General features: G+C 72.8%; 53 protein-coding genes. 20 read left to right on the top strand and 33 right to left on the bottom strand.

Annotated features, from left to right (window positions below; genetic code table 11):
* Window positions 1-278: 278 nt before the first annotated feature.
* Entirely contained in the window at window positions 279-860 is a 582-nt protein-coding gene (locus AB0P03_RS15815) for a hypothetical protein (RefSeq protein WP_363629312.1), read from the top strand.
* 47 nt (window positions 861-907) lie between these two features.
* Here AB0P03_RS15815 and AB0P03_RS15810 read toward each other — a convergent pair whose 3' ends face one another.
* Window positions 908-1,813, bottom strand: coding sequence for a DMT family transporter (locus AB0P03_RS15810; RefSeq protein WP_363579970.1), 906 nt, complete (start codon window positions 1,811-1,813; stop codon window positions 908-910).
* On the opposite strand from AB0P03_RS15810, the gene AB0P03_RS15805 reads away from it, so the two are divergent.
* Complete coding sequence (locus AB0P03_RS15805; RefSeq protein WP_363629311.1) at window positions 1,812-3,266, top strand: PLP-dependent aminotransferase family protein; 1,455 nt, start codon at window positions 1,812-1,814, stop codon at window positions 3,264-3,266. The genes AB0P03_RS15810 and AB0P03_RS15805 overlap by 2 nt on opposite strands.
* A gap of 27 nt (window positions 3,267-3,293) precedes the next feature.
* Here AB0P03_RS15805 and htpX read toward each other — a convergent pair whose 3' ends face one another.
* The 11 genes from htpX to AB0P03_RS15750 all read right to left on the bottom strand — a co-directional run bounded on the left by htpX (window position 3,294) and on the right by AB0P03_RS15750 (window position 14,502).
* Window positions 3,294-4,157 (bottom strand): zinc metalloprotease HtpX, encoded by an 864-nt coding sequence (htpX, locus tag AB0P03_RS15800; protein ID WP_350876984.1) that lies wholly within the window; start codon window positions 4,155-4,157, stop codon window positions 3,294-3,296.
* Window positions 4,158-4,317: 160 nt separating this feature from the next.
* Window positions 4,318-5,889 carry an NADH-quinone oxidoreductase subunit N gene (locus AB0P03_RS15795; RefSeq protein WP_363617875.1) on the bottom strand — a complete coding sequence of 524 codons (1,572 nt, stop codon included), beginning with the start codon at window positions 5,887-5,889 and terminating at the stop codon, window positions 4,318-4,320.
* A gap of 56 nt (window positions 5,890-5,945) precedes the next feature.
* On the bottom strand, window positions 5,946-7,526 hold the full coding sequence (locus AB0P03_RS15790) for an NADH-quinone oxidoreductase subunit M (protein WP_363579967.1): 1,581 nt from the start codon (window positions 7,524-7,526) through the stop codon (window positions 5,946-5,948).
* A 62-nt stretch (window positions 7,527-7,588) separates the two neighbouring features.
* Window positions 7,589-9,655: an NADH-quinone oxidoreductase subunit L gene (locus AB0P03_RS15785; protein ID WP_363629309.1), complete on the bottom strand. Its 2,067-nt coding sequence runs from the start codon at window positions 9,653-9,655 to the stop codon at window positions 7,589-7,591.
* Window positions 9,652-10,023, bottom strand: coding sequence for an NADH-quinone oxidoreductase subunit NuoK (gene nuoK, locus AB0P03_RS15780; RefSeq protein ID WP_350876976.1), 372 nt, complete (start codon window positions 10,021-10,023; stop codon window positions 9,652-9,654). Before nuoK ends, AB0P03_RS15785 begins: the two co-directional genes overlap by 4 nt.
* Entirely contained in the window at window positions 10,023-10,730 is a 708-nt protein-coding gene (locus AB0P03_RS15775; RefSeq protein ID WP_363579965.1) for an NADH-quinone oxidoreductase subunit J, read from the bottom strand. Before AB0P03_RS15775 ends, nuoK begins: the two co-directional genes overlap by 1 nt.
* The gene (locus tag AB0P03_RS15770; protein ID WP_363629308.1) at window positions 10,727-11,302 is read right to left on the bottom strand and encodes an NADH-quinone oxidoreductase subunit I; all 576 of its coding nucleotides are present in this window, start codon (window positions 11,300-11,302) and stop codon (window positions 10,727-10,729) included. The genes AB0P03_RS15775 and AB0P03_RS15770 overlap by 4 nt, the downstream gene beginning before the upstream one ends.
* A complete protein-coding gene (gene nuoH / locus AB0P03_RS15765; RefSeq protein WP_350877389.1) occupies window positions 11,299-12,252 on the bottom strand; it encodes an NADH-quinone oxidoreductase subunit NuoH in 954 nt (317 codons plus the stop codon). Before nuoH ends, AB0P03_RS15770 begins: the two co-directional genes overlap by 4 nt.
* A gap of 2 nt (window positions 12,253-12,254) precedes the next feature.
* Entirely contained in the window at window positions 12,255-13,463 is a 1,209-nt protein-coding gene (locus tag AB0P03_RS15760; protein ID WP_363629306.1) for an NADH-quinone oxidoreductase subunit C, read from the bottom strand.
* Entirely contained in the window at window positions 13,460-14,095 is a 636-nt protein-coding gene (locus tag AB0P03_RS15755; RefSeq protein ID WP_363579962.1) for an NADH-quinone oxidoreductase subunit B family protein, read from the bottom strand. Before AB0P03_RS15755 ends, AB0P03_RS15760 begins: the two co-directional genes overlap by 4 nt.
* Window positions 14,086-14,502, bottom strand: coding sequence for an NADH-quinone oxidoreductase subunit A (locus tag AB0P03_RS15750; RefSeq protein WP_280675333.1), 417 nt, complete (start codon window positions 14,500-14,502; stop codon window positions 14,086-14,088). Before AB0P03_RS15750 ends, AB0P03_RS15755 begins: the two co-directional genes overlap by 10 nt.
* Before the next feature lie 354 nt (window positions 14,503-14,856).
* Between AB0P03_RS15750 and AB0P03_RS15745 the strand changes: the two genes are divergently transcribed.
* Window positions 14,857-16,026: a sensor domain-containing protein gene (locus AB0P03_RS15745; protein ID WP_363580288.1), complete on the top strand. Its 1,170-nt coding sequence runs from the start codon at window positions 14,857-14,859 to the stop codon at window positions 16,024-16,026.
* 120 nt (window positions 16,027-16,146) lie between these two features.
* Here AB0P03_RS15745 and AB0P03_RS15740 read toward each other — a convergent pair whose 3' ends face one another.
* Window positions 16,147-17,196 (bottom strand): trypsin-like peptidase domain-containing protein, encoded by a 1,050-nt coding sequence (locus tag AB0P03_RS15740; RefSeq protein ID WP_363629392.1) that lies wholly within the window; start codon window positions 17,194-17,196, stop codon window positions 16,147-16,149.
* Window positions 17,197-17,441: 245 nt separating this feature from the next.
* Here AB0P03_RS15740 and galE point away from each other — a divergent pair, with 245 nt between their 5' ends.
* Complete coding sequence (galE, locus tag AB0P03_RS15735) at window positions 17,442-18,428, top strand: UDP-glucose 4-epimerase GalE (protein WP_350876964.1); 987 nt, start codon at window positions 17,442-17,444, stop codon at window positions 18,426-18,428.
* Between the two features lie 49 nt (window positions 18,429-18,477).
* On the opposite strand, the gene AB0P03_RS15730 is transcribed toward galE, so the two are convergent.
* Complete coding sequence (locus tag AB0P03_RS15730) at window positions 18,478-20,889, bottom strand: PQQ-binding-like beta-propeller repeat protein (protein ID WP_363629304.1); 2,412 nt, start codon at window positions 20,887-20,889, stop codon at window positions 18,478-18,480.
* A gap of 436 nt (window positions 20,890-21,325) precedes the next feature.
* On the opposite strand from AB0P03_RS15730, the gene AB0P03_RS15725 reads away from it, so the two are divergent.
* A complete protein-coding gene (locus AB0P03_RS15725) occupies window positions 21,326-21,973 on the top strand; it encodes a TetR family transcriptional regulator (RefSeq protein WP_030055725.1) in 648 nt (215 codons plus the stop codon).
* A gap of 215 nt (window positions 21,974-22,188) precedes the next feature.
* On the opposite strand, the gene AB0P03_RS15720 is transcribed toward AB0P03_RS15725, so the two are convergent.
* From AB0P03_RS15720 to AB0P03_RS15695, 6 genes are all read right to left on the bottom strand, one after another.
* Window positions 22,189-23,133, bottom strand: a complete 945-nt coding sequence (locus tag AB0P03_RS15720; RefSeq protein WP_363579960.1) for a beta-ketoacyl-ACP synthase III — start codon at window positions 23,131-23,133, stop codon at window positions 22,189-22,191.
* Between the two features lie 258 nt (window positions 23,134-23,391).
* A complete protein-coding gene (locus AB0P03_RS15715) occupies window positions 23,392-24,627 on the bottom strand; it encodes a L,D-transpeptidase family protein (protein ID WP_363629303.1) in 1,236 nt (411 codons plus the stop codon).
* A gap of 111 nt (window positions 24,628-24,738) precedes the next feature.
* Window positions 24,739-25,902, bottom strand: a complete 1,164-nt coding sequence (gene mqnE, locus AB0P03_RS15710; RefSeq protein WP_063348893.1) for an aminofutalosine synthase MqnE — start codon at window positions 25,900-25,902, stop codon at window positions 24,739-24,741.
* Between the two features lie 121 nt (window positions 25,903-26,023).
* Window positions 26,024-27,031: a threonine/serine dehydratase gene (locus tag AB0P03_RS15705; protein ID WP_363629301.1), complete on the bottom strand. Its 1,008-nt coding sequence runs from the start codon at window positions 27,029-27,031 to the stop codon at window positions 26,024-26,026.
* A 3-nt stretch (window positions 27,032-27,034) separates the two neighbouring features.
* Window positions 27,035-27,493, bottom strand: a complete 459-nt coding sequence (locus AB0P03_RS15700; protein WP_063348891.1) for an Lrp/AsnC family transcriptional regulator — start codon at window positions 27,491-27,493, stop codon at window positions 27,035-27,037.
* 119 nt (window positions 27,494-27,612) lie between these two features.
* On the bottom strand, window positions 27,613-28,287 hold the full coding sequence (locus tag AB0P03_RS15695) for a UbiX family flavin prenyltransferase (RefSeq protein WP_363629299.1): 675 nt from the start codon (window positions 28,285-28,287) through the stop codon (window positions 27,613-27,615).
* A 66-nt stretch (window positions 28,288-28,353) separates the two neighbouring features.
* Between AB0P03_RS15695 and AB0P03_RS15690 the strand changes: the two genes are divergently transcribed.
* The 3 genes from AB0P03_RS15690 to AB0P03_RS15680 all read left to right on the top strand — a co-directional run bounded on the left by AB0P03_RS15690 (window position 28,354) and on the right by AB0P03_RS15680 (window position 32,230).
* Complete coding sequence (locus AB0P03_RS15690; RefSeq protein ID WP_363617857.1) at window positions 28,354-29,097, top strand: cyclase family protein; 744 nt, start codon at window positions 28,354-28,356, stop codon at window positions 29,095-29,097.
* A gap of 128 nt (window positions 29,098-29,225) precedes the next feature.
* Window positions 29,226-29,936 carry an MOSC N-terminal beta barrel domain-containing protein gene (locus AB0P03_RS15685; RefSeq protein ID WP_363579957.1) on the top strand — a complete coding sequence of 237 codons (711 nt, stop codon included), beginning with the start codon at window positions 29,226-29,228 and terminating at the stop codon, window positions 29,934-29,936.
* 248 nt (window positions 29,937-30,184) lie between these two features.
* Entirely contained in the window at window positions 30,185-32,230 is a 2,046-nt protein-coding gene (locus tag AB0P03_RS15680; RefSeq protein ID WP_363629298.1) for a hypothetical protein, read from the top strand.
* Between the two features lie 113 nt (window positions 32,231-32,343).
* Here AB0P03_RS15680 and AB0P03_RS15675 read toward each other — a convergent pair whose 3' ends face one another.
* Window positions 32,344-33,117: a TetR/AcrR family transcriptional regulator gene (locus AB0P03_RS15675; protein WP_363579955.1), complete on the bottom strand. Its 774-nt coding sequence runs from the start codon at window positions 33,115-33,117 to the stop codon at window positions 32,344-32,346.
* Window positions 33,118-33,219: 102 nt separating this feature from the next.
* On the opposite strand from AB0P03_RS15675, the gene AB0P03_RS15670 reads away from it, so the two are divergent.
* The 6 genes from AB0P03_RS15670 to AB0P03_RS15645 all read left to right on the top strand — a co-directional run bounded on the left by AB0P03_RS15670 (window position 33,220) and on the right by AB0P03_RS15645 (window position 37,419).
* Window positions 33,220-34,446 carry an FAD-dependent oxidoreductase gene (locus tag AB0P03_RS15670; protein WP_363629296.1) on the top strand — a complete coding sequence of 409 codons (1,227 nt, stop codon included), beginning with the start codon at window positions 33,220-33,222 and terminating at the stop codon, window positions 34,444-34,446.
* Window positions 34,447-34,511: 65 nt separating this feature from the next.
* Window positions 34,512-35,267, top strand: a complete 756-nt coding sequence (locus AB0P03_RS15665; RefSeq protein WP_363579953.1) for an alpha/beta hydrolase — start codon at window positions 34,512-34,514, stop codon at window positions 35,265-35,267.
* Window positions 35,268-35,383: 116 nt separating this feature from the next.
* Window positions 35,384-35,779: a glycine cleavage system protein GcvH gene (gene gcvH, locus AB0P03_RS15660; protein WP_363629295.1), complete on the top strand. Its 396-nt coding sequence runs from the start codon at window positions 35,384-35,386 to the stop codon at window positions 35,777-35,779.
* Window positions 35,780-35,986: 207 nt separating this feature from the next.
* Window positions 35,987-36,778, top strand: a complete 792-nt coding sequence (locus AB0P03_RS15655; RefSeq protein ID WP_363629293.1) for a hypothetical protein — start codon at window positions 35,987-35,989, stop codon at window positions 36,776-36,778.
* 36 nt (window positions 36,779-36,814) lie between these two features.
* Window positions 36,815-37,165, top strand: a complete 351-nt coding sequence (locus tag AB0P03_RS15650) for a hypothetical protein (protein WP_363579950.1) — start codon at window positions 36,815-36,817, stop codon at window positions 37,163-37,165.
* Window positions 37,162-37,419, top strand: a complete 258-nt coding sequence (locus AB0P03_RS15645; RefSeq protein WP_363629291.1) for a hypothetical protein — start codon at window positions 37,162-37,164, stop codon at window positions 37,417-37,419. The genes AB0P03_RS15650 and AB0P03_RS15645 overlap by 4 nt, the downstream gene beginning before the upstream one ends.
* 48 nt (window positions 37,420-37,467) lie before the next feature.
* Here the strand turns inward: AB0P03_RS15645 and mqnP are convergent, their stop codons facing one another.
* Both mqnP and AB0P03_RS15635 read right to left on the bottom strand, forming a co-directional pair.
* Entirely contained in the window at window positions 37,468-38,364 is an 897-nt protein-coding gene (mqnP, locus tag AB0P03_RS15640) for a menaquinone biosynthesis prenyltransferase MqnP (protein ID WP_363629289.1), read from the bottom strand.
* A gap of 82 nt (window positions 38,365-38,446) precedes the next feature.
* Complete coding sequence (locus AB0P03_RS15635) at window positions 38,447-39,904, bottom strand: menaquinone biosynthesis decarboxylase (protein WP_363579947.1); 1,458 nt, start codon at window positions 39,902-39,904, stop codon at window positions 38,447-38,449.
* A 90-nt stretch (window positions 39,905-39,994) separates the two neighbouring features.
* Here AB0P03_RS15635 and AB0P03_RS15630 point away from each other — a divergent pair, with 90 nt between their 5' ends.
* The 4 genes from AB0P03_RS15630 (at window position 39,995) to AB0P03_RS15615 (ending at window position 43,592) form a co-directional block, all read left to right on the top strand.
* On the top strand, window positions 39,995-40,402 hold the full coding sequence (locus AB0P03_RS15630; RefSeq protein ID WP_363579946.1) for a PLD nuclease N-terminal domain-containing protein: 408 nt from the start codon (window positions 39,995-39,997) through the stop codon (window positions 40,400-40,402).
* Window positions 40,403-40,853: 451 nt separating this feature from the next.
* On the top strand, window positions 40,854-42,455 hold the full coding sequence (locus AB0P03_RS15625; RefSeq protein ID WP_063348880.1) for an acyl-CoA carboxylase subunit beta: 1,602 nt from the start codon (window positions 40,854-40,856) through the stop codon (window positions 42,453-42,455).
* 83 nt (window positions 42,456-42,538) lie between these two features.
* Window positions 42,539-42,748, top strand: coding sequence for an acyl-CoA carboxylase subunit epsilon (locus AB0P03_RS15620; protein ID WP_063348879.1), 210 nt, complete (start codon window positions 42,539-42,541; stop codon window positions 42,746-42,748).
* Between the two features lie 226 nt (window positions 42,749-42,974).
* Window positions 42,975-43,592: a ScbR family autoregulator-binding transcription factor gene (locus tag AB0P03_RS15615; RefSeq protein ID WP_350878465.1), complete on the top strand. Its 618-nt coding sequence runs from the start codon at window positions 42,975-42,977 to the stop codon at window positions 43,590-43,592.
* A gap of 65 nt (window positions 43,593-43,657) precedes the next feature.
* On the opposite strand, the gene AB0P03_RS15610 is transcribed toward AB0P03_RS15615, so the two are convergent.
* Complete coding sequence (locus tag AB0P03_RS15610) at window positions 43,658-44,320, bottom strand: ScbR family autoregulator-binding transcription factor (protein WP_363579945.1); 663 nt, start codon at window positions 44,318-44,320, stop codon at window positions 43,658-43,660.
* Between the two features lie 350 nt (window positions 44,321-44,670).
* Here AB0P03_RS15610 and AB0P03_RS15605 point away from each other — a divergent pair, with 350 nt between their 5' ends.
* Window positions 44,671-45,789, top strand: a complete 1,119-nt coding sequence (locus AB0P03_RS15605; protein ID WP_363629287.1) for a ScbA/BarX family gamma-butyrolactone biosynthesis protein — start codon at window positions 44,671-44,673, stop codon at window positions 45,787-45,789.
* Between the two features lie 43 nt (window positions 45,790-45,832).
* Here the strand turns inward: AB0P03_RS15605 and AB0P03_RS15600 are convergent, their stop codons facing one another.
* The 7 genes from AB0P03_RS15600 to hemL form a co-directional block, all read right to left on the bottom strand.
* Window positions 45,833-46,219, bottom strand: coding sequence for a hypothetical protein (locus tag AB0P03_RS15600; protein ID WP_363579943.1), 387 nt, complete (start codon window positions 46,217-46,219; stop codon window positions 45,833-45,835).
* 140 nt (window positions 46,220-46,359) lie between these two features.
* Window positions 46,360-47,484: a c-type cytochrome biogenesis protein CcsB gene (gene ccsB / locus AB0P03_RS15595; protein WP_063348874.1), complete on the bottom strand. Its 1,125-nt coding sequence runs from the start codon at window positions 47,482-47,484 to the stop codon at window positions 46,360-46,362.
* Window positions 47,485-47,487: 3 nt separating this feature from the next.
* Window positions 47,488-49,284 carry a cytochrome c biogenesis protein ResB gene (locus AB0P03_RS15590; RefSeq protein ID WP_363579942.1) on the bottom strand — a complete coding sequence of 599 codons (1,797 nt, stop codon included), beginning with the start codon at window positions 49,282-49,284 and terminating at the stop codon, window positions 47,488-47,490.
* 2 nt (window positions 49,285-49,286) lie between these two features.
* Window positions 49,287-50,060, bottom strand: coding sequence for a cytochrome c biogenesis protein CcdA (locus AB0P03_RS15585; protein ID WP_363579941.1), 774 nt, complete (start codon window positions 50,058-50,060; stop codon window positions 49,287-49,289).
* On the bottom strand, window positions 50,057-50,662 hold the full coding sequence (locus AB0P03_RS15580; protein ID WP_363629285.1) for a TlpA disulfide reductase family protein: 606 nt from the start codon (window positions 50,660-50,662) through the stop codon (window positions 50,057-50,059). The genes AB0P03_RS15585 and AB0P03_RS15580 overlap by 4 nt, the downstream gene beginning before the upstream one ends.
* A 162-nt stretch (window positions 50,663-50,824) precedes the next feature.
* The gene (locus tag AB0P03_RS15575) at window positions 50,825-51,472 is read right to left on the bottom strand and encodes a histidine phosphatase family protein (RefSeq protein WP_079136296.1); all 648 of its coding nucleotides are present in this window, start codon (window positions 51,470-51,472) and stop codon (window positions 50,825-50,827) included.
* Between the two features lie 88 nt (window positions 51,473-51,560).
* The gene (hemL, locus tag AB0P03_RS15570; protein ID WP_363629283.1) at window positions 51,561-52,889 is read right to left on the bottom strand and encodes a glutamate-1-semialdehyde 2,1-aminomutase; all 1,329 of its coding nucleotides are present in this window, start codon (window positions 52,887-52,889) and stop codon (window positions 51,561-51,563) included.
* A gap of 433 nt (window positions 52,890-53,322) precedes the next feature.
* Here hemL and AB0P03_RS15565 point away from each other — a divergent pair, with 433 nt between their 5' ends.
* A complete protein-coding gene (locus AB0P03_RS15565) occupies window positions 53,323-53,811 on the top strand; it encodes a hypothetical protein (RefSeq protein WP_063348869.1) in 489 nt (162 codons plus the stop codon).
* Between the two features lie 65 nt (window positions 53,812-53,876).
* On the opposite strand, the gene AB0P03_RS15560 is transcribed toward AB0P03_RS15565, so the two are convergent.
* Entirely contained in the window at window positions 53,877-54,368 is a 492-nt protein-coding gene (locus tag AB0P03_RS15560; RefSeq protein WP_063348868.1) for a MarR family transcriptional regulator, read from the bottom strand.
* Window positions 54,369-54,431: 63 nt separating this feature from the next.
* Window positions 54,432-55,724, bottom strand: coding sequence for a glycosyltransferase family 39 protein (locus AB0P03_RS15555; protein ID WP_363579937.1), 1,293 nt, complete (start codon window positions 55,722-55,724; stop codon window positions 54,432-54,434).
* Between the last annotated feature and the right edge of the window lie 235 nt (window positions 55,725-55,959).

Raw genomic sequence — 55,959 nt, 5'->3', positions numbered from 1 at the left:
CCCCGGAGCCGGCGGGGCACCCGCTCATCCTAACGAGCGCGGGCCCGGCGCGAACCGGTTCGCGCCGGGCTTCCCACCCCCACCGCCCTCGACCCCCGCTCCCGGACCCCGGCCCCGAACCCCCGTCACGCTCGCCGGGCCGGGGCTCCGGGCGTACCGCGGGCCCGCACGACGCGTCGCCCGAACGGCCCCGGCCCGGTTGCCCGGCGCCCCGGCCCGACGGACGGTCGAAGTCCGTACGGTCCGCCCGTAGGCCTGTTCGGCCCCTGGAGGAGTCCATGAGCAGCCCGTCGCCCGACCCCGAGCAGCCGGAGCAGCCCCCGCGCACCGGCCCCGAGCAGCCCGGGCAGACCCGGCGCACCGACCCTGAGCAGCCCAGGCAGACCTGGCGCACCGGCCCTGAGCAGCCCGAGCAGCCCGGGCAGACCTGGCGCACCGGCCCCGGCACGCCGCAGCCGACGCCGGGCAACCAGTTCAGCGACTGGGCGCCCGGCCTGGTGATGTTCGCCGGTGTGCTGATGCTGATCAACGGCATCATGGAGGCCCTCCGGGGCATCATGGCGGTCTCCAACGACGACCTCTTCGTCCACACCCCCCGCTACGTCTTCCGGTTCGATCTCACCGGCTGGGGCTGGGTCCACATCATCGTCGGCGTGCTGGTCGCGGTGACCGGCGCGTTCCTGCTCAAGGGCGCCGCCTGGGCCCGCTACGCCGGTATCCTCCTCACCTCGCTGAGTGCCCTCGACAGCTTCCTGGTCCTGCCGTACTTCCCGCTCTGGTCGCTCGTGGTGATCGCACTGGACGTCTTCATCATCTGCGCGCTCTGCGTCTACCGCCCCCAGGAGGGCACCCCGCTCTGACGACCCGGTGGCCCGCGCGCCCGTACCGTCTCAGCTCCGGGCCCGCCTCAGGTCCGGGCCCGCTGGGTGACCGCGATGCAGACCAGCACCACCACCGCCGTGACCGGTGCGGCCGCGGGCAGGTCCTCGCCCAGCAGCAGCACCGACCAGACCAGGGTCAACAGCGGCTGTGCGAGTTGCAGTTGGCTGGCCCTCGGCACCCCGATCTCCGCCATCCCCCGGTACCAGAGCACGAACCCGCCGAACTGCGACACCGCCGCCGTGTACGCCAGCCCGGTCAGCGCCTTCGCCCCGAGGTGGACCGGCTCGGCGGGCAGCGCGAGGGCGGTGGTCAGCAGCGTCACCGGCAGCGCGGCCACCACCGCCCAGGCGATCACCTGGGCGCCCGGCAGGTCCCGGGAGAGCCGCCCGCCCTCCGCGTACCCGGCCGCGCAGATCGCTACCCCGACGAACAGGAGCAGGTCCGCGACGGTCGGCCGACCGTGGCTCTGCAGCAGGGTGAAGCCGAGGACGGCCGCCGCCCCCGCCACCGCCGCCGCCCAGAACGCCCGGGACGGCCGACGGCCGGTGCGCAGCGCCGCGACCACCGCGGTGGCCAGCGGCAGGACACCGATGACGACAGCCGAGTGGGCGGTCGAGGAGGTCCGCAGGGCGAGCGTGGTCAGCAGCGGGAAGCCCAGCACACAGCCTCCCGACACCACCAGCAGGCCGGGCCAGTGCCGCCGCTTCGGCAGCGGGGCGCCGACGGCCGCCAGGTAGAGCGCGGCCAGCACCCCCGCCAGCGCGCCGCGCAGCCCGGTCGCGGTCCACGGCCCGAAGCCGGTCAGGGCCCACGCGGTGGCGGGGAAGCTGAGGGAGAAGGAGGCCACCCCGAGGGCGGCCAGGGCGGTGCCGGAGGCGGGGCTTCGCGGTGCTACCGCCGACGGGCGGGTAGCGCTATCTTGTGCCGTCATGAACGAGCGTAGCAGTGTGACCGAACTCGCCGACAGGCTGCGACGGGAGGTCGAGCGCTACCCGGAGGGGCGAAAGCTGCCGTCCAGCCGGGTGCTGGTGGAGCGCCACCAGGTCAGCCCGGTGACGGTCTCCCGGGCCATCGCGGTCCTCGCGGCCGAGGGCTTGGTGGTCTCCCGGCCGGGCGCCGGGGTGTTCCGGGCGGCGGCCTTCGCCGGGCGCCCGGCCGGCACCGCCGCGCCCGCCGCCCGTCCCGGCGACCTCTCCTGGCAGGAGGTCGCGCTCAGCGCCGACTCCGACCCCCGTGACCTGCTGGCCGCCCCGGTGTTCGCCACCCTCCGCGTGCCCCCGCCCGACGTCATCGACCTCAACAGCGGCTACCCGCACGCCTCGCTGCTGCCCGAACGCCTGCTGGCCACCGCCCTCGCCCGGGCCGGACGGCGCCCGGGCGCCTGGAACCGGCCGCCCACCGACGGCCTCACCGAGTTGCGCGGCTGGTTCGCCCGCGACATCGGCGGCACCGGCGGGCCGATCGGCGCCGGGGACGTCCTGATCACCTCCGGCGGCCAGGGCGGGCTCACCGTGGCCATGCGCTCGCTCGCCGCGCCCGGCGCGCCCGTCCTGGTGGAGTCGCCGACCTACTCGGGCATCCTGGCGGTCGTCCGCGCGGCCGGGCTGCGGCCCGTCCCCGTCCCGGTCGACGCCGACGGGGTGCGCACCGACCTGCTGGCCGACGCCTTCGAGGCCACCCGGGCGCGGGTCTTCGTCTGCCAGCCGCTGTTCCAGAACCCGACCGGCGCGGTGCTCTCCCCCACCCGGCGCTCCGAGGTGCTGCGGATCGCCCGGGCGGCCGGCGCGTTCGTCGTCGAGGACGACTTCGCCCGCCTGCTCGTCCACGCGGACGCCCCCGCGCTGCCGCGCCCGCTCGCCGCCGACGACCAGGACGGGGTCGTGGTGCACCTGCGGTCGCTGACCAAGGCCGCCTCGCCCAATCTGCGGGTCGGCGCGCTCACCGCGCGCGGCCCGGCCCTGGCCCGGCTGCGGGCCACCCAGGTGGTGGACAGCTTCTTCGTGCCCCGGCCGCTCCAGGAGGCGACGCTGGAACTGGTCGCCGACCCCGGCTGGGCCCGGCACCTGCGCGCCCTCGGGGCGGAACTGCGGACCCGCCGCACCGCCACCGTCGCCGCCCTGCACCGCGAACTGCCCGGTCTGCTCGGCGCCTACCGGCCCGGCGGCTACCACCTGTGGCTGCGGCTCCCGGACGGCGTCGACGACGGCGCCCTCACCGCCGCCGCCCTGCGCGCCGGCGTCCAGGTCACCCCCGGCCGCCCGTACCACGCGGCCGAACCCCCGGCCCCGCACCTGCGCCTCAGCTACGCGGCCGCCGAGAGCTCCGCGCACACCGCCGAGGGGATCCACCGCCTCCGCCGGGCCTACGAGGACCTGCCGGCCTGACCTCCGGCCCCGCGCGGAGCGCGGGCCTCAGCGCCCGTAGCCCGCCATCCGCTCCAACCGGGCGATGCGCTCCGCCATCGGCGGGTGGGTGGAGAAGAGCCGGGCGCCGGCCTCGCCGGGGCGGAAGGGGCTGGCGATCATCATGTGGCTGGCGGTCTGGATCTGCGGCTCCGGCGGGAGGGGCAGCCGGCGGGTGCCGGCGTCGAGCTTGCGCAGGGCGCCGGCCAGGGCGAGCGGGTCGCCGGTGATCCGGGCGCCGTCGGCATCGGCCTGGTACTCGCGGGAGCGGCTGACGGCCAGCTGGATGAGCCCGGCCGCCAGCGGGCCGAGGATCATGATGGCGAGCATGCCGAAGAGGCCGGGCCCGTCGTCGTCGTCGCTGCGACCGAAGGGGATCAGCCAGGCGAAGTTCACCAGGAACATCACCACCGAGGCGAGCGCCCCGGCGACCGAGGAGATCAGGATGTCCCGGTTGTAGACGTGGCTCAGCTCGTGCCCGAGCACACCCCGCAGCTCGCGTTCGTCCAGCAGCTGCAGGATGCCGTCGGTGCAGCAGACGGCCGCGTTGCGCGGGTTGCGGCCGGTGGCGAAGGCGTTCGGCGCGGGGGTCGGGGAGATGTAGAGGCGCGGCATCGGCTGGCGGGCCGCGGTGGAGAGCTCGCGGACGATCCGGTAGAGCCGTGGCGCCTCGATCTCGCTGACCGGCCGGGCCCGCATGGCCCGCAGCGCGAGCTTGTCGCTGTTCCAGTAGGCGTAGGCGTTGGTGCCGAGGGCGACCAGCAGGGCGATCACCAAGCCGGTTCGGCCGAAGAATCCGCCGATCACCAAGATGAGCGCCGAGAGGCCGCCGAGCAGGACGGCGGTCCTCAGTCCGTTGTGCCGGCGGTGCACGTCAGGCCCTCCAATGGTGCGGTGGGGAAGCCCTTTCTGCCTCGTCCCTCTTGCCCGGTCAACGGGTGGGGGCCTGGGCCTTGTTCCCTTGTGACCGGCGTGACACCACCGCGGCACCCCGCCGGGCCGGACCGCGGCGGCCGGCCGGGCGGGCGCGCGCTCAGAACAGGCTTCCGCCGGCGACCTGGAGGACCAGCTGCGGGGCGAAGGAGAGGACCACGGCCACCGAGGCGGTGAGCCCCAGCGTGGCGGTCAGGGTGGCCGGCAGCCGGCCTTCGGCCCCGGCCCCGCCGACCGGAGCGGCGCCCGGTTCGGCACCTTCCTCGGCACCCGGCGCCGGGGCGAACAGCCGGGTCGTCCAGAGCAGGTAGTAGTACAGCGCGACGACCACGTTGACGGCCATCACGACGGCCAGCCAGCCCAGCCCGGCGTCGACGGCCGCGCGGAACACCACGACCTTGCCGAACAGGCCGATCACGCCCGGGGGCAGCCCGGCCAGGCAGAGCAGGAAGAAGGCGAGCGCGAGGGCCGTCCAGCGGCGCCGGGCGAACAGGCCGCGGAAGTCGTCCACGCTGGTCCCGGCCCGGCGGCCGACCGCCGCGACCACGCCGAACGCGCCGAGGTTCACCACGCCGTAGATCAGCGCGTACGCGGCGGTGGCGCCGAGCGGATCGACCCCGGTGGGCGCGTAGCCGGCGGCGGCGAGCGGCACCAGCAGGTAGCCGGCCTGGCCGACGGACGACCAGGCGAGCAGCCGCACCGCGCTGTAGCGGGTGTCGAAGCGCTGGCGCAGCGCGCCGACGTTGCCCACCGTCATGGTGACGGCGGCCAGCACGGCGAGCGCCAGGCCCCAGGTGTGCGCGTACGGGCGGAAGGCGATGGTGGTGGCGAGCGCGAGGCCGGACAGGCCGGCCGCCTTGCCGACCACCGAGAGGTAACCGGCCACCGGCAGCGGGGCGCCGGTGTAGGTGTCGGGCACCCAGAAGTGGAACGGGACGGCGGCGACCTTGAAGGCGAAGCCGACCAGAGTCAGCACGGCGCCCGCCTCGGCCAGCGGCTTGAGCTGCCCGGGGGCGTGTTCCAGGCCCTGGGCGACGGCGCCGAGGTGCAGGCTGCCGCTGGCCGCGTAGACGAAGCCGACGCCGAGCAGCATCACGGCCGTGGCGGTGACGGAGGAGACGAAGAACTTGAGCGCGGCCTCGGCGCCCCGGCCGTCCCGGCGCAGCGCGACCAGGGCGAAGGCGGGCAGCGAGGCGACCTCCAGCGCGATCACCATGGTGGCGAGGTCGCGGGAGGCGGGCAGCAGCGCGGCACCGGTGGCGCTGGAGAGCAGCAGGAACCAGTACTCGCCGCCGGGCAGCTTCTCCTCCTCGACGGTGTGCGCGGAGAGCAGCGCGGCGATCAGCGCACCGCCGAGGGCGAGCAGCTGGAACACCAGGGCGAAGTGGTCGGCGACGTACGAGCAGCCCGCGTTGTCAGACCCCCCTGCTACGTTCTGCACACAGAAGGTCGCCCGGGGTGATCCCCCGGTGAGGGGGAGGAGTGCGATGAGGGCGAGGGCGAGTCCGGCCGCGGCGAGGCGGCCGAGCCACTTCCGGTGCCGCTCGGGCAGGAACAGGTCGGTGAGCAGGACGGCGAGGGCGGCCACCGCGGCGATCAGCGGGGGCGCGATCGCCACCCAGTCCACGGACTGGATCAGGCTGCCCGGGTTGGCTACGGCGAGGGAGGTCACAGTGTGCTGCCCCGTGGAGTGAGGTCCGAGTGCGGCGATCTGGGCTCCGAGCACGGTCAGCCACCCCCGAGGAGGTGCTTGACGGCGGGGTCGGAGAGGCCGAGCAGGAGCGCGGGCCAGAGGCCGGCGAGCAGGGTGAGGGCGGCCAGCGGCGTCCAGCTGACGGCCTCGTACGGGCGCATGTCGGCGACCTGCTCCACCGGGGCGGGCTGCTTGGGGTCGCCCATGCAGACGCGCTTGACCACGATCAGCAGGTAGGCGGCCGTGAGGAGGGTACCGAGACCGGCCAGGACCATGTAGGTGACGAACGCGGGGCGCGACAGGCCGTCGGCCGGGTCGAACGCGCCGAACATGGCGAGCAGCTCGCCCCAGAAGCCGGCCAGGCCTGGCAGGCCGAGGCTGGCGACGGCGGCGAAGGCGAGCAGCGCGCCGATCCGCGGGGCGCGGCCGTACAGGGCGGCGCCGGTGGCGCCGGAGAGGGTGTCGAGGTCCGCCGTGCCGTAGCGGTCCTTGAGGGCGCCGACGAGGAAGAACAGCAGACCGGTGATCAGACCGTGGGCGATGTTGGCGAACAGCGCGCCGTTGACGCCCACCGGAGTGAGGGAGGCGATGCCCAGCAGCACGAAGCCCATGTGGCCGACGGAGGAGTACGCGATCAGGCGCTTGAGGTCGCCCTTGGCGCCGGGGCGGGCCAGCGCCAGACAGGCCAGTGATCCGTAGACGATGCCGACGGCGGCGAACGCGCCCAGGTAGGGGGCGAGCGTCGCGGTGCCGTCGGGCACGACCGGGAGGAGGACGCGGACCAGACCGTACGTGCCCATCTTCAGCAGCACGCCGGCGAGCAGCACCGAGCCGACCGTCGGAGCGGCGGTGTGCGCGTCCGGGAGCCAGCTGTGCAGCGGCCAGGCGGGGGCCTTGACCGCGAGCCCGACCATGATCGCCAGGGCGGCGATCACCTGGGTGGTGTGGCTCAGGCCGTTGCCGTGCGCGGCGGCCAGGGCCTGCATGTCGAAGGTCCCGGCCTTGCTGCCGATCAGCAGGAAGCCGAGCAGCATCACGGCCGAGCCGAGCAGCGTGTACAGGATGAACCGGTTGGCGGCCGGGGCCTTCGCGCCGCTCCCCCAGCGGGCGATCAGGAAGTACATCGGGATCAGCACGATCTCGAAGGCCAGGAAGAAGAGCAGGAGGTCCAGCACCGCGAAGGTGGCGAGCATGCCGACTTCGAGGAGGAGGAACAGCCCGACGAAGGCCTTCGCCGACGGACGGCGCCCATCAGCGGCCTCGCCCCGGGCGTCCCCGCCCGGCAGCCGCTTCTCCGAGTACAGCGCGCAGAGGAAGGTGAGCAGTGCGGTCAGCACGATCAGCGGCAGCGAGACGCCGTCCACGCCGAGGTGGAGGCGCACGTTGAGGGCCGGGATCCAGGACACGTCGGTGGTGGCCTGCATCCGGGCGGGTTCGTCGTGGTCGAATCCGGCCGCCAGGGCGACGGTGAGCAGCAGCACCGCGCCGGTGACGACGGTGTTCAGCCGCAGCGCCCGCCGGTCGGCGGCGGCCGGCTCCCGGCCGAACGCCGGCGCCAGGGTGAGCGCGGCGCCGAGCAGCGGCAGCACCAGGAGGGCGATGAGGACTGCGTTCATCGGGGGCTCCTACGGGCGGCGGTCGGAATCGGGGGAACCGGGGACAGGGGGTACGGCATCCGCTACACCGCCACCAGGACGGCCAGCAGGACGACGCCGGCGAGCAGCGCGCTGAGGTAGGTCTGCGCGTTGCCGGTCTGCGCGAGCCGGACGGCCCGGCCGAGCAGGTTGGCGCCGACCCCGCTGCCTCGCACGTAGGTCTCGACGACCTCGCGGTCGAGGAAGCGGACCAGCCGGGCGGCGGCGGTCACCGGGCGGACGAACAGCGCGTGGTACAGCCGGTCGACGCCGAAGCCGTGCCGGGCCGGGCCGAACAGCGGGCCGAGCAGGGTGCGCCCGGGGTCGGCGACGATCACCTCGGCGGCCGGGGCTCCGGCCTGCTCGGGCACCCGGCCGGCGTCGGCCGGGGCCGGGCGGCCGGTGGCCAGCCGCGCGGTCGCCGAGCGCCAGGCGCCGTACGCCGCGAGCACGCCGACCACGGCGAGCCCGGTGCCGATGACGGCGGTGACGGCCGAGGGGCGCAGCGAGCCGCCGTCCAGCAGCGCGGGCAGCCAGTCCGAGCGCAGCCCGGCGACGCCGAAGCCCATGGTCGGGATCGCCAGCACCCAGAGCGGCCAGCGCATCGCGGGCGGCTCGGCGGTGGCCGGGTCGGCCTCGTCGAGCTCGGGCGAGTACGGCGCGTCCGCCTCGTGCCCTGCCGCAGGCGCCACGGCCTGCGACGCTCCGGCCTGAGACGCTGCGGCCTGCGGCGCCCCGGCAGCCTGCGGGCTGTGGAAGCTGACCAGGAAGAGCCGGGTCGCGTACGCGGCGGTGAGCAGCGCGGTGAGTCCGGCGGAGATCAGCACGATCCACCCGGCGGCCTCCGGCACGGCCGAGGCCGGGCCGAGCCCGTTGGTGAGCGCCTCGCCGTTGGCGGCGTGCTCGGCGGCGGTCAGCACCGCCTCCTTGCTGAAGAAGCCGGAGAACGGCGGCAGCCCGACCAGGGCGACGAGCGCGATGCCCATCGTCCAGTAGGCGTCCGGGACGCGCTTGCGCAGCCCGGGGATCCGGGACATCGCGGAGATCGAGTTGGTGTGCGCGGCGTGGATCACCACGCCGGCGGCCAGGAACAGCAGCGCCTTGAAGGCGCCGTGGCTGACCAGGTGGAAGACGGAGGCCTCGCGGTCGCCGGCGGCCAGCGCCCCGGCCATGTAGCCGAGCTGGCCGACGGTGGAGTAGGCGAGCACCCGTTTGAGGTCGTCCTGGGCGAGCGCGCAGAGTGCCGAGCCGATCATCGTCACGGCGGCCATCACGGCCAGCACGACCAGCGCCGCACCCGACAGCAGGAACACCGGCAACAGCCGGGCGACCAGGTAGATGCCGGCCGCGACCATGGTGGCGGCGTGGATCAGCGCGGAGACCGGCGTCGGGCCGGCCATGGCGTCCGGGAGCCAGGTGTGCAGCGGGAACTGCGCGCTCTTGCCTGCCACCCCGGCGAGCAGCAGCAGGGCGATCAGCGTCGGGTGGCCGAGCCGCCCGTCGGTCGCGGCGGCCAGCACGTCGGGGATCCGGAAGCTGCCGGCGTCCGCGCCGAGCAGGAAGATCCCGAACAGGAACGGCACGTCGCCGAGCTTGGTGACCAGGAAGGCCTTGAGCGAGGCCGAGCGGGCGTCCTCGGTCTCCCAGTGGTGGCCGATCAGGAAGTACGAGCAGATGCCCATGACCTCCCAGCCGACCAGCAGCACGATCAGGTCGCCCGAGTAGACCACCAGGAACATCGCCGCGGTGAACAGCGAGACCAGCGCGGCGTACGACGGGTAGCGCGGGTCCTTCCTGAGGTACGCGGTCGAGTAGACCTGCACGCAGGTGGCGACCAGGCCGACCAGCACGGAGATCAGCGAGCTGAAGCCGTCCAGGTGGAGGGCGAGCGCGATGTCCGGGCCGCCGGTCGGGGTGAGCCGGGTGGCGGCGTCCAGCGCTTGGCCGGTGCCGAGCTGGAGGGCGACGACCAGGGCGAGCACGGCCGAGACGGCGACCGGCACGATGGCCAGCGGCCGGGCCAGGCCGGGCGCCTTCTTGCCGACGGCCAGGGTCGCGGCGGCCCCGAGTGCGGGCAGCACGGGGACGAGAGCGGGCAGGGCGAGGTTCATGCGGCGGCCTGGCCCTTCAGCGCCTCGGCTCCGGCCGGCGTCTCCTCGGCGAGCGGCTCCGCCGGATCGCCGAGCGCGGTGGCCCGGTCGATGTCCGCGGTGCCCCGGGCCCGGAACAGCAGCAGGACGATGGCGAGCCCCAGCCCGATCTCGGCGGCGGCGACGGTGATGGTGAACAGGGTGAGCGCCTGGCCGGCGTGCAGCGAGTCGCGCAGCCAGGTGTCGAAGGCGACCAGGTTGAGGTTGACGGCGTTGAGCATCAGCTCGACGGACATCAGGACCAGGACGGCGTTGCGCCGGGCGAGCACGCCGTACACGCCGACGCTGAACAGCAGCGCGGCGAGGACGACGGGGTAGGCGAGGTGCATCAGCTCTCCTCCGACGCGGACGGCGCAGCCTCTGCGGCCGCCGGGCTCTCCGGCGCCGGCCGGGGCACGGTGGCGGCGACGGTCCCGTTCGAGCCCACCGGCCGACCGGCGCGCAGCCGGCCCGCCCGGGGCGGCGGCACCCGCCGCTTCGACCCGCGCGACAGCACGATCGCGCCGACCAGCGCCGCCAGCAGCAGCACGGAGAGGGCTTCGAAGGGCAGCACCCAGTGGCGGAACAGGCTCGCCCCGGTGACGGCGGCCGAGCCGCCCCCCGCGCCGAGATCGATCCAGGAGGTCCGGAAGGCGTCGACGACCAGCGTCACCAGTGTCCCGGCCGAGGCGAGCGCCACGGCCAGGGCCACCCAGCGGTTCTTGGAGTCGGCGTCCGGCGAGCGCCCGATCGGTGCCTTGGTGAGCATCAGCCCGAACAGCACCAGGACGATCACCGAGCCGAGGTAGATCAGCACCTGCACCCAGGCGATGAACTCGGCGGTGAGCAGCAGGAACTCCACCGCCAGCCCGCCCAGCGCGACCACCAGCCAGAGCGCGGCGTGCACCAGCTGCTTGGTGCTGACGGCGACCACGGCCGAGCCGAGCACGGCGATGCCGACCAGCAGGAAGACGATCTCCACCCCGGTCGGGGACAGGAACGAACGGGCGGCCGGCTCCAGCGAGCCGGTCGCCGCGAGCAGGGTGGCGGCGCTCACTGGGCCTCCCCCTCATCCGAGGCCGCCGAGGCGGCTGCGGCGGCTGCGGCGGCTGCGGCGGCCAGCTTGTCCGCAGCCTTGCGCGCGGTGGCGATCTCCTTGGGCTCCTCGGCCGCCGGGTCCAGCGCCGGCGGCGCCGGGACGGTCCACATCCACTCGCGGAGCTTGTCCCGCTCGTGGGTCAGCTCCAGGATGTCGGTCTCGGCGTACTCGAACTCGGGCGACCAGAACAGCGCGTCGAAGGGGCACACCTCGATGCAGATCCCGCAGTACATGCAGAGCGAGAAGTCGATGGCGAACCGGTCCAGCACGTTACGGGTGCGGGCCCGCGCGTTCGGCTCGGCGGCCGGCAGCGTCTCCTTGTGGGAGTCGATGTAGATGCACCAGTCCGGGCACTCGCGCGCGCAGAGCATGCACACCGTGCAGTTCTCCTCCAGCAGCGCGATGACGCCGCGCGAACGCGGCGGCAGCACCGGCTGCACATCGGGGTACTGCGCGGTGACGGTCTTCTTCGTCATCGTCCGCAGGGTCACGGCCAGGCCCTTGGCCAGGCCGGCACCGGGAAAACTCATGAGATCGCCACCTTGATGACGCCGGTCAGGGCCAGCTGGACGAGGGCGAGCGGGATCAGCACGGTCCACGCGAAGCGCATCAGCTGGTCCTCGCGCAGACGCGGGTAGGTGACCCGCAGCCAGATGACCACGAAGGCCAGCGCGAAGGTCTTCAGGATCATCCAGAGCCAGCCGAGCTGGTCCGCCAGCGGGCCGTGCCAGCCGCCCAGGAAGAGCACCGCGGTCAGCGCCGACACCACCAGGATGCCCACGTACTCGGACAGCAGGAACAGTGCGAAGCGCAGGCCCGTGTACTCGGTGTACGCGCCGAAGATGATCTCCGAGTCGGCGACCGGCATGTCGAACGGCGGGCGCTGGAGCTCGGCCAGACCGGCCGTGAAGAACACGAACGCGCCGATGAGCTGCCAGGGCAGCCAGTACCACTCCCAGGCGTCCACGATCCCGGGCAGCGAGAGCGTGCCGGCGGCCATCGCCACCGAGGCCGCCGCCAGCACCATCGGCAGCTCGTACGACATCAGCTGCGCGGCCGTGCGCAGGCCGCCGAGCAGCGAGAACTTGTTCGCCGAGGCCCAGCCGGCCATCAGCTTGCCGATCACGCCGACACCCATCACGGCCAGCACGAAGAACAGGCCGGCGTCGATCGCCTGGCCGACGAAGCCGTTCGGGCCGACCGGGATCGCCAGCAGCACGAAGAGGTACGGCAGCAGCGAGACGGCGGGCGCCAGCTGGAAGATCCGGCGGTCCGCCCCGGCCGGGACGATGTCCTCCTTCTGCGCGAACTTCACGCCGTCCGCGACGAGCTGCGCCCAGCCGTGGAAGCCGCCCGCGTACATCGGGCCGAGCCGGCCCTGCATGTGCGCCATGACCTTGTGCTCGGTCTGGCCGATGACCAGCGGGAAGGTGAGGAAGACGACCAGGGTGGCGACGCAGCGCAGCACCGTGTCGAGCAGGTTCACGCGCCGTCTCCGTCCTGGCCGGCCGGTCCGGCCGACGTCTCGTCCTGCCCGCCCGCAGGCGCGGCGGGCTTCGTCGGCTCGGCGGGCGACTGCTCCTCGGCAGGCTCCTCCGCAGGCTTCGCGGGCTCGGCCGGGGCCTGCGCCTCGGCGGGCTTCGCGGGCTCGTCGTGCGCGGGCATCGGGTTGTGCCAGGGCGCGTCCGAGGACCGGGTCCGCGGCGACGCCGAGCCCTCGGCCTTCGGCTCGGCAGGCGCAGCGGCCTCGGCAGCCTCGGCGGGCGCCGGCTCCGCAGCCTGGCTGACCGATCCGTCGGACACCGACCTGACCCGGCGCGGCCGGTCCGCCCGCACCACGGGCGCCGCCTCGCCGGCAGCCGGAGCAGCGGCCGAAGCAGCGCTCGGAGCAGCAGCCGAAGCAGCGGCCGGAGCACCGGCACCGGCAGCCTCGGCCCCCGCCTGACTCGCCGACCCCTCCGCCACCGTCCTGGTCCGCCGCGGCCGGTCCGCCCGCACCGCCGTGCCCTCGGCACCGGCACCGGCAGCAGCACCGGCACCAGCACCAGCACCAGCAGCCCGGGGCGTCCGCCCGGCCGCGCCCGCCGCCCGCGCACCGCGCGCGGGCCGCTCGGCGACCGGCGGCAGGGTGCCCTTCAGCGGCCCCCACTCGTTCGGGTCCGGCACCCCGGCCGGCTGCATCTTGCGCCGGGCGGGCCCGTCGCCGTGGTCCGACTCGCCCGGCTCCTTGGCGCCCGGCCAGGCCTTGGCGACCCGGGCCGCGAGCACGAACTCCTTGCGCAGCGGGTACCCCTCGAAGCCGTCCGGCAGCAGCAGGGTGGCGAGGTAGGGGTGTCCGGGGAAGTCGATGCCGAACATCTCGTGGGTCTCGCGCTCGTGCCAGGCGGCGCCCGCGTAGACCGGGACGGCGGTGGGCAGCGCGGCCTTGTCCCGCGGCACCCGGGTGCGCAGCGCCAGGTGGCGCACGCCCGGGGCGTCGGCGGAGGCGAGGTGGGCGACCACGGAGAAGCCCTCGGCCAGTTCGTCGACGGCGCTCAGCCAGTCGAAGTAGCCCAGGCCGAGCGTGTCGCGGGCACTGGTGAGCGCCTCGATCCAGTGCTCGGCGGGGACGTCGACGGTGACCAGCCCGTAAGCCTCGGCGCCGGTCGCCCACTCCCCGACCGACGCCGCGTACTGCTCGGCGGAAGTCACGAGACCCCTCCCTCGGTCGAAGGCCCCGTCACCAGCGGGCGGCGCAGCGCCGCCGCGGGCGCGGTGTAGCGGTCGGGCAGCGACTCGGCGGCGATCTTCTCCTGGAGCTTGAGGATGCCCTGGAGCAGCGCCTCGGGCCGGGGCGGGCAGCCGGGCACGTAGACGTCGACCGGGATGATCTGGTCCACGCCCTTGGTCACCGAGTAGGAGTCCCAGTACGGGCCGCCGGAGTTGGAGCAGGCGCCGAAGGAGATGACGTACTTCGGCTCGGGCATCTGCTCGTAGAGGCGCTTGACGGCGGGCGCCATCTTGTCGGTCACCGTCCCCGAGACGATCATCAGGTCGGCCTGACGGGGTCCGGGCGCGAACGGAATGACACCCATCCGGATGAAGTCGTGTTTGGCCATGGACGCGGCGATGAACTCGATCGCGCAACAGGCCAGGCCGAAGTTGAAGCACCAGAGGCTGTAGCGGCGGCCCCAGTTGAGCACGACCTTGACCGGGTCGGGCGCGAGCCGGGCCAGCGGGCCGATGCCACGGCGCTCGACGGCGCCGGGGCGCGACGGGTCCGGGAGGCCGAGCGGGACCGGGCCGCCCTGGGCGCCGTGCGAGTGGGTGTGCGTCACGTCCATTCCAGAACGCCCTTCTTCCAGGCGTAGAGCAGGCCGACCGCGAGGAAGCCGATGAAGAGGAACATCTCGATCAGCGTTCCGGCGCCGTACCCGGCGGTGGCGAAGACCGTCGCCCACGGGAACAGGTAGATCGCGTCGACCGCGAAGATCACGTACAGGAAGGCGTACACGTAGTAGCGGATCTGGGTGTGCGCCCAGTCCTCGCCCACCGGGTCCACCCCGCACTCGTAGGCGAGGAGTTTCTCGGGCGAGTAGACCACCGGCCGCAGCAGTCGGTTGGCCGTGAACGCCACGGCGACGAAGAGCACCCCGACGACGGCCAGCAGGCCCATCGCGGCGTACGCGTCGAAGTAGCCGCCGCCGACCGCCGGGTCGGCCGCGACGGCAGCCGCATGCTGCCCCTCCATGCCTTCGCCCTCCACCTCGGCCGTGAACAGCCCCTCAAGGCAGTTCTACGACGTTTCCTCGCACGGTCATAATCATGGCCAATGCGTGAGTCTAAGGGGACGGCTCCGCTCCGCCCGAACCCTGCCCGCTCCGCAAGACGTCCGGTGGACACTCCCGCGAGCACCGGGCAGTGGCCCGACGACCAGGACGGGGGTAGGGATAACCCCCGTCCCGGAAGATGTATCACCCCCATGGCATCTTCCGCCCCGGGTTCGGGAAGCTTGGTCCACCAGCTCGACCAAGAGGGACGGTAGATCCAGATGAAGCCGCTGCACCGCCGCACCGTGGACGCCATCAAGGAGCAGGACGCTCAGATGGGCCGCTCGCCGCTGTACGGTGCGCGGATGTGGCGGCAGGTCGGCCAGCTGCTGCTCAACCTGCCGCTCGGCGTCGCCGGCTTCGCGCTCACCGCCATCACGCTCACGGCCGGGCTGGGGATGTCGATCACCGTGGTCGGCCTGCCGCTGCTGGCCGGCGGGCTGGCCGTCTCCCGCGCCCTGGGCGGGCTGGGCCGCCGGCGGGCCCGGGCGGCGTACGACTCCGCGATCCACGAGCCGGAGCCGGTGCAGCCGCGCCGGCCGGGGGTGGTGGGCTTCACCATCGCCCACCTGACCGACCTGCTGAACTGGCGCTCGGCGCTCTACAACGTGCTGATGCTGCCCTGGGGCATCCTGAGCTTCACGGTGACCCTGGTCGCGGTCACCGTGATGTGGCCGGTGCTGCCCTGGGTGATCCGGGCGCTGGCGGCGATCGACCGGATCCTGATCGAGTCGCTACTCTTCCCGGGCGCCCTGGCCGAGCGGGTGCGCGAGCTGGAGGACGACCGAGGCACGGTGGTCGACACCGCCGCCGCCGACCTGCGCCGGATCGAGCGCGACCTGCACGACGGCGCCCAGGCCCGCCTGGTCGCGCTGGCCATGGACCTGGGCATGGCCAAGGAGCGGCTGCGCGAGGTCGAGACCGAGGACGACGTGGCGGCCGCCACGAAGATGGTCGACAACGCGCACGGCGAGGTGAAGCTGGCCCTCCAGGAGCTGCGCGACCTGGCCCGGGGCATCCACCCGGCGGTGCTCACCGACCGCGGCCTGGACGCGGCCCTGTCCGCGGTCGCCGCCCGCTGCACCGTCCCCGGCGGGGTCAAGGTGAACGTCGACCTGAAGGGGCCGGACGGCCAGGCCGAGCGCCCGGACTCGGCGGTCGAGGGCATCGCGTACTTCACCGTCAGCGAGCTGCTGACCAACGTCTCCAAGCACGCCGGGGCCCGCACCGCCTCGGTCGACGTCTGGCGCTCCGACAACCAGCTGATGGTGCTGGTCCAGGACGACGGCAAGGGCGGCGCCGCGCCCTACCCGGGCAGCGGCCTGGCCGGGCTGACCGAGCGGATCCGCGCGGTGGACGGCGTGCTCCTGGTGCAGAGCCCGGAGGGCGGCCCGAGCAGCATCACCGTCGAACTTCCCTGGCGCACCCGCACCGCCCGCCGCTGAACCGGAGCGCGGCACGGCGCCGGGACCTCGTCGAGGCAGTGACGAGGTCCCGGCGCCGGTCCGGTGGGGCGGCCGGTCCGCGGAGCCCTTGCGCGGCGTGCGGCCCGGCCGGACGGGCCCCTAGGGGGTCTCCAGGGTGCCGAGGGTGACGTCGGCGGTCTGGCTGCTGCCGTCCCTGGTGTAGGCGACGGTGGCCTTGTCGCCCGGGGTGAGCGAGGCGAGCGCGGTGGTGAGCGCGTTCAGCGAGTCGACCGCGGCGTCCCCGATCTTGGTGATCACGTCGCCGGCCTGCATCCCCGCCGAGGCGGCCGGGCCTCCCGCGGTGACCGCCACGATGACCGCGCCGGCAGGCTTGAACTGCTGGTTGAAGCTGGTCCGGGCGGTGATGCCGAGCGCGGCCCGGCCGGAGTTGGTGACCTTGCCCTGCTTGATCAGCTGGTCGGTGATGTTGGTGATGGTGGACGCCGGGATGGCGAAGCCGATGCCGGGCGCGGCCGCGCCGTTGGCCTCGGGCTCCGTCGCCGCGAGCGTGTTGATGCCGATCACCTGGCTGTCCAGGTTGACCAGCGCGCCGCCGCTGTTGCCCGGGTTGATCGCGGCCGAGGTCTGCACCATGTTGCCGATGGTGGCGCCGGGCGAGCCGCCGCCCCTGGGCTCGGAGACGGTCCGTCCGGTGGCCGAGACGATGCCCTGGGTGACGCTGCTGGAGAGGCCGAGCGGGCTGCCCATGGCCAGGGTGATCTGGCCGAGCTGGACCTTGCCGGAGTCACCGAAGGCGGCCGGCTTGAGGCCGCTCGGCGGGCTGCTCAGCTTGATCACCGCGAGGTCGGTGTCGGGGTAGCTGCCGACCAGGGTGGCGTCCAGCGACCTGGTGCTGTTGGCGAGGGTGACGGTGAAGGTGGTCGCGGTGCCCACCACGTGGGCGTTGGTGACGATGTCGCCCTTGTCGTCGTAGACGATCCCGGAGCCGAGGCTGTCGCCGGTGGTGATCTGCACCACCGAGGGCAGCACGTCGGCGATGACCCGCTGGTAGTCGTCCTGCAACTGGTTCCCGTCGGCCGACCGCGCGGGGGCCGACGAGGCCGGCCTGGCCGAGCCGGAGCCCGACGGGGAGCCCGCGGCCGACGAGGCGGACGTGGAGGAGCCGCTGCTGCACCCGGCCAGCGCCAGCGCGGTCAGTACGGCCACCGCGCCGGGTACGAGCAGCCGGCCGTGGACCGTCCTGGGTCCGGTCGGCCGGGGCCCGGCCGGCAGGGGGCGGGCGTGTTCCTTCTTTCGGCTCACCTGGCTGCCTCCGATTCGTCACCACGCTGGGAGCACGGAAATCTTTGTCAGCATTTCACCGATTTGTCCGATTTGACGGCTCGACTCGCCCGGCACTCACCACGGAAACCCGAACACCCTAGAATCGGCCCATGACTTGGTTGATCACCGGCGGTGCCGGATACATCGGCGGGCACGTCGTCCGCCAGCTGCTCGACGCCGGTGAGCGCGTCGCCGTCCTGGACGACCTCAGCACCGGCGACGCCTCCCGCCTGCCGGAGGGCGTCGCCCTGGTCGAGGGCTCCACCCTGGACCGGGCCGTCCTGGACGCCGCCATCCGCGAGCACGCGATCGAGGGCATCCTGCACTTCGCCGCCAAGAAGCAGGTCGGCGAGTCCGTCGAGCAGCCGTTCTTCTACTACCGGGAGAACATGATCGGCCTGCAGACCGTCCTGGAGGCCGCCGCCGAGGGCGGGGTCAAGCGCTTCCTCTTCTCCTCCTCCGCCGCCGTCTACGGCATGCCGGACGTCGACCTGGTCACCGAGTCGACCCCGTGCGCCCCGATGAGCCCGTACGGCGAGACCAAGCTGGCCGGCGAGTGGCTGGTCGCCGCGGCCGGGAAGGCCCACGGCATCTCCACCGTGGCGCTGCGCTACTTCAACGTGGCCGGCGCCGCCTCCCCCGAGCTGTCCGACACCGGGGTCTTCAACCTGATCCCGATGGTCTTCGAGCGGCTCACCGCCGGCGAGGCCCCGCGGGTCTTCGGCGACGACTACCCGACCCAGGACGGCAGCTGCGTCCGCGACTTCATCCACGTCTCCGACATCGCCTCGGCCCACGTCGCCGCCGCCAAGCGGCTGGCCGCCGACCCGGCCGGCGAGACCTCGCTGGTGCTCAACATCGGCCGCGGCGAGGGCGTCAGCGTCAAGGAGATGCTGGAGGTGATCGGCAAGGTCACCGGTTACGACACCACCCCCGAGGTGACCCCGCGCCGCGCCGGCGACCCCGCGCGGGTGGTGGCCTCGGCCGACCTGATCCGCCGCGAGCTGGGCTGGGGCGCCCGCCACGACGTGGCGGAGATGGTGGCCTCCGCGTGGGACGGCTGGTGCAGCCGCCACCCCGGGGCCCGCAAGGCCTGACCGGACGCGTCCGACGGCGGCGGGGTGCCCGCCCCGCCGCCGCGCCGGTTCAGCGCGCCGGGACGGCCGTGCCGTAGAAGGCGTCCAGCGCGTACACGCAGCGGTCCTTGGAGCCGACGAAGACCCGGCCGCCGACCGCGACCGGCGAGCCGGTCAGCTCGCCCTTGGTGCCGAGCTCCCAGCGCAGCTGACCGCTCGCCAGGTCCAGGGTGTGCAGCGAGTGGTCCCGGCTGCCCAGGTGCACCAGGCCGTCGGCCACCGCCGGGGAGCCGACGATCTCGCCGCGCGCCGTGTAGCGCCAGCGCTCCCGGCCGCTCGCCGCCTCGAAGGCGTACAGCACCCCGCCGCTGCCGACCAGCACCATGCCGTCCCCGACCACCACCGGCTCGGCGCCCTGGCGGTTGCCGGTGACCCCGCGCCAGCGGTCCCGGCCGGTGGCCGCGTCCAACGCGTACACCGTCCCGAGGTAGTCGGCCACGTAGACCGCGTCGGCGTCCAGCGCGGGCGGGGTGAACAGCACCACCGGGGCCTCGAAGCGCCAGCGCTCGGCCCCGCTGGCCGCGTCCAGCGCGTACACCCTGGAGCCGGCCGTCACGTACAGCACGCCGCCGCGCTCGACCGGGTGCGAGGGCACGTCCTCGCCGACCGGGAAGGACCAGCGCAGGCCGGCGCCGTGCGGGTCGACGCAGCGCAGCCGCCCGGCCCCGTAGTAGTAGGCCGCGCCGGCCACCAGGACCGGTCCGGACTGCGGGTTCTCGTAGTCCTGCTGGGCGTCGTCGGCCCGCCACAGCTCGGCGCCGCTGGCGGCCGAGCGCAGCTGGACGCCGCCGCCGCGGACGCCGCAGCACAGCACCCCGTCGGCGGCGGAGAGCGAGTAGACCCAGCCGTCCAGTGAGGTGCGCCAGCGCTCGGTGCCGTCCGCGACGTCCACGGTGTACAGGTGCGGGCCGTCGGCCGCGTGCACCCGGCCGGCGTCCACCGCGAGCGCCCAGGCGACGTCCCGGGTCTTGTAGCGCCGCTCGCCGGAGGCGATGTCCAGCGCGTGCACCTCGAAGCTGGAGACGAAGAGCGTGCCGTCGGCGACCACGGGGGTGCCCCAGACGTCGTTGGACATCCGGAACCGCCAGGGGCGCCAGCGGGCGGCCGGCACCGGCGGCGGGGTGACCCGGCGGACCCAGTCGGTCTCGGCCGGGGCGGTGCCCGGGCCGGTCTGCTCGTGCTCGGCCCGCGGCCCGGGGCCTATCCGCACCGAGGCTCCGGACAGCCGCACCTCGACGGCCCCGCCGCCGCCCGGCGCACGGTGCTTGTTGGGGGAGGCGATCTTCGCGGTCGGGATCTCGCCGTCGGACACCGGGCCCCGCCGCGGCCCCGTGTGCACCGGCCCGGACGGCGGCGGCGCGTGCCCCCCGCCCGGGCGGGTGCGCGGGTCGTCCAGGCCGGGGCGCTGCACCGGGACCGGCTGGTGCGGCTGCGGCGGCTGGTGGGGCTGGAGCGGGCCGGCCTGCGGCGGCCCGGCCGGGGGCGGCGGCGCGCCGGCCGGTAGCTGGACGGCCCGGGGCGGCACGCTCGGGCGGCGGCCACGCTTGCGCTCGATCAGCTCCAGCGCGTTCACGGGGAGCCAGTCGCCGACCTCGCCGGCGGCGTCGTCCCGGGAGAACAGGTGCGGGGCCAGTTCGGCCTGGATCTGCGCCGGGCTGGGCCGGTGCTCGGGCGAGGGCCGCATGCAGGCGCGGACCAGGTCCATCAGCTCGCGCGGCATCCCGGACAGGTCCGGCTCCTCGCGCAGCAGCTGGAACACCGTCTCGACCGGGTTGGAGCCGCCGAAGGGCGGGTGCCCGGTCGCGCAGAACACCATCAGCGAGCCGAGCGAGAAGACGTCGCTGGCGCCCCGGACGTTACGGCTGTCCTTGGCCTGCTCGGGGGACATGTAGGCGGGGGTGCCGACCGCGACGTTGGTCATGGTGAGCCGGGTGCTGGAGACGCCGGAGGCGATGCCGAAGTCGATCACCTTCGGGCCGTCCTCGACCACCAGCACGTTGGAGGGCTTGAGGTCCCGGTGGATCAGCCCGGCCGCGTGGATGGACTGCAGCGCCTCGGCGATGCCCGCGATCAGCCAGCGGGTGGCGTCCACCGGCAGCGGACCGCACTCCTCGACCAGGTCCTCCAGGGAGGGGGCCGGGATGTACGCGGTGGCCAGCCAGGGCACCCGGGCGTCCGCGTCGGCGTCCACCACGGCCGCGGTGTAGAAACCGCCGACCGTCTTGGCCGCCTCGATCTCGCGGGCGAAGCGGACGCGGAACAGCTCGTCCTCGGCCAGTTCCGCCCGGACGGTCTTGATGGCCACCCGCCGGCCGGAGGCGGAGCGCGCCAGGTAGACCAGCCCCATCCCACCCGCGCCGAGCCGCCCCAGCACCTCGAAGGGCCCGATCCGCCTCGGATCGTGCGCCGTCAGCTGGTCCACTCCGCTGCCACCTCCCCGTTTTCCGCACCCGCCGCGTGGTGCCGGACCCGATTCTCCAATGCCGCCCGGCCCATCTCCAACCTCCCCCGCCCAGAGCCGACGGCGGCCCCGGGAGCGCCGCCGTCCGGCCGGTGATGACGGAACGGCCGGATTCTGACGCCCGTTCCGGCCGCGGTTTGCACCCGGACGCCCGGACCCTCCACTTCGGCGCCGATCTTCCGACGCCGCCGATCGTCACGCTCTGTCACTCGACCACCCCTCAGCGGACTCGCCGTCACGCTGTGGGGTCAAAGGCACACGGGGGGGCTTCAACGACACCTGCGGAGCGCGGTGAATATCCGTCCGAAGTGGTTCATGCCCCTATAGCAACCCCCCGTGCGGAGTAATAGTCGCATCACCGAATCGCGCCAAGATCGTGCCACGGTAAGCTGACGGCATGACAGGACAAGTTCGCACCGTCGACGGTCGCGTCGCCGGGCGACGCGGACAGGAAACGCGGCAGAAGCTGCTCGACTGCCTCCGCGAGATGCTCAGCACGTCGCCGTACCGGGACGTCAAGGTCATCGACGTCGCCCGTATGGCGGGTACCTCCCCCGCGACCTTCTACCAGTACTTCCCGGATGTCGAGGGCGCTGTCCTCGAAATCGCCGAGGAAATGGCCAAGGACGCCGACACCCTCAAAGAGCTGGTGGCCGGAAAGTCCTGGGCAGGGAAGTCCGGTCCGACCACTTCGGAAGAACTGGTCGACGGATTCCTCGCCTTCTGGCGCAAGAACGACGCCATTCTCCGAGTGGTCACGCTCGGTGCCGCCGAAGGGGACAAGCGGTTCTTCAAGATCCGCATGACGGTCCTCAACGCGGTCGCCAAGCCGCTCGCGGAGGCCGTCAAGGAACTCCAGGCGAAGGGCCAGGCCGACAAGTCGCTCGACCCGAACGCCGTCGCCGGGGCCCTGGTCTCGCTGCTCGCCTCGGCGGCCGAGCACCAGAAGGCCTTCACCTCCTGGGGCGTCAAGGTCAAGGACCTCAAGCCCAACCTCGCTCCCCTGGTGTACCTGGGCGTCACCGGCAAGAAGCCGCCCAAGTAGACCATCCGCTCAACCGACCATCCGCTCCGCGCGCAGCCCCGGCCTCCTGTCCGGGGTACGACGGACGGCGGCCGTGTCCTCGGGGGAGGTCCGCCGACGTACCGCACGCGCGCCAGACATGCCGGTGGGCGGGCACCCCTCACACAGGGTGCCCGCCCACCGGCATGTTCGCGTTGCGGCCCCTCAGGGGCCCTCGGACGCCCGGCTCCGCGCCGTCAGGGGCAGCGGACCACCTGGCCGGCGTAGGCGAGCCCGCCGCCGAAGCCGAAGAGCAGGACCGGGTCGCCCGGGGACAGCTCGCCGCGTTCGACCAGCTTGGAGAAGGCCAGCGGGATCGAGGCGGCCGAGGTGTTGCCGGAGTCGACCACGTCCCGGGCCACCACCGCGTCGGTGAGGCCCAACTTGGCGGCGATCGAGTCGATGATCCGCAGGTTGGCCTGGTGCGGCACGAAGCCCTTCAGCTCCGACGGGTCGATCCCGGCCTGCTCGCAGGCCCGGCGCGCCAGCGGGGCGAGCTGGGTGGTGGCCCAGCGGAACACCGACTGGCCCTGCTGGCTGATCACCGGGTCCCAGCCGGTGATCACCACGGCGTCGCCCTTCTCCGGCTCGGAGCCCCAGACCACCGGGCCGATGCCGGGCTCGGCACCGTCCTCCTGGGCCTCGACCACCGCGGCGCCGGCGCCGTCGCCGAAGATCACGCAGGTGGTGCGGTCGGTCCAGTCCAGCGTGTCGGACATCCGCTCGGCGCCGATCACCAGCGCGCGGCGGGCCGCGCCGGCCCGGATCGCGTGGTCGGCGGTGGCCAGGGCGTACGAGAAGCCGGAGCAGACCGTGTTGATGTCGTACGCGGCGGGCGCCCGGACGCCGAGCCGGGCGGCTACGGCGGCGGCGGTGTTGGGGCTGCGCTCGACCGCGGTGCAGGTGGCGACCACGATCAGGTCGATCTCGTCGGCCGTCCGGCCGCTCTTGGCGAGCGCCTTCTGCGCGGCCTCGGTGGCGAGGTCGACCAGGGTCTCGCCCTCGGCGATGTGCCGGGTTCTGACACCCACCCGGCTACGGATCCACTCGTCGTTGGTGTCGACGAGCGCCTCCAGGTCGTCGTTGGAGAGGACCTTGGGGGGCTGGTAGTGGCCGAGTGCCACAATGCGCGAACCGCTCATAGTGCCATGGAACCGGGTTACCCACTGGTCAGCGGGGCGCGCCCGGCTACAGGATCCGCCCCCGCGATCTGTAGGAGCCCCACAAGGGGCGTTGCGGCGACTGGCCTCCGGACGCGCCGGGGTCGACGCCGAGGCGGACGAGGGGGCGGGCACCGCCGCCGGTGACGGGCCCCGCACCGCCCGGAACGCCGCGCGGACACCGCCGGAACGCCGGTGTCGGGCCGTGGCCGGGGCCGGGCCGGGGCCGGAACGCCGGGGTCAGACGGAGAGCGAGGTGGCGTCGCCCATCACGATGACCGGGTGGGCCGCCGGGTCCAGGGTGCGGATCAGCTCGGCCATCTTGTCCTCGGGGATCGAGACGCAGCCGTGGGTGGGGCCGTCGTGGTCGACGTGGATCCAGATCCCGCCGCCCTTCTTCGCCCCCATCGGGCGGCGCGGGTCCAGCGGGGAGTTTCCGGGCACCCGGTTGTAGTTGATCGCGACCACGTAGTCGAAGGAGCCGGCCAGCTGGTCGCCGAAGAAGCCCGTCCCGGAGACCACGAAGCTCGGGTCCTTGTCGTACGGGAGCTTGCTGCCCGGGTCGGCCTTGCGGCCGCCCGCGTCGGTGAGCGCGAAGACGCCGATCGGGCTGCGCAGGTCGCCCTCGTTGTGGTCGGCGGTCCAGCCGTTGTTGCCGTTGTGGCCCTGCCAGGTCTCGCCGGCCAGCCAGCGGCCCTCGGGGGTGCGGGTCCACAGGGTGACGGCGTTCTTGTTGCCGTTCTTGTCCTGGCCGGAGGCGAGCACCACCTGGGTGGTCTCGGCGGGGATCTTCGCGACGAAGTCGGCGCCGAGGCCGGGTATCGCGGCGACCGAGCCGTCCGAACGGACCTGGCTGCGGTCGGCGGCCGGGGGCTGGGTCTGCCGGTCGGCGGCGGCCCGGGCGGCGGGAGCCGGCTGGTCGGGCGTGCTGACGCCCTCCGGGCCGGGGCCGTCGGCGGTCGCGGCGACGGGCTTGGCGTCGTCCTGGCCGACGGTGTACCAGCCGGCGGTGGCCGCGACCAGCAGCGCGGTGCCGGCCATCACCGCCTTGCCGTGGCGCTTCTTCTTCGCCTTCCGGCGGTGACCCCGGGCGGCCGCCCGGGCGCCCACGGGCGGGGGCGTGGGCTGCCGGACGGGCTCCGGCTCGAACGCGTACACCGGTTCGGCGTCGTACACCGACTCGGGGGCGTACACCGGTTCGACGTCGTACGCCGGCCCGGGGGCGTACACCGGCTCGGGGGCGACGAGCGGGTCGGGCCCGGCGGCGTACGGCTGGGACGGCTGGAACGGCTGCTCGTACGCCTCGAAGTACCCGTCAGGGGCCTGCGGGAGCTGCCCGTACTCGCCGTAGTGGTCCTGCCGGACGGGCTGCTGGTACGGCTCACCCGCCCCGTACGGCTGCTGCGGCACCCCGTACACCGGCTCTGGTATCGGCTCGTACGACGGGTACGTGGTGGCGCGATGAGAACCGGACATACCGCCGATCCTGCCAAACGGTGTACCGGTTGGTAAACCCGGGGCAGGTGCGGGGGCGGTGAAGAAACGCCGCCGCCCGGGCCGGGGCCCGGGCGGCGGGGAGGTCGACGGTCAGAGGCGCATCGCCTGCGGGGCCTCACGGCGCCCCAGGTCCGGGCCCTCGTACTCGCGGATGATCTCGTAGCGGGTGTTGCGCTCGACCGGGCGGAAACCGGCGTCGCGGATCAGGTCGAGCAGGTCGTCGCGGCCCAGCTTGTTCGGGGTGCCGAAGTTGTCCGCGTCGTGGGTGATCTTGTACTCGACCACCGAGCCGTCCATGTCGTCCGCGCCGTGGCTGAGCGCCAGCTGGGCGGTGGTGACGCCGTGCATCACCCAGAAGACCTTGACGTGCGGGACGTTGTCGAAGAGCAGCCGGGAGACCGCGAAGGTCTTCAGCGCCTCGGCGCCGGTGGCCATCTCGGTGCGGGCCATCAGCTTGTTGCGCACGACGCCGTCCTTGGAGTCGTGGAAGTCGTGCTGGTAGCGCAGCGGGATGAAGACCTGGAAGCCGCCGGTCTCGTCCTGCAGCTCGCGCAGCCGCAGCACGTGGTCCACCCGGTGGCGGGGCTCCTCGATGTGGCCGTACAGCATGGTGGCCGGCGTCTTGAGGCCCTTGCTGTGGGCGAGGCGGTGGATCCGCGACCAGTCCTCCCAGTGGGTGTCGTGGTCGACGATGTGCTGGCGGACCTCCCAGTCGAAGATCTCCGCGCCGCCGCCGGTCAGCGACTCCAGGCCGGCGTCGATCAGCTCGTCCAGGATCTCGTCGGCGGGCAGGCCGCTGATCTTCTCGAACCAGTGGATCTCGGTGGCGGTGAAGGCCTTCAGCGAGACGTTCGGCAGGGCCGCCTTGAGCTCCCGCAGCGAGCGCGGGTAGTAGCGCCAGGGCAGGGTCGGGTGCAGGCCGTTGACGATGTGCAGCTCGGTGAGGGAGTCGACCTCCATCGCCTTGGCGAGCCGGACGGCCTCCTCGATGCGCATCGTGTAGGCGTCCTTCTCGCCCGGCTTGCGCTGGAACGAGCAGTACGCGCAGGACGCGCTGCACACGTTGGTCATGTTGAGGTGGCGGTTGACGTTGAAGTGGACGACGTCGCCGTTCTTCCGCGTCCGCACGTGGTGGGCCAGACCGCCCAGCCAGGCCAGGTCGTCGCTCTCGTAGAGCGCGATCCCGTCCTCGCGGGTCAGCCGCTCACCCGCGTAGACCTTCGCCTCCAGCTCGCGCTTCAGCCCTGCGTCCATGCGGTGCCCCGCCTCCTCCGACTTCGATTCCTTGCCGGACCGAGACTACGTCACTCGTCCGCTCGCCTCCGGGCCGCTCCGACCCGGTGCCGACGCTCCTCGCTCCGGCGCTCCTCCGGCGCTAGTCGCTCGTCGCTTTCGGCACCGGCGCGCCCTTCGGCTCGGGACGGTCCGACAGCAGCTCAGCGAGCAGCGCAGGGTCGATGTTGCCACCACTGACCACGGCCGCGACCGCCCGGCCCCCGGCCTCGGCGGCGCGGTGGAAGTAGGCCGCCGGGGCCACCGCGCCGGAGGGCTCGGCGACCAGCCGGCCGCGACGGGCCAGCAGGGCGACGGTGGCGCGGATCTCGTCCTCGGTGACGGTGACGATGTCGTCCACGTACGCGGTCAGGTGCTCGAAGGGCAGCTCGCCGACCGACGGGGTGCGCAGGCCGTCCGCGATGGTCCGGTAGGTGTCGGCGACCGGCCAGGCCAGCCGGCGGCCGGCCCGGAAGCTGGCCTGGGCGTCGGCGGCCAGCTCCGGTTCCACACCGATCACCCGGATGCCCGGGCGGGTGAGCTTGAGCGCGGCCGCCGTCCCGGAGATCAGGCCGCCGCCGCTGACCGGCACCAGGACGGTGTCCAGCCCGGCCGGGGCGTCCTCGGCGATCTCCAGGCCGACCGTGCCCTGGCCCGCGATGATGAACGGGTCGTCGTACGGCGGCACCCAGACGTAGCCGTGCCGCTCGGCCAGCTCGGCGGGCAGGGTGTCCCGCTCCTCCGGCGACACCAGGACCACCTCGGCGCCGAACCCCCGGGTGGACTCCACCTTCACCGCCGGCGAGGTGTCCGGCATCACGATCACGGCCTTGATGCCGAGCAGCGCCGCCGCGTACGCCACCGCCTGCGCGTGGTTGCCGCTCGACTGGGCGACCACGCCGCGGGCCCGCTCGGCCTCGGTGAGCGCGGCCAGCCGGTTGTAGGCGCCGCGGGTCTTGAAGGCCCCGGTCGGCTGGAGGTTCTCGGGCTTCAGCCAGAGCCGGCGCTCCCCCTCGTCCGCCCACGGGGCGGGAACCAGCGGGGTGCGCACGGCCACCCCCGCGATCCGCTGCCGAGCGGCGCGCAGTTCCTCCAGACCGACCAGTGCCATCCGTCACTCTCCTTCGGGAGGGAGTTCGCTCACCCGGTTCTCCCACTTCGTGGAGAGTACGACGGTGGTGCGGGTGCGGGCCACGCCTTTCGTGCCCGAGATCCGCTTGACCACCGACTCCAGGCCCGCCACGTCGGCCACCCGGACCTTGAGCATGTAGGAGTCGTCACCCGCGATGAACCAGCAGTCCTCGACCTCGTTGAGGTCCTTGAGCCGGTGCGCGACGTCCTCGTGATCGGCGGCGTCGGTCAGCTGAAGGCCGATCAGGGCCGTGACGCCGAAGCCGAGCGAGGCCGGATTGACCGTCGCGCGGTAGCCGGTGATGACGCCGGCCTGCTCCAGTCGGTTGATCCGGTCCGTGACGCTCGGGCCGGAGAGTCCGACCAGCCGGCCCAGCTCGGCGTAGGACGCGCGGCCGTTCTCCCGGAGCGCCTGGATGAGCTGTCTGTCCACCGTGTCCATATACCGTCCGCGTCCTTCCGAACCTCACCAGACCCACAGATCATTATCCGGATTCCAAGGCGCCATGCGCGGAACAACCCGGATATCGCAGAGAAGATACTCTCCCGCCCCCGGCCTCCTCACTCCCCCTCAGTCGACACGCTGCCGTTCTCGTCGGCCCGGCGGGCCGCCGCCCCCAACTCCCCTTCCCAGCGCAGGTACAGGGAATGCGGGACGCCGACCGCGTCCAGCACCCGGCCGGCCACGAAGTCGACGAGTTCCCGCACGGTCGAGCCGCCGGCGTAGAAACCGGGCGAGGCGGGGAGGACGACGGCGCCCTGCGCGTCGAGCTCCACCAGGTGCTTCAACGTCACCCCGTTGAGTGGCGTCTCGCGCACGCACACGACCAGCGGGCGGCGCTCCTTGAGGGTGACGCTGGCGACCCGCTGCAGCAGGTCCTTGCTCAGGCCGAGCGCGATCCCGGCCACCGCGCCGGTGGTCGCGGGCACCACCAGCATGCCCTTGGCCGGGTACGAGCCGCTGGACGGGCCGGCCGCGAAGTCCCCGGCGGGCCAGTAGCGGACGTCGTCCAGGCCCTCGTCGGAGCCCAGCCAGGCGGCCAGGTCGGCGCGCCAGTGGGCGTCCCGGAAGGAGATGCCGGTCTCGTCGAGGATGGTGAGCCGGGCGGCTCGGCTGACGATCAGGTCCACCGGCTCCCCGGCGGCGAGCAGCGCCCGGATCGCCGAGGCGGCGTACGGCGTCCCCGACGCACCAGAGACCCCGACCACCCACGGCTGACGCTTGACTGTTCCCATGTCCCATTTCTATCCGGACTCACCCGGTCGGGCCTCATCCGCGGGCTCCCCTGGAAGGATGGGGGCATGGCAGCGACCCTCGTCGACCTCACCCATCAGGTGACCACCGCGATGCCGGTCTACCCCGGCGATCCGGCCGTCCTGTTGGAGCCCGCTCTCACCACCGCCACCGCCGGGGTGAACGTGCTGGCCCTGCACCTCGGCTCGCAGTCCGGGACGCACGTGGACGCGCCGTACCACGTGGACGTCACCTGGCCGACCCTGGACGGGCTGCCGCTGGAGCGGTTCACCGGGCCCGCGGTGCTCGCCGACCTGCGCGGGCTGGAGCCCCGGGCCGCCGTCACCCCCGAGCTGCTCGCGCCCGCCCTGGCGCGCGTCGGCGAGGGGTCCGTCCTGCTGCTCGCCACCGGCTGGGCCCGGCACTGGGGCACCGACGCCTACCTCGCGCACCCCAGCCTGACCGCGGACGCCGCCGAGGCGATCGTCGCCGCCGGGGTGCGGACCGTCGGGGTGGACGCGCTGAGCGTCGACCCCACCCCCGACCCGGGCCCGGGCGACCCGGCGGTCGCCGCGCTGCTCGCGGACCTCACCGACGAGCACGACCAGCCCGGCGCCGACGAGCCGACCCTCGCCGCGCACCGGGTGCTGCTGGGGGCGCCCGGCGGCGGGGTGATCGCCGAGAACCTGACCGATCTGCGGGCGCTGCTGGACGCCCAGGAGGCCGGGCGGCCGGTCGAGGTGTCACTGTTCCCGCTGCGGCTGGCGGCGGCGGACGGTGCGCCGGTCCGGGCGGTGGCACGGCTGGGCTAGGACCTGTCTTCAAACCCCCGCCCGCGCGCCGACGGGGGTTTGAAGACACGCCCTGGGCCGTTCCGGCCAGTCGCCGCACGGGACTTGGTCTAGACCATCCCCCGGCGCCGCCGCTACGCTGTCCGCCCATGGCAGAGATCATCGGAGTGATCGAGCGACTCTGGCGCTACCCCGTGAAGTCCACCGGCGGCGAACGGCTCGACTTCGTCGAGGTGGACGAGCGCGGCCTGGCCGGCGACCGCCTCTACGCCGTCCGCGACGCGGACGGCAAGCTCGGCTCGGGCAAGAACACCCGCCGCTTCCGCCGGATGGACGGCCTGCTCCGCCTCTCCGCCCGCCTCGGCCACCGGATCGACGGCCCCGAACTGTTCGACCCGCTCGGCCGCCCGGTCGCCGACCCGGCCGCGTTCCTGCGCGCCTACCTCCAGCGCGAGGACGTCGAACTCGCCCGCGAGGACGCCGTCTCCCACTTCGACCAGCTGCCGGTCAGCGTGCTCACCACCGCCACCCTGGACTGGGTCCGCGAGGCCGCCCCCTTCACGGTGGTCGACGAGCGCCGGTTCCGCCCCAACATCCTGCTGCGGACGCCCCCGGGCACCCCGCCCTTCGTCGAGGACCGCTGGTTCGGCCGGGAGGGCCACGGCGGCACCGGCGCCCGCCTCGCCTTCGTCCGCTCCAGCGAGCGCTGCGCGATGACCGGCGCCCCGCAGCCGGGGCTGCCGCACGCCCCCGAGATCCTCAAGGCGATCGTGCACGCCCACGACGGCCGGCTCGACGCCCTCGCCGAGGTCGCCGCCCCCGGGCGGCTGAGCGTGGGCGACGAGCTCGCGCTGCACTGAGACCGGCGGGAGCTGGGGAGAAGAACCGCAGGTCAGGACGGTCTCAGAGATTTTCGAAAAAACTTCTGGATCAGCTGCAACCCCAGCGGCCGCCGCACGTCTATGTCAGTGAGAGGCGGGGAAGCCCGCCGAACCCGGACCGCGAGAGGCGCTGGGGGCGACGCCCTCGAACTTCGGGTCCGACTTCCACCACATGTACCGGCCGGCGGCTGAAATACCGACGGCAGAACACCCCGGGGGGTATTTCCTTGCCTGCTGTCCGCGCCCGTCGTTCCCGCTCCACCGTCCTCACCGCCGCCACCCTCGGCGTGCTGCTGGCCACCGGCGCGGTGCTGTCCTCCCCCGCCGCGTACGCCTCCCAGGCACCGGCCGCCGCGACCGCCCCCGCCGCGCCGGCCACGGCCGACAAGCCGTCGTTGAAGGTCAACGCGCCGGCGACGGTCGGCCGCGGCGGACAGCCGGTCGAGTTCACCGAGACCATCACGAACCCCGGCACCACCGAGGCCTCGTTCACCCTGAGGATCGGCACGAGCGGCGCGGGCCCCATCGCGACGCACGCCATCAAGGTCGACTACCGCGACGCGGACGGCACCTGGAAGCCCGTCGCCGACACCGTCCCCGGCCTGACCGTCGCCGCCGGCGCCACCAGGACCGTCCAGCTGCGCCTCACCACCGAGCTCGCCGCCTACTGGTCCAACCAGGACTCGACCGTCACGCTCAGCTCCGCCGTCCTCGACGCGACCGGCACCACCGTCCTCGCCGAGAGCACCGACCAGGTCGCGGCCAAGGCCCTCACCGTGCAGGTCAAGGACGCGCCGACCACCGCCGTCGCCGGCGGCGCCCCGGTCGAGTTCGACGTCACCGTGACCAACCCCAGCGCCTCGCGCTACACCACCGTCGACAAGGTCGTGGAGGCGGACAAGCACAGCACGCTCCAGGTGCGGAAGGCCGACGGCACCTGGGAGAACATCACCGGCACCCCCAGCAGCCAGCCGGGCTCCGACCGGGTCACGTACCACCTCACCGACGACAGGACCATCGCCGCCGGCAGCAGCGACACCCGGCACGTCCGCTTCGCGTTCACCGCCGACGCCCCGCTCGGCACGGTCTACATCCACCCGTGGGCGATGGTCGACCAGGGCAGCGGGGCCATGCAGGCGATCGTCGGCCCCCAGTTCGTCGCGATCGACGTCACCGCCGCTCTGGTCGCCACCAAGCCGGCGCTGACCGTCCAGGAGCCGTCCCCGATCGGGTTCGGCGGCGAGCCCGTCGAGTTCTCCGAGACCGTCACCAACCCGGGCACCGCCGAGGCCCCGTTCACCCTGAAGCTCAACGTGAGCAACGTGCACGCCCGGGTGCACGACGCGTTCGCCATCGAGTACCGCGACGCCGACGGCACCTGGAAGCCGGTCGAGCTGACCTTCAAGCAGAGCGACAAGACCTTCAACTTCAGCGGCAAGGTCACCGGCCTGACCGTCCCCGCCGGCGCCACCAGGACCGTCCAGCTGCGGCTCGCCGCCGTGGGCAACAACGACGCGGGCGGCTACAACCAGCCGACCAAGCTCTACTCCGCCGTCGTCGACCCGGCGGCCGAGGACACCGTGCTCGCCGAGGCCACCAAGGACGTCGCGGTGAAGTCGCTGGCCGTCCAGCTCAGGAACGCGCCGACCACCGCCGTCGTCGGCGGCGCCCCGGTCGAGTTCGACGTCACCGTCGACAACCCCAGCGCCTCCCGGTTCGGCAAGCTCGCCACCATCCTGTGGGTCGACCCGCACAGCGTCCTGGAGATGCAGAAGGCCGACGGCGCCTGGGAGACCGTGCCCGGCACCCCGGGCCCCCAGTCCGGCGGCCCCGCCCGCTACCTCCTCAGCGACGACGGCCTCGCGGCAGGCGCGACCATCACCAAGCACGTCCGCCTCGCCTACACCGCCGAGGCCAAGGTCGGCCAGACCGCCGTCAACCCGTCCGCCCTCATCAACGAGGGCACCGCCCACGCCGCCGACGCGGGCCCGCAGGGCAGCGCGATCCAGCTCACCGCCGCGACCGCCGACACCTCCGGCGTCGACACCGGCCCCGTCATCCGGACCACCTACACCACCGGCACCGCCGACGAGACCGACACCACCGACACCACCGGCACCACGGGCACCACGGGCACCGCCGCCCAGCTGGCGGGCGGCCAGCTCGCCCACACCGGGTCGGACGGCGTCATCAGGACCGCGGCGGGCGCCGCCGCCCTGCTCGTCGGCGGCATCGGCGCGCTCTTCGTCGCGCGCCGCCGCCGCAGCGCCTGACCACCCCCGTCCGAGCCCCGGCTCCCCGGCTCCGCCCGGCGAGCCGGGGCTCGGCGCTTTCCGGGGGACACGTCCCAGGGCCCAGGAACGGATCAGGCAGTCTCCCGGCGCCGCTACGGCAGGGCGACCGCCCGCAGGTAGGTCTCGGCGAAGAGGTCGATGGACTCCTCCAGCGAGGGCAGTCCGGCGCCGAGGGCCGGTTCGAGGACCGGCCGCAGCAGGATGTGGTTGACCAGCGGGCCGAACAGCAGTTGGACCAGCACCGGGAGCGGCAGCGGACGCAGCCGTCCTGCCTCGATGTACGGCAGCAGCAGCCGGCCGAGGCCGTCGAACAGTCGCGGCAGGTGGGCCGCCATCATCCGGGAGGCGGGGCCGTCCGGTCGGGCGAACAGGTCGGCGAAGACCGCCGGCATGACCCGGGGCCGGCGGTCGAAGGCCGCGGCGAAGGCGCGGTGGAGTGCCCGGACGGTGTCCTCCAGGCACTCCGGCGGGTTCGCGGCGAGCGCTTCCAGGTCCGGCAGCGGGCCGTACTGGAGGAAGACGGCGGTGAGCAGGCCGTCCCGGCCCTCGAAGACGGTGTGCAGGCTGGGCAGCGAGCACTCGGCGCGGTCCGCCACGGCGTCCAGGGTGACCCCGCCCAGGCCGCGTTCGGCCACCAGCCCGGCTGCCGCCGCGATCGCGCGCTCCCGTACCGGCGGCCGTCCGCCCGGGTCGACGCCCGCCTGCCGGACCGCCTCGTCCAGCGGTGCCCGGCAGCCGCCGAGCCTGCGCAGCAGGGTACTGCGGGAGATTCCGGCCGTCGCGGCGATCGCCGTCAGCGGAACGTCCGCGACGTCCTGGCCCCGGTCCTTCGCCGCCGCGAGGGCGGCCGCCACCAGATCCTTCATGTGAAGCAGCATACTACTTGACACCTGAGACAGTTCCAGAGACTCTGTAAATGCAAGTTCCACACGGAAGGTGATCAACCGAGCACAGCAAGGGAGAGAGCCATGAGCGTCGTGATCTCCGGGGGCGGACCGGCCGGAATGATGTTGGGCCTGCTGCTGGCCCGGGCGGGTGTCGAGGTGACCGTGCTGGAGAAGCACGGGGACTTCCTGCGGGACTTCCGCGGCGACACCGTCCACGCCTCCACCGTGCGATTGATGGACGAACTCGGCCTCGGCCGGAAGTTCGCCGCGCTGCCGCAGAGCCGGCTCGGCAACCTGGTGGTGCCGGTTCCCGGCGTCGGCCAAGTCCCGCTGAGCGCCTACGACCGACTGCCCGCGCCGTACAACTACATCGCGATGATGCCGCAGTGGGACCTGCTCAACTTCCTGGTCGAGGAAGCCCGGCAGGAACCCACCTTCACCCTGCGGATGAACACCGAGGCCACCGGGCTGATCCAGGAGAACGGCCGGGTGGCCGGCGTGCGCTACCGCACCCGGGACGGCGAGCAGGGCGAGCTCCGCGCCGACCTCACCGTCGGCACCGACGGCCGACACTCGACCCTGCGCAAGGCGGCCGGTCTGGTGGCCGAGGAGTACCCGGTGCCCTTCGACGTCTGGTGGTTCCGCCTGCCCCGGCACGCGGAGGAACAGGCCGCGCCGCCCAGCCTCGTCGCCGGCTTCGGCAACGGCGAACTGGCCCTCAGCATCGCCCGCGACGGCTACTTCCAGATCGCCTACTTCAAGCCCAAGGGCTCCGACCCGCAGCTGCGCGCCGAGGGCGTGGAACGCTTCCGCGAGCGGATCGCCCGGCTGCTGCCCCAGTACGCCGACCGCGTCGACCAGTTGGCGGGCATGGACGACGTCCACATGCTCGACGCCCGGCTCAACCGGCTGGACCGCTGGTACACCGACGGCCTGCTGCTGATCGGCGACGCCGCCCACGCGATGTCCCCGGCCGGCGGGGTGGGCATCAACCTCGCCATCCAGGACGCCGTCGCGGCCGCCACCCTGCTCGCCGAACCGCTGCTGCGCGGCCGCCCGACCACCGCCGCACTCGCCCGGGTGCAACGGCGGCGCCAGATGCCGACCGTGGTCATCCAGCGGCTGCAGCGGATTCTGCACGGCGTGATGTTCGTCCCGGCGCTCACCGGCCGGCGGTCCGGCCCGCCGATGGGATTCGCCGCGCTCGTCCGCCACGTCCCGGCGGTCCGGCTGGGCATCTCCCGCCTGATCGCCTTCGGCCCCCGCCCCGAACACGCCCCGGCCTTCGCCCGACGACCCCCGGCGTAGCCGGCCGCCGTACGGGCCGGAGACCGGCCGTTCGGGCGGGAGGCTTCCGGGGAAGGACCGAGGGCATGACGATCCCTCACCGCTCGACCGGCACCGGCGACCACCACGTCCTGGTCCTGCACGACTGGTTCGGCACCAGCGCGGGCTGGGGGCCCTTCCTCGACTACCTCGACGGCAGGGCCTTCAGCTACGCGTTCCTCGACTACCGGGGCTACGGGGAGCGCAAGGACGTCACCGGCTCCTACACGCTCGCCGAGATCGCCGCCGACACGCTCGCCCTGGCCGACCAACTCGGCTGGGACCGCTTCTCGCTGATCGGCCACTCGATGGGCGGCAAGGCCGCGCAGCAGGTGCTGGCCGAGGCGCCGCTGCGGGTGCGCAAGCTCGTCGGCCTGGCACCCGTCCCCGCCGGGGCCTACCCGCTGGACGCGGACGGCGAGGCGCTGTTCTACGGCGCCGCCGAGGACCGCGAGAAGCGGTACGCGATCCTCGACCTGGTCACCGGGCAGCGGGCGGGCCGGGTCTGGCTGGACCGCATGGTCGACCAGTCGCTCCGACTCTCCACGCCCGAGGCCTTCGGCGGGTACGTGCGGGACTGGGCGACGGCCGACCTGGAACGCCGCATCAGCGGAAACCCCGTCCCCGTCAAGGTGATCGTGGGCGCACACGACCTCGCCCTGACCGCCGACGTGATGCGCGGCACCTGGCTCGCCCACTACCCCAACGCCGAACTGGAGGAGCTCGGCGGCAGCGGCCACTACCCGATGTACGAGACGCCGGTGGCGCTGGCCACCTCGCTGGAGTCCTTCCTGCACAACTGACACCCGCCTTCACCCGACCGGGTGCGCTTCGCGGTGAGGGGCGGGGACCTGTAGCAGGCTCCTCCGCATGACTGACGATCCGTCAGTGCAGTCACCTCGACCTCGCGGAGATCTCCATGGCCAACGTCCCGAAAGACCTCAAGTACACCAAGGACCACGAGTGGGTGCGGACCACCGGCAAGGACAAGGCCCAGGTGGGCATCACCGATTTCGCGCAGAAGCAGCTCGGTGACATCGTCTTCGTCGACATCCCCACCGGGGGAAAGCAGCTCGAATCCGACGAAGCGTTCGGCACGGTGGAGTCGGTCAAGTCGGTGAGCGAGCTCTTCATGCCGCTCACCGGAACGGTCACCGCGGTGAACGAGAGCCTGAGCGACGAGCCCGAGCTGATCAACACGGACCCGTACGGCGACGGCTGGATCGTCGAGCTCACCGCCACCAGGCCTGACGAGCTGAAGCAGCTGCTCACGGCCGCCCAGTACGAGGCCTTCATCTCCGACCGTTCGGAGTAGCCGCCCCGGGCCGAGCGCACAGGAAGTCGGACTCGCCGACTTCCTGTGCGCAGCCGGCACCCGGTCAGTCGGCGGAGGCCAGGGCGAGGTCGGTGCGCGAAGCACTCGGGGGCGCACGCGAGTTGGCGCGCGCCTGGTAGACGATGGCGCATGAACCGGAGACCCGCACGCATGGGGCGTCTCATACTTCTCGCCTACGTTCGAGACATGACAGAGAAGCGAGTTGATGGCACGTCACCTGTGCTGGCGGTCGGCGCCCCCGGAGCGGTCGAGCGACACGTCGGGCTGCAGCTCGCCGCCGCCGGGGTGCGGGTGCGGACGCTGACGCAGCGGGCCCTGCTCGACCCGGCATCGCTGGAGGCGGCGGTCCAGGGGGCGGGAGCGGTGCTGCTGGGGTGGCCGTTCCCCACGGCGGACGAGGCGGCGGACGCGGTGGGGGTGCTGGCCCGGGAGGTCGGGCGGGTCGTGCTCCTCTCCTCGACGGCCGTCCGGGTCGAGGGCGAGGTGGAGGCGCTGCTCGCCGGGAGCGGGGTCCGGCACACGGTGCTGCGGGCGCACGGGTTCACCGCCGCGCTCCAGTGGGCGGAGGAGATCCGCTCCGGGGGCGCCGTGCAGGGCTACGGCGGCGCGGCCGGACTGAACCCGGTGGACGAGCGGGACATCGCGGCGGTCGCCGTCCGCGCCCTCACCGAGGACGGCCACGACGGCGCGCGCTATCTGCTCACCGGCCCGGAGTGCCCCACCCAGGCGGAACAGGTGGACATCATCGGCGAGGCCGCCGGCCGCCCGGTGAAGTGGCAGGAGATCCCCCGCGAGGCGGCCCGCCGCCGCATGTCCGCCACCGGCCGGCCCGGAGCGGTCGTCGACAGCGCACTGGACTTCATCCACGCCCGCATCACCACCCCGAACCCGGCCACCACGACGGTCCAGGACCTCACCGGCCACCCGCCCCGCAACTTCCGCACCTGGGCCACGGATCACGCCGCGCTGTTCCGCTGACCCGGCTAGGCTCGGACGAGACGAGAGGAGCGCCCTGTGAGCCAGCCGGTGTCGAATGGAACCGAACTCATCCCTCGGCCTGAGAAGACCCCCGCGGCGATCAAGGCCGCGCTCGCCGTGGTGGCTGCCGACCGGCTTCCGGAGATGGTGGAGGGGCAGACCAGAGCCATGGCGGCGGCCATCGAGGCAGGCAGCGTCAACCCGATCCGCGCGTTCGTTGCCCACTGGGCCACCGTGGTGGAGATCGAGCGGGTCCCGGCCACGGCGCAGACCTACCACCGGGAGAACTACCTGGCCAACCACGCCGCAACCGTTGAGGAGTGCCGCCGACACGCCACGGAGGTCGCCGTGCTGTACCGGTCCGCCTTCTCGGCGGTGAACGGGTGAGCTGGAGCTGGGAGTACCTGCCCGGCGAGGAGCACGTCACCGGCGGGGCACCGGCCAGTTTCCTCTCGGCAGTCGAGCAGAAGGCCGCCGAACTGGTTCGGGCAGCCGAAGCGCTCTACCTGGATGGCACCACGTACGAGGGCAGTGGCGAGCCCATGCAGTGCCTCGACGTCGCCGGAGGACTGATCACTTACTACATCGTCCCCCGACTCGAACTCGTCGTCGTCTGCCAGTTGACCCCGCCGCTCACCTGATCCAGGTCTCCCAAGGCGACGGGGTCCACGCAAGTGACTCCGCGGGGCTCAGACCCCGAGCCCACGGATGATCAGGTCCAGCAGGGCGAAGGCGAACAGCGAGATGCCCACGAAGCCGTTGGTCTGGAAGAAGGCCCGGTTCAGCTTGGACAGGTCGTTCGGCTTGACGATGGTGTGCTCGTAGACGAACGCCCCCGCGACGACGACCAGGCCGACCCAGAACGCCGCGCCGGCGTGGGTCAGGACCGCGAACCACCCCAGCAGGAGCGTCGTGACGAGGTGGCACACCCGCGCGCCCCGGATGGCCGCCGGGATGCCGAAGCGGGCCGGTACCGACCGCACCTTGCCGTGCCGGTCGGACTCGACGTCCTGGCAGGCGTAGATGAGGTCGAAGCCGCCGATCCACACGCCGACCGCGACACCCAGTACGAGGGCGTCCCACGACCAGGTGCCGGTCACCGCGAGCCAGGCGCCGACCGGGCCCATGGCCTGGGCGAGGCCCAGGATGGCCTGCGGGAAGTCGGTGAAGCGCTTGCCGTACGGGTAGACCACCATCGGCACGACGGCGACCGGCGCGAGCGCCAGGCAGAGCGGGTTGAGCATCGCCGCCGCGCCGAGGAAGACGATCAGTGCCACGGCCGAGCCGGCGTACGCCGTCTTCAGCGACACCGCACCCGTGACGAGTTCGCGCGAGGCCGTGCGCGGGTTCCGGGCGTCGATCTCGCGGTCGATGATCCGGTTGGCGGCCATGGCGAAGGTGCGCAGGCCGACCATGCAGACGGTGACGATGAACAGCTCGCCCCAGTGCACCCGCTTGTCGGCGAGGAACATGGCCGTCAGTGCGGCGGTGTAGGCGAAGGGCAGGGCGAAGACCGAGTGCTCGATCATCACCAGGCGCAGGAAGGCCTTCGTGCGCCCGGGCGTCTCGACCGCAGCGGTGCTCACAGTCCGTACTCCGGGAGACCCCCGCCGGTGCGGGGAGCGGCAGCCCCCTGCGTCTGGTCCGACCCCATAGTGCCGTATCTCCTCACAGTCCGTATTCCTTCCAGCGACGGGTCACTCGTTCGGCGGTGGCCGGGTCCGAGGAGACCATCTCGGGCCACCCGCCGTCCCGGGTGTACCCCTCCTCGGGGAGCTTGCGGGTCGCGTCGATGCCGGCCTTGCCGCCCCAGAACTGCTGGTAGGAGGCGTGGTCGAGGTGGTCGACCGGGCCCTCGACGACGGTGAGGTCGCGGCTGTAGTCGACGTTGCCGAAGGCCCGCCAGGCGACCTCCTGGTAGTCGTGCACGTCGCAGTCGGAGTCCACCACGATGATCAGCTTGGTCAGCGACATCATGTGGGCGCCCCAGATGGCGTGCATCGTCTTCTGGGCGTGCTTGGGGTACTTCTTGTCGATCGAGACGATCACACAGTTGTGGAAGCCGCCGGCCTCGGGCAGGTCGTAGTCGACGATGTCCGGGATGATGATCTTCAGCAGCGGCAGGAAGAACCGCTCGGTGAACTTGCCCAACGGGCCGTCCTCGGTCGGCGGGCGGCCGACCACGATGGACTGGAGGATCGGACGGCGGCGCATCGTCACGCAGTCGATCTTCAGCGCCGGGAACGGCTCCTGCGGGGTGTAGAAGCCGGTGTGGTCGCCGAACGGGCCCTCGGGGAGCATCTCGCCGGGCTCCAGCCAGCCCTCCAGCACCACCTCGGCGTCGGCCGGGACCTGGAGCGGGACGGTCTTGCAGTCGACCATCTTCACCCGCTCCCCGGCGACGAAGCCGGCGAACAGGTACTCGTCGATGTCGCCGGGCAGCGGCGCGGTGGCCGCGTAGGTCACGGCGGGCGGGCAGCCGAAGGCGATCGCGACCGGCAGCCGCTCGCCGCGCTTCGCGGCCACCGCGTAGTGGTTGCGGCTGTCCTTGTGGATCTGCCAGTGCATGCCGATGGTGCGGCGGTCGTGCCGCTGGAGCCGGTAGAGCCCGAGGTTGCGGATGCCGCTGTCCGGGTCCTTGGTGTGGGTGAGGCCCAGGTTGAAGAAGGAGCCGCCGTCCATCGGCCAGGTGAACAGGGCGGGCAGCTCGTCCAGGTTGACGTCGTCGCCGGTGAGCACGACCTCCTGGACCGGCGCGTCACCGGACTTCACGTGCCGGGGCGGCACGTGCGCCATCGAGGCGAGCTTGCCGAAGGCGTCCCGGAAGCCGGTGAAGCCCTGCGGCAGCTCGGGCTTGAGCAGGCCGGCGATCTTCTCCGAGATGTCGTCCGGGCCCTTGAGGCCGAGCGCCTTGGCGAGGCGCCGCTCGGTGCCGAAGACGTTCATCGCGAGCGGCATCGACGAGCCCTTGACGTTCTCGAAGAGCAGCGCGGGGCCCTTGGCCTTCTGGACCCGGTCGACGATCTCGCCGATCTCCAGGTGCGGGTCCACCTCTGCCTTGATGCGCTTGAGGTCGCCCTCACGGTCGAGTGCCCGCAGGAACGAGCGGAGATCGTCGTATGCCATGCCTGTCAGTATCCGCCACCGGATAGCCTGGCTCCGTCAAGGGCCCCGGGAAGGCACCCGCCCCGACCGCCCCGCAGGGAGATCGCCGCCGTGCTGAGAATTCTTCTGACCATCATCCTTCCGCTCGCGCTCTGGGTGTGGGCGTTCATCGACTGCCTGACCACCCCCGAGGACCAGGTGAAGCACCTGCCCAAGCCGGTGTGGGTGCTCATCGTGCTGCTGTTCCCGCCGGTGGGCCCGATCGCCTGGCTGGTGGCCGGCAAGCAGCGCGGCCTCCTGCGGACCGGGGCGCCCGACGACGCCGACGGCCGTCCGGGGCAGCCGGTCCGGCGCGACGGCCGCCCGCTCGCACCGGACGACGACCCCGAATTCCTCGCCTCGTTGAAGAAGAGCGACAAGGATCACGAGGACATGCTGAAGCAGTGGGAGGCCGATTTGCGCCGCCGCGAGCAGGAGCTGCGGGGCGAGGACGAGCCCGAGGACGGCCGAAAGAGCTGATCGGAGCCACTGGGGGCATCCCCCGGACAGCCCACCCGGACGGCATCGGGTGGGCTGTGGTGTTTTTGGCGCTTCCCTACGACTCGGCGCCGTCTAGCACGGATCCGAACCGGCGCCCGACCGGACTTGAGCGGGGCTTGAGCAAGGCGCAAGAGGGCCGCCCTACATTACTGAACAACAGCCCTGACCTGCACTTTTCTTCATGTTCAGATCATCGGGCCATCACCTGACCGACAGCCCCCGGTATTCGAACAGACACCCAGCGCTCCGGCTTCGACACCACCCCTTCTGTGCAGGCCTGACATCTAAACGGACCTGACCTTGTACGGAATCGACGCCGAAACCAACGCACGGCCCCTCGTACAGTCATAAGTGAAGAAAGTGATTCGCAGCCGGGGGCACAGCAGACGTTGGCTGTCGGACAGTTCCCTCACCCTTGGAGTGGTTCGAGATGACGGTTGTGCATGAGGCGCCAGTCGACGGCGAGGTCCCCGAGGTCGCGGCCGACGCCCGCGGGCGGGTCGCCGAGCTGCACGAACTGCGCGAGAAGGTGCGGCGCGGCCCCAGCGAGAAGGCCACCGAGGCCCAGCACGCGAAGGGCAAGCTGACCGCCCGCGAGCGCATCGACCTGCTGCTGGACGAGGGCTCCTTCCGCGAGGTCGAGCCGCTGCGCCGGCACCGCGCCCAGGGCTTCGGCCTGGAGGCGAAGAAGCCGCACACCGACGGTGTGATCGTCGGCTGGGGCACCGTGCACGGGCGGACCGTCTTCACCTACGCGCACGACTTCCGGATCTTCGGCGGCGCGCTGGGCGAGGCCCACGCGCAGAAGATCCACAAGATCATGGACATGGCCATCGCGGCCGGAGCCCCCCTGGTCTCCCTCAACGACGGCGCCGGCGCCCGCATCCAGGAGGGCGTCACCGCCCTCGCCGGCTACGGCGGCATCTTCCAGCGCAACACCAAGGCCTCCGGCGTCATCCCGCAGATCTCCGTCATGCTCGGCCCCTGCGCCGGCGGCGCCGCCTACTCCCCCGCGCTGACCGACTTCGTCTTCATGGTCCGCGAGACCTCCCAGATGTTCATCACCGGACCCGACGTCGTCCAGGCCGTCACCGGCGAGAAGATCACCCAGAACGGCCTCGGCGGCGCCGACGTCCACGCCGGCGTCTCCGGCGTCTCCCACTTCGTCTACGACGACGAGCAGTCCTGCATCGAGGAAGTCCGCTACCTCCTCTCCCTGCTCCCCCAGAACAACCGCGAGATGCCGCCCCCCGCCGTCAACGACGACCCCGTCGAGCGCCGCAACGACACCCTCCTCGACCTCGTCCCCGCCGACGGCAACCGCCCCTACGACATGCGCAAGGTCATCGAGGAGATCGTCGACCACGGCGAATACCTCGAAGTCCACGAACGCTGGGCCACCAACGTCCTGTGCGTCCTGGCCCGCATCGACGGCCACGTCACCGGCATCATCGCCAACCAGCCCCAGTCCCTCGCCGGCGTCCTCGACATCAACGCCAGCGAGAAGGCCGCCCGCTTCGTCCAGATGTGCGACGCCTTCAACATCCCCCTCGTCACCATGCTCGACGTCCCCGGCTTCCTGCCCGGCGTCGACCAGGAGCACGACGGCATCATCCGCCACGGCGCCAAACTCCTCTACGCCTACTGCAACGCCACCGTGCCCCGCATCCAGCTCATCCTGCGCAAGGCCTACGGCGGCGCCTACATCGTCATGGACTCCCGCTCCATCGGCGCCGACCTCTCCTACGCCTGGCCCACCAACGAGATCGCCGTCATGGGCGCCGAAGGCGCCGCCAACGTCATCTTCCGCCGCGACATCAACGCCGCCGAAGACCCCGACGCCATGCGCGCCCAGAAGATCAAGGAATACAAGAACGAACTGATGCACCCGTACTACGCGGCCGAACGCGGCCTCGTCGACGACGTCATCGACCCCGCCGAGACCCGCCAGGTGATCGCCTCCGCCCTGGCCATGCTCCGCACCAAGCACGCCGACCTGCCCAGCCGCAAGCACGGCAACCCGCCGATGTAACGCCCGCGCCCACGCGCGGCCCGCAGCACGCAGTTCCGAGCGACCACCACACACCACAAGCCACCGGGGGAGAAAACCAGACCATGACTGCTTCCGCCGAACCCCTCGTCCGTATCGTCCGCGGCTCGCTCTCCGACGAGGAGCTGGCCGCCCTCACCGCCGTGCTGATGGCCCGGGCGGCCGTCGCGCAGCAGGCCGCCGCGACCGCGCAGGTCGAGCCGATCGCCAACTGGCAGCGCCTGGAGCGCCGCCCGGCCTACTACTCGCCGGTCAGCTGGCAGCAGGCCGCCTGACGGCCCGGAACCTCCCGCGACGGCCGGTCACCCCACCCGGGTGGCCGGCCTTCCGGCCTTCCCGGCGGCCCGGACCACCGGGCCCGGCCGGTCCGACCACCGGGTGTCCGCTCCGCCCCGGCGCGGCTCGGTAGAATACCTACTGGACGGTATGCGGCCCGCCGCCCCGTCGGCCCCCATAGGATCGGCCGCTGCCGATGGACCAGAACTATCCAGGGAGGCTGCGATGGCCAGGCAGGCCCGCGCGCTGGCGACCCGCCAGACGGTACTCCTCGCGGCGGCCGAGGTGTTCGACGAGCGGGGCTACGCCGCCGCCACGATGTCCGAGATCCTGGACCGGGCCGGTGTCACCAAGGGTGCGCTGTACTTCCACTTCCGCTCCAAGGAGGAGCTGGCGCTCGCCGTCATCGAGGGGCAGGGCGCCTGGCTGGGCACCTGGCAGCCGTCCTCGGACAGCCCGGTGCAGACCCTGATCGACCTCGGGTACGCCTTCGCCCACGCCCTCCAGGACGACCCGCTGGTGCGCGGCAGCATCCGGCTGACGATCGAGCACGGCAGCTTCACCCAGCCGCAGATCGCCGCCTACCAGGGCTGGTCCGACGTGGCCCGCGGGCTGCTGGAACGCGCCCGGGACGCCGGGGACCTCCACCCGGGGATCGATCTGGCGGCCGCCGCCGGGGTGATCACCGGGGCCGTCACCGGGATCCAGCTGAGCTCCCAGGTGCTGACCGACCGGCGGGACCTGATCCAGCGGATGTCCGACCTGTGGACGCTGGTGCTGCCCGGCCTGGTCCAGCCGCACGCGCTCGCCCGGCTGAGCGTCGCCGAGCGCGTGCCCTCCTAGGGGCTCTCCTCCGGATCACGCCGGGCGCTTCCGGGGCACCTCCCGCGACGCCTCCCGGGCGTTTCTCAGGGCGCTTGCCGGAGCTGTCCGCCCAGGGCCGCTCGGAGCCGGTAGTCGGCGCAGTGCTCCACCGCCACCAGGGCCGGCAGCGCGGCCGCCCAGAGCCGGCCGACGGCCTCCGGCCCGGGCCGGTCGGCCTCCTCGGCGGCGAGCAGCACCTGGCCGGCCGCCATCGTCGTCAGCAGTTCGGCGGCGGCCCGGCGGTCCAGCCCGGGGCGCAGCTCGCCGGCCTCGGCGGCGCGGTCCAGCAGCCGGTGGACGACGGCGGTGAGGCTGCGCCAGGCGGCGTCCGCGCCGGGCGGGCCGTCCGGGGTGTCGGCCCGGGGTGGGCCCTGGCGGCCGAGCCGGACGCCGGCCCGGACCATCACGTCCTCGCGCAGCAGCCGGGCGAGTTCGTGCGAGAAGTCGATCAGGCCCTGGAGGGCCGGTCCGCCGGAGCGCAGGGCGCGCAGCGCGGCCGAGCCGATCTCGCGCCCGGCGGCGGCACGCACGCCGTCGGCGAGGGCCTGCTTGGAGACGAAGTGGAAGTAGAGGGCCCCCTTGCTCACCCCGGCCCGGCGGCTGATGTCGACCAGGCTGGCGGCCTCGAAGCCCACGCCGGCGAACGTGTCCGCCGCGGCGAGCAGCACGGCACGCCTGGTCCGCCCCGCGCGTTCCTGCTTGACCACTGGGCCCCTCCGGACTCGGCCGGACGCGTTTCCCCCCGCCCGCCCCGCTGCTGTCAGCGCGCCGCCGTTGGGGGCGACGCCTCGCATGCGGACGGCGCCGACCGAAACCGCATGGTTGGTATCTAATCTAGCTCCTTCGCCGACCCCGCCGTCCAGTGGGGAGCACCCCCGCCCCGGGCCTGCCACCCCCTGGGCGGCCATTACCCCAGTCCAGAGGCCGGGTAGCGTGGTCGCGTCGGGCTGCGCGGCAGGGGCCACCCCAGACGCAGAAGAGAAACCGGGTGGTCTGTATGTTTTCTTTCAGGCGGCCGTACCGGCCGCTCGACCGCCACCCTGGAGTAGGGCCCGTCATGCCATTGATCGTAGAGCCGGACGCCCACGGTCCGTACGCCCACCCCGGTCCCGGCTACGACTTCCACGAGCGGACCGTCTCCCGCCACCTGGTGCACCGCACCTCGGTGTCCGAGGTGTTCCTCACCGGCTGGCAGGCCACCGGTCCGTACGACTTCCTGCTCGGCGCCCAGTGGCCCCGGCTGCACGCCTTCTACCGCCTGCCCGGGGACCGCTTCCACGACCCGGTGCTGATGGCCGAGACCATCCGGCAGGCCGGACTGCTGATCGGCCACGCCGGCTTCGGAGTGCCGCGCGGCCACCACTTCGTCATGGAGGACCTCTCCTACGCGCTCGGCCCGGACGGCCTGCGCGGCCTGGCCGTCACCACCGGACCGGCCTCGCTGATGCTCGCGGTCGGCTGCGAGGACGTCCGGATGCGGCACGGGCGGCTGGTCTCGCTGCGGGTGCACATCGACATATCCCGGGACGGCCACCCAATCGGCCACGGCTCCGGCCAGTTGCGGGTCGTCTCCCCCGCCTCCTACGCCCGGCTGCGCGGCCCCGAGCGGCGGGCCGCCACCCTGCCCCGGCCGCCCGCGCCCACCGCGCCCGAACTGGTCGGCCGCGCACAGCCCACGGACGTCGTGCTCAGCCCCACCCTGCGGCCCGACACCTGGCTGCTGCGCACCGACGCCGGGCACCCGGTGCTGTTCGACCACGAGCTGGACCACGTGCCCGGGATGCTGGTGCTGGAGGCCGCCCGGCAGGCCGCCCAGCGGCTGCGCCACCCCGAACCGGTGGTGCCGGTCGAGCTGGTGACGTCCTTCGACCGCTACATCGAGCTGGACCGGCCCTGCCTCGTCCAGGCGGTCCACGAGCAGGCGCCGGACGGCCGCCGGCTGCCCGTCCGGGTGCTGCTGGTCCAGGACGGGCGGACGGCGGCCGACTGCCGGCTGCTCACCGAACCGATCGACGGGCCCGCCGACGGATCGGCGGACAGGCCGGCCGACAGGCGGGGTGACAGACCGGGCGACAGACCGGGAGAGCCGCCGACGGTGCCCGCCCGGCGGGAGGCCTTCGACGACCGCCCCGCCGGCCAGGGCATCGGCAGCCCCCGGCTGCCACTGGCCAGTTGAACCGGCCTCCCCCGAGCGCCCCCTGGGCCCCCTCGACCGCCCGCTAGGCGGCGACCAGCGCCGACGGCCGACCGGCGTGCATCACGCTGAGGTTGGTGGCCAGCCGGACCGGGTCCTGGGCCAGCCAGAGCCGCAGCGCCGCGCCCAGCATCGCGCTGGCCGACTCGATCCGGACCTCGGTGACCTGCGCGATCCGCGCCGCGCCGGGCACCAGCAGGTCGGCCAGCGGGGTCGGCAGCCAGACCGTCAGCGCGCACGGCGCCGGCGCCGCCAGGGCGCCCAGCAGGCGGTAGGCGTCCACCGGCGAGCTGAGCGTGGGGATGATGTCCAGCAGGCCATCGGCCACCACCTCGGACACGTCGCTGCGGTGTCCCTGGGCGAGCCGGCGGAGCAACGTGCGCTCGGCGGCGGTGATTCGGACGGTCAGCATGACCTCGTCGCACTCCATTGCGCGATTTCCTCCTCGTTCCTCCCCGTGCCGGCCGGCGGCCGGCACGAACTACCCCTGTCGCACCTCGGCCCGGCTACCTTCTGCGGAGAGCCGGGCCGGTGGGTGACTGTGTGCCCCGGTCAGATCCCCGCGTAGGAGTGCTTGCCGGTGACGAAGATGTTCACGCCGTAGTAGTTGAAGAGCCAGCAGGCGAAGGCCGCCAGCGCCAGGTAGGCCGCCTTGCGGCCCTTCCAGCCGGCCGTCGCGCGGGCGTGCAGGTAGCAGGCGTAGGCGACCCAGGTGATGAACGACCAGGTCTCCTTCGGGTCCCACTCCCAGTACTTGCCCCAGGCCGCCTCGGCCCAGATCGCGCCCGCGATGATGGTGAAGGTCCAGAGCGGGAAGACCAGGGCGTTGATCCGGTAGGACAGCTTGTCGAAGGTGGACGCGGCGGGCAGCCGGCGCCAGACCGACGCCGGGGTGCCCAGCGGGCCGGTGGTCAGGCCGGCCGCGATCCGCTTGTCGAAGGAGTCCTTGCCGAGGTAGAGCAGAGTGGCGATGAACGCCGCGTAGAAGGCGCCGCCGCAGAAGATCGCGGTCGAGACGTGGATCGCCAGCCACGGCGAGTGCAGCGCCGGGACGAGCTGCTCGGAGTCGGTGTAGAGCACCGTGGTGGCGATGCCGAGGGTCAGCAGCCCCGCGAGCACGACCGGCAGGCCGAGCCAGCGGACGTTCTTCTTCGAGGCCAGCAGCACCAGGTACGCCGCCGTCATGGCGAAGGCGAAGGCGCAGGAGAACTCGTACATGTTGCCCCACGGCCAGCGGGAGACCGAGAGGCCGCGGGTGACGATGCCGCCGGCGTGCAGCAGGGCACCCAGCACGGTGAGCGAGACCGCGATCCGGCCGGCCAGGTCGGCCCGGGTGCTGTTGCCGGCCGCGCCCGGACCGTCCTCCTCGTCCGCGCCGCGCCCGCTGGTGACCACCGTCGCGCCCTCGCCCGCCAGGGCGGTGCGGGTGAGCGTGGTGGTGCCGCCGCCGGCCCCCGCCACGGTGACGGTGACCTTCTTCGCGCCCTTGGTGCCGGCGACGGTCTCGGACAGGCTGCCCGACTGCTCCGTCGAGCGGACGGCGACGGCGCCCTTGCTGCCGAAAGTCCACTCGATCATGTGGGCGAACATGGCGAGCGTGTAGACCACCATCGCCGAATAGATCAGCTTGTTGGAGAGGTCGGCCAGCTGTGGGTCGACCCCCGAGGCGAGATGCACCGTCTACTCCTTGGAGTTCTGGTCGGCAGGGACTGCGGGTTCTGCGGGTGCGTCCGAAGCCGCGGCGGCCTCGGGTCCGGGGGCCTCGGCTGCGGGGTCCTCGGCTTCGGGATCCTCGGGCGCGGGGCCTTCGGGTGCGGCGTCGTCCTCGTCCTCCGACGCCGGGGCGTCGTCCTGGAGGTCCACCGCGAGTTCGGCCAGCTCCTCGGCGATCTTCGCCGACTCACTGCGGGCCAGACCGGCCAGCTCCACCTGGGTGCCGCCGCCCGGCAGGGCGACCGCGCGCACCCAGATCCGGCGTCGCTGCACGAACAGCGAGCCGATCAGGCCGAGGATCGCCAGCACCGCACCGGTCAGGGCGATCGTGTTGCCCGGGCGGTGCGAGACGTTGAAGCTGGCCCACTGCTTGTAGCCCTCGAAGGTGACGCTGCCGTAGCCGTCCGGCAGGTCCCAGGCCTGGCCGGGCTTGAGCCGGGCCTTGGCGGGCTGGCCGTCCTGGGTCAGCTGGGTCAGCTTCCGGTCGTTGAGCTGGTAGATGTTCTGCGGCAGGCCGGAGTCGGTGCCCAGGTCGCCCGCGAAGGCGTTCAGCACCAGCTCGGGGGCGGCGTCGCCGGGGTAGAGCGAGACCGGGCCGGTGCCCTCGAAGCTCAGCGGCGCGGTCGGCAGGAAGAAGCCGGAGAAGCCCATCTGGGTCGGGTTGCCGTCCGGGCCAGCGCCGTAGTCGGAGACCTTCACGACACCGGTCGAGGTCAGGTTGCTGTCCTGCGGCAGGAACGGCACGGCACCCCGGTAGACGACGTCGCCCTTGCCGTTCTTGACGGTGATGACCGGGGCGTAGCCGTGGCCGATCAGGAAGACCTTGCTGCCGCCGATCTCCAGCGGGTGGTTGACCTCGATCGTGCCCTGCTTGAGCTTCGAGGTGTCCTCGCCCGCCGTGTACTCGACGTTCGCGGTGAACTGCCGGGCGGCGCCGATCTGGTCGCCCTTGTCCTGGAACTTGGCGGTGAAGCCGTTCAGCTTCAGGTAGAAGGGGTCGAGGTCCTCGGTGCCGTAGAACCGCGTGCCGTTGAAGTCGTCGAGCTGGGTGATGGTGTTGGAGTAGCCCTCGCCCTCGACCATCAGCTTGCCGCCGGTGCCGGACGCCAGGCTGGCCCAGGCGAAGCCGCCGAGCAGCGCGAACAGCGACATGTGGAAGAGCAGGTTGCCGACCTCGCGCAGGTAGCCCTTCTCGGCGGCCACCGAGCCGCCGGCCAGGTTGGCGCGGAACCGGCGCTTGCGCAGCAGCCGGTGGGCGGCGGCGTTCACCGCGTCGGCGTCCGCCTCGGTGCGCCAGACCGCGTAGACCGGCATCCGGGTCAGGTTGCGCGGCGCGGCCGGCGGCTGGGCCCGCAGCACGCCGACGAACTGCCAGGTGCGCGGGACGATGCAGCCGGCCAGCGAGACGAACAGCAGGATGTAGATCGCGGAGAACCAGACCGAGCTGTAGACGTCGAACAGTTGGAGCTTCTCGTAGATCGGCGCGACCGTGGTGTGGTGCGTCTTCCACGCCTCGACCTTGAGCAGGCCCTGGCCGTTCTGGTACTGCGGGATCAGCGAGCCCGGGATGGCGGCCAGCGACAGCAGGAAGAGCAGGATCAGCGCGACCCGCATCGAGGTCAGCTGGCGCCACATCCAGCGCGCCCAGCCCAGGACCCCTATGCCGGTGGGGCCCTCGGACTCGACCGGCGCGCTGCTGAGCCGCTCGGCGGCCGCGTCGTCCGGCGCCGGGGGCAGCTCGGCCTCGGTCGTGGTCTTGCTCACGGTCAGATTCCGATCGAGAAGTCGGCGGTCCAGGACTGCAGTTCGCTCATCGTCGAGTCCCAGATGCCGGTGACGAGCAGCAGACCGACCGCGACGAGCATGCCGCCGCCGATCCGCATGACGAGCGGGTAGTGCCGCTTGACCCAGCCGAAGGCACCCAGGGCCCGGCGGAAGGCCAGCGCGGCCACGATGAACGGTACGCCCAGTCCCAGGCAGTAGAAGGTCATCAGCAGGGCGCCGCGCTCCGCGTCGGCCTGGTTCAGGGCCAGGTTCTGGACGGTCGCCAGGGTCGGGCCGATGCAGGGCGTCCAGCCGACGCCGAACACCATGCCGAGCAGCGGGGCGCCCAGCAGGCCGACCGCCGGGCGGCGGTGGGAGCGCACCTCGCGCATGCTCAGGCCGGGGACGAGGCCCATGAAGGCGAGGCCCATCACGATGGTCAGCGCGCCGAGCACGATCGAGATGACCCGCTTGTGCGCCTGGAGGGTGTCCCCGAACTGGCCGAACAGCGCCCCGCCCGAGACGAACACCGCGGTGAAGCCGAGGATGAACAGCGTCGCCCCGAGCAGCATCCGGCCGCGCCGCGCACCGCGGGCGTCCGCGAGGTCGGCGGCGGAGAAGCCGGTCACGTACGACAGGTAGCCGGGGACGAGCGGCAGCACGCAGGGCGAGAAGAACGACACCAGCCCGGCCGCCAGCGCGATCGGCGCGGCCACCAGCAGTGCCCCGCTCTGGAGGGTCCCGGTGTTGTCGGCGAGCTGTAGCGGCAGGCTCACTGCTTCGGCTCCGCGACCACCGGCTGGAGGATCGACTCCAGCGCGTCCTGGGTCGTGCCGCCGACGGCGCGGGCGGCCAGCTTGCCGTCGCGGTCGACGATCAGGGTGGTCGGGAGCGACTGCAGGCTGAGGCTGCCCTTGGGGAACTTGAGCAGCTGGGTGCCCGCCGGGTCGAAGATGCTCGGGTAGGTGACGCCCTGCTCCTGCTCGAAGCGGATGGCGTTGGTCTTGTCGCTGTCCCGGGTGTTGACGCCGAGGAACTGGACGCCCTGGTCCTTGTACTTCTCCGAGACGGCCTGGAGGCTCTTCGCCTCGGCCCGGCACGGCCCGCACCAGGAGCCCCAGACGTTCAGCACCACGACCTTGCCGTGGTAGTCCGAGAGCTTGGTCTGGCCGCCGTCCAGGGTCTCCCCGGAGATGTCCGGTGCGCTCCCGCGCTTGCCGGTGTCCACCTTCGACAGGTTGGTCCCCTTGACGGTGACGAAGCCGACCTGGCCTTCGCCGCTGCCCGACGAGCCCGAGGACGAACAGCCGGTGAGGACGAGCGCAGCGGCGGCGACAGTGGCGGCAGCTGCGGCGACACGGGGACGGGGGCGCGCCATGGCAGACATGTGAAAAGTTTCGCATGGAGTTCCGGGCAGGTTCGCCGGGGTCCTCCCTAGCGCGTCGCACCCCCTCTGACCTGTGACGGAGTCGGGCCGCCCGGCTCTCGCCGGGCGGCCCGATCCCATACTTACGCGGGGTTTACCAACGGCCCCGCGGACTCACGCGCCGAAGCTCTTGCCCACCGGCTTGTCCTTGCCGCCCTTGCCGATCAGGTGCGCGGGCAACAGGTCGCGGGCCGGCTCGCGGTAGCCGACCGAGACGATCTTGTCGCCCTCGAAGGTGAAGCTGGTCAGCGAGGCCAGCGAGCACTGCCGGCGGCGCGGGTCGTGCCAGAGCCGGCGGCGCTCGACGAAGGAGCGGACGATCCAGATCGGCAGCTGGTGGCTGACGCAGACCGCCTCGTGCCCGCGCGCGGCGTCCCGGGCGGCGCCGAGCGCGCCCATCATCCGCACCACCTGGTCGAGGTAGGGCTCGCCCCAGGAGGGCTTGAACGGGTTGGTGAGGTACTTCCAGTAGCCCGGGTTCCGCAGCGAGCCGTCTCCGACGCCGAAGGTCTTGCCCTCGAAGATGTTGTCCGCCTCGATCAGCCGCTCGTCCGCCGCGACGTCCAGGCCGTGCGCCTTGGCGATCGGCCCGGCGGTCTCCTGGGCCCGCTCCAGCGGGGACGCCACCACGTGGGTGATGTCCCGGCCGGCCAGGTCCTCGGCGACCCGCTCGGCCATCTCCCGGCCCAGCTCGGACAGCCGGTAGCCCGGCAGGCGCCCGTACAGGATGCCCTCCGGGTTGTGCACCTCACCGTGCCGCATCAGATGGACGACGGTGATCTCTTTGGCGCTCACTTCTCAGTACTCCTGGGGCTCGCAGGGATGGATCGGGGCCTGGGTCCTGTCCGGCCTAGACCGTGGCCGCGGCGGCCGCGCGGGCGGCGGCCGGAAGGGCGGCGGCGATCCGCTCGATCGCCCGCTCGTCGTGGGCCGCCGAGACGAACCAGGACTCGAAGGCGGACGGCGGCAGGTAGACACCCTCGGCGAGCATCGCGTGGAAGAAGGCGGTGAAACGGTACGCCTCCTGGGTCTTGGCCTCGTCGTAGTTGGTGACGGCGGCCTCGGTGAAGAACACCGAGAACATGTTCCCGGCGGTCTGCAGCCGGTGCGTCACGCCCTCCTTGGTGAGCGCCTCCGACACCAGGCCGGAGATCTCGGCAGCGACCTTGTCCACGGTCGCGTACACCTCGTCGGTGCAGCCGCGCAGTTGGGCCAGGCCGGCCGCGGTGGCGATCGGGTTACCGGACAGGGTGCCCGCCTGGTAGACCGGGCCGGCCGGGGCCAGGTGGGCCATCACGTCGGCACGCCCGCCGAAGGCCGCGGCCGGGAAGCCGCCGCCCATGACCTTGCCGAAGGTCAGCAGGTCCGGCGCCCAGCCCTCGTTCGCCGCCTCCAGGCCGTACCAGCCGGCCTTGGAGACGCGGAAGCCGGTCATCACCTCGTCCGAGACGAACAGCGCGCCGTTCGTCCGGCAGAGCCGGGCCAGGCCCGCGTTGAAGCCGGGCAGCGGCGGGACGACGCCCATGTTGCCGGGCGAGGCCTCGGTGATCACGCAGGCGATCTCGCCCGGGTGGGCGGCGAAGGCCTGCTCGACGGCGGCCAGGTCGTTGTAGGGCAGCACGATGGTGTCGCCGGCCTGGGCGCCGGTGACGCCCGGGGTGTCCGGCAGGCCGAAGGTGGCCACGCCCGAACCGGCGGCGGCCAGCAGGGCGTCCACGTGGCCGTGGTAGCAGCCGGCGAACTTCACCACCTTCGCGCGCCCGGTGAAGCCGCGGGCCAGCCGGATCGCGGACATGGTGGCCTCGGTGCCGGAGGAGACCAGGCGGACCTGCTCGACCGGGGCGACCCGGCCGACGATCTCCTCGGCCAGCTCGACCTCGCCCTGGCCGGGCGTGCCGAAGGATGTGCCGCGGGTGACCGCCTGCTGGACGGCGTCGATCACCGCGGGGTGCGCGTGGCCGAGGATCATCGGGCCCCACGAGCACACCAGGTCGACGTACTCGCGGCCGTCGGCGTCGGTGAGGTAGGGGCCGGCGCCGGACACCATGAAGCGCGGCGTGCCGCCGACCGCGCGGAAGGCGCGCACCGGGGAGTTGACGCCGCCGGGCGTCACGACGGAGGCGCGGTCGAACAGCGACTGGGACTGGGGGGCTTCGTAGGGGTAGCTCACGGGAGACATGGTCTCAAATCGTGTCCTTGAGCTCTGCATGTCGGACCCGATCATCTGGAACGATGATCCGGGCACCGTTGTCTGTACGGTGGTCCGTACAGACGGGGCCGCTGACTGCTCCGGAGCACGGACCAGTCAGACTGTGCACTCAGAGTGCGCAAGTGTTCCGGTTGTGTGCAGGGGTGTGGAGAGGACTGCCGCGTACCGCGAGTGGGTACGGCGGCGCATGACGGGTAAGGAGCACGTCCGGAGGGACGCCGGACGTGCGGGGGTCTGTCGATTCCGGCGAATTCCGGTGAGGATGGTCCGAGTGTCCGAGGCGCAGGACGGCTACGACGAGGCTGCGGGGGGCTCCCGCAGGCCCGCCGAAACCGCACGCGGGGGTAAGGGAGCGGGCACGGGTCGTGGCCGCCGCGGCGGCGAGAGGCGGGGTGAGGGACGCGTGGGGGTGACGTACAAGTACTTCGGCGCACCGGATCGCGCCACCGCCGCCAGAGTCCCCACCGCCCTCGGACCGGGCGGGCTCGGCCTGGACGCCGGCGAACTCGGCTCGCTCGGGCGGCTCGGCGACCTGATGGAGACCAGCGGCTCCCCCAACGGCCACCTCTCCACCAAGATCAAGCCGGAGACCATGAGCGCCATGGTCCTCACCGGCATCCAGGGCGTCCCGCTGCACCAGGTCCCGCCGCTGGAACTCGTCGTGCTGCACCCCGACTACGCCGTCGTCCAACTCCCGCAGAACGTCGTCGAACCGCTCCGCAAGGCCGACGAGACCGAACTCGGCGCCGCCGCCTTCATCTGGTCCACCGTCCCCGACCGGCGCGGACCGCGCGACGCCTTCGTGATCTACAGCATGCTGCACGAGTGGCAGGACTTCGCCAACCGCCTGCACGAGGCCGGGCACCAGCTGTACTGCCTGGTCTGGCCGTAGGACTTCCCGGAATCCTTCGCCCCGCCCGTCGAACGGCGGCCGGGACGAAGGGATGTGACCTCGCGTCAGTTCGTCCGGGCGCGGCGCGCCCGCCGTACCGCCCGTTCGCTCTCCACCGGCTCCGCCAGCGGCCCGTCCACCAGGCGCGTCAGCGCCGACACGAACACGTCCCGCTCCGGGCCGGGCAGCGACTCCAGCACCTCCCGGTGCACCCGGTCGGCGATCGCGGTGCCCCGCTCGACGGCGCGCTCGCCCGCCTCGGTGACGGAGATGATCCTGGCCCGGCGGTCGGTCGCGGACGGGCGGCGCTCGGCCAGGCCCGCCTTCTCCAGCTCGTCCACGGTGACCACCATGGTGGTCTTGTCCAGGTCCGACAGCTCGGCCAGCTGGATCTGGGTGCGCTCGGTCTCCTGCGCGTGGAACAGCACGGAGTACGCGCGGGGGGTGATCCCGAGCTCGGTGAAGGCGGCCGCCATCCGGGTCGCCAGCACGTGGCTCGCGTGGTCCAGCAGGCCGGAGATGTCACGGATCTGGCGCACGGGCGGGGTCGTCGTCATACGTCCGAGATTAGCAACGGCCCGTCCGCTGCCGGATGATCCCGTTGGCAACCAACCCCGGGTCTACGGGATGCCCAACTCGAACAGCGCATACCCCGCGTACCAGCCCGCCGCCACCACCGGCATCGCGAGCAGGCCGACCAGCGAGGACGTCCGCACCCGGCGCAGTGCCACCGCCAGGCCGATGAACAGCGGGAAGGCCGGCAGCAGGTAGCGCGAGATGTTGCCGAAGATCTGGTTGCTGCTCAGCGCGGTGGCGATGGTGAGCACCGTGTAGACCACCAGCACCAGCGGCGGCCGGGTGCGCCACAGCAGCACCAGCAGTCCGGGCAGGGCGATCAGCAGGGCGATCGCGATCAGGTCCGGGATGGGGTTGGACTGCCAGAAGTTCCAGTGCCCGGTGATCACGTCCATGACGGTGCGGACCGTGGAGGCGCCGCCGTCGAAGTAACGGTTCCAGGCGCCCCGCTGGAGCTTGAAGTAGCCGCCCCAGTCGCCCATCCGGTAGCCGACCCAGACGACGTACCCGATCAGGCCCCACGGGGTGATCAGCATCGCGGTCAGCGGCCGGGCCACCCCGTCGGTGCGCCGGATCAGCGCCACCAGCGCGGCGATCGACACCGCGGCGATCAGCGCGGCGGCGGTCGGCCGGTTGAGGCCCGCCACCAGCGCCAGCACGCCGGCCGTCAGCCAGTGGCGGGTCATCACGCAGTAGCAGGCCCAGGCGGACAGCGCGACGAACAGCGAGTCCGAGTAGACCGCCCACTCCACCCCCGAACCCGGGAACAGGCCCCAGATCACCGCGGCGATCACGCCCGCCCGGAAACCGCCGAGCCGCTCCGCGATCGCGAAGATCCCCGCCGCCGCGACGAGCGAGGCGATCACCGAGACGGCGATCCCGGAGCCGTACGGGCCGAGCCCGGTGACCGCGCCGACCAGCCGCATCAGCCACGGGTAGAGCGGGAAGAAGGCGGCCGAGTTCTCGTAGTAGGAGGCCAGCGGCCAGCCGTGCATCGGGAGCAGCTGCGGGTCGTAGCCGTTCTCGGCGATCCGCTGGTACCAGACGCCGTCCCAGGTGCCCAGCACGTCCCACGGCTGGGCGCCGCCGCCGCGGCCCGGGTTCTTCTTGAGGTAGTCCCCGGTGTGCGACAGCAGCAGCATGAAGACCGTGAGGCCGATGGCCTTGACCACCGCGTACGCCCCGAGCGCGGGCGCGAAGCGCTCCACCAGGGCGCCGAACCGCCCGGGCCGCCGGCCCGCCCGCTCCTCGGAGCGCTCCGCGGGCCGCTCCGCCTCCGGCGCCGCGGGCGCGCCGGGCTCGGTGCTGGACGACTCGGTGCTCGATGCCGTGCTCATCTGCTCTGGGTACTCCCCGCCACGCTGGTGGTCCGCGCGGCTACGGCGCAGCGATTTCAGGTGAGCCTACGGCACGTCCCCACCTGCCCCGCGAACGCCCGCCCACCCCGAAAACCCCGTGGCGGGGGGCGGCCCCCCCCCGGGGGGGGGGGGCCGGGCGAGGGGCGCGGGAGGCCGGGGGAGCGAGCGCGGGCCGACGGATGTTGAAGAACAAAGCGATGGGGGCGGCCCCGGG

Origin of the sequence: Kitasatospora sp. NPDC088779 (genome assembly GCF_040685395.1) — a bacterium.
Classification (GTDB): domain Bacteria; phylum Actinomycetota; class Actinomycetes; order Streptomycetales; family Streptomycetaceae; genus Kitasatospora.
This window is presented reverse-complemented; position numbering and strand designations above follow the sequence as displayed.

Coding starts and splice junctions, on each gene's coding strand:
- AB0P03_RS15745 (WP_363580288.1), top strand. CDS start 14,857: ATGGGCCGCTCGCCGCTGTACGGTGCGCGGATGTGGCGGCAGGTCGGC.
- AB0P03_RS15720 (WP_363579960.1), bottom strand. CDS start 23,133: ATGAGCGGTTCGCGCATTGTGGCACTCGGCCACTACCAGCCCCCCAAG.
- AB0P03_RS15785 (WP_363629309.1), bottom strand. CDS start 9,655: ATGAACCTCGCCCTGCCCGCTCTCGTCCCCGTGCTGCCCGCACTCGGG.
- AB0P03_RS15805 (WP_363629311.1), top strand. CDS start 1,812: ATGAACGAGCGTAGCAGTGTGACCGAACTCGCCGACAGGCTGCGACGG.
- AB0P03_RS15655 (WP_363629293.1), top strand. CDS start 35,987: ATGACAGAGAAGCGAGTTGATGGCACGTCACCTGTGCTGGCGGTCGGC.
- AB0P03_RS15625 (WP_063348880.1), top strand. CDS start 40,854: ATGACGGTTGTGCATGAGGCGCCAGTCGACGGCGAGGTCCCCGAGGTC.
- AB0P03_RS15725 (WP_030055725.1), top strand. CDS start 21,326: ATGACAGGACAAGTTCGCACCGTCGACGGTCGCGTCGCCGGGCGACGC.
- AB0P03_RS15605 (WP_363629287.1), top strand. CDS start 44,671: ATGCCATTGATCGTAGAGCCGGACGCCCACGGTCCGTACGCCCACCCC.
- AB0P03_RS15705 (WP_363629301.1), bottom strand. CDS start 27,031: ATGGCACTGGTCGGTCTGGAGGAACTGCGCGCCGCTCGGCAGCGGATC.
- AB0P03_RS15575 (WP_079136296.1), bottom strand. CDS start 51,472: ATGCGGCACGGTGAGGTGCACAACCCGGAGGGCATCCTGTACGGGCGC.
- AB0P03_RS15580 (WP_363629285.1), bottom strand. CDS start 50,662: ATGGCGCGCCCCCGTCCCCGTGTCGCCGCAGCTGCCGCCACTGTCGCC.
- AB0P03_RS15770 (WP_363629308.1), bottom strand. CDS start 11,302: ATGAGTTTTCCCGGTGCCGGCCTGGCCAAGGGCCTGGCCGTGACCCTG.
- galE (WP_350876964.1), top strand. CDS start 17,442: ATGACTTGGTTGATCACCGGCGGTGCCGGATACATCGGCGGGCACGTC.
- hemL (WP_363629283.1), bottom strand. CDS start 52,889: ATGTCTCCCGTGAGCTACCCCTACGAAGCCCCCCAGTCCCAGTCGCTG.
- AB0P03_RS15665 (WP_363579953.1), top strand. CDS start 34,512: ATGACGATCCCTCACCGCTCGACCGGCACCGGCGACCACCACGTCCTG.
- mqnE (WP_063348893.1), bottom strand. CDS start 25,902: ATGGACGCAGGGCTGAAGCGCGAGCTGGAGGCGAAGGTCTACGCGGGT.
- AB0P03_RS15695 (WP_363629299.1), bottom strand. CDS start 28,287: ATGGGAACAGTCAAGCGTCAGCCGTGGGTGGTCGGGGTCTCTGGTGCG.
- AB0P03_RS15815 (WP_363629312.1), top strand. CDS start 279: ATGAGCAGCCCGTCGCCCGACCCCGAGCAGCCGGAGCAGCCCCCGCGC.
- AB0P03_RS15750 (WP_280675333.1), bottom strand. CDS start 14,502: ATGGAGGGGCAGCATGCGGCTGCCGTCGCGGCCGACCCGGCGGTCGGC.
- gcvH (WP_363629295.1), top strand. CDS start 35,384: ATGGCCAACGTCCCGAAAGACCTCAAGTACACCAAGGACCACGAGTGG.
- AB0P03_RS15755 (WP_363579962.1), bottom strand. CDS start 14,095: ATGGACGTGACGCACACCCACTCGCACGGCGCCCAGGGCGGCCCGGTC.
- AB0P03_RS15715 (WP_363629303.1), bottom strand. CDS start 24,627: ATGTCCGGTTCTCATCGCGCCACCACGTACCCGTCGTACGAGCCGATA.
- AB0P03_RS15555 (WP_363579937.1), bottom strand. CDS start 55,724: ATGAGCACGGCATCGAGCACCGAGTCGTCCAGCACCGAGCCCGGCGCG.
- AB0P03_RS15560 (WP_063348868.1), bottom strand. CDS start 54,368: ATGACGACGACCCCGCCCGTGCGCCAGATCCGTGACATCTCCGGCCTG.
- AB0P03_RS15615 (WP_350878465.1), top strand. CDS start 42,975: ATGGCCAGGCAGGCCCGCGCGCTGGCGACCCGCCAGACGGTACTCCTC.
- AB0P03_RS15670 (WP_363629296.1), top strand. CDS start 33,220: ATGAGCGTCGTGATCTCCGGGGGCGGACCGGCCGGAATGATGTTGGGC.
- AB0P03_RS15685 (WP_363579957.1), top strand. CDS start 29,226: ATGGCAGAGATCATCGGAGTGATCGAGCGACTCTGGCGCTACCCCGTG.
- AB0P03_RS15700 (WP_063348891.1), bottom strand. CDS start 27,493: ATGGACACGGTGGACAGACAGCTCATCCAGGCGCTCCGGGAGAACGGC.
- AB0P03_RS15600 (WP_363579943.1), bottom strand. CDS start 46,219: ATGCTGACCGTCCGAATCACCGCCGCCGAGCGCACGTTGCTCCGCCGG.
- nuoK (WP_350876976.1), bottom strand. CDS start 10,023: ATGCACCTCGCCTACCCCGTCGTCCTCGCCGCGCTGCTGTTCAGCGTC.
- AB0P03_RS15790 (WP_363579967.1), bottom strand. CDS start 7,526: ATGAACGCAGTCCTCATCGCCCTCCTGGTGCTGCCGCTGCTCGGCGCC.
- AB0P03_RS15675 (WP_363579955.1), bottom strand. CDS start 33,117: ATGAAGGATCTGGTGGCGGCCGCCCTCGCGGCGGCGAAGGACCGGGGC.
- AB0P03_RS15620 (WP_063348879.1), top strand. CDS start 42,539: ATGACTGCTTCCGCCGAACCCCTCGTCCGTATCGTCCGCGGCTCGCTC.
- AB0P03_RS15635 (WP_363579947.1), bottom strand. CDS start 39,904: ATGGCATACGACGATCTCCGCTCGTTCCTGCGGGCACTCGACCGTGAG.
- AB0P03_RS15810 (WP_363579970.1), bottom strand. CDS start 1,813: ATGACGGCACAAGATAGCGCTACCCGCCCGTCGGCGGTAGCACCGCGA.
- AB0P03_RS15690 (WP_363617857.1), top strand. CDS start 28,354: ATGGCAGCGACCCTCGTCGACCTCACCCATCAGGTGACCACCGCGATG.